This window comes from Acidovorax sp. GW835-FHT14G06, from assembly GCF_058793595.1.
The window spans coordinates 108,905-165,076 of record NZ_JBXAGA010000010.1; the positions used below are offsets into that span (position 1 = coordinate 108,905).

Annotated in this window: 51 protein-coding genes (2 of these 51 only partly in view); 27 read left to right on the top strand and 24 right to left on the bottom strand. The window is 66.4% G+C overall.

Annotated elements, in window-relative coordinates:
* The 3 genes from AC1Q64_RS18415 to coaD form a co-directional block, all read left to right on the top strand.
* Positions 1–943 carry the 3' portion of a M16 family metallopeptidase gene (locus tag AC1Q64_RS18415; protein ID WP_492252335.1) on the top strand. The gene continues 416 nt to the left of window position 1, outside the view, so only the last 943 of its 1,359 coding nucleotides appear in the window; the start codon falls outside the window, past its left edge; its stop codon occupies positions 941–943.
* Entirely contained in the window at positions 940–1,647 is a 708-nt protein-coding gene (rsmD, locus tag AC1Q64_RS18420) for a 16S rRNA (guanine(966)-N(2))-methyltransferase RsmD (protein WP_492252336.1), read from the top strand. The genes AC1Q64_RS18415 and rsmD overlap by 4 nt, the downstream gene beginning before the upstream one ends.
* Before the next feature lie 132 nt (positions 1,648–1,779).
* A complete protein-coding gene (gene coaD, locus AC1Q64_RS18425) occupies positions 1,780–2,286 on the top strand; it encodes a pantetheine-phosphate adenylyltransferase (RefSeq protein WP_291436820.1) in 507 nt (168 codons plus the stop codon).
* A 113-nt stretch (positions 2,287–2,399) separates the two neighbouring features.
* Here coaD and AC1Q64_RS18430 read toward each other — a convergent pair whose 3' ends face one another.
* Positions 2,400–3,347 carry a LysR family transcriptional regulator gene (locus AC1Q64_RS18430; RefSeq protein ID WP_492252337.1) on the bottom strand — a complete coding sequence of 316 codons (948 nt, stop codon included), beginning with the start codon at positions 3,345–3,347 and terminating at the stop codon, positions 2,400–2,402.
* A 127-nt stretch (positions 3,348–3,474) separates the two neighbouring features.
* On the opposite strand from AC1Q64_RS18430, the gene lysA reads away from it, so the two are divergent.
* Positions 3,475–4,719 carry a diaminopimelate decarboxylase gene (gene lysA, locus AC1Q64_RS18435; RefSeq protein ID WP_492252338.1) on the top strand — a complete coding sequence of 415 codons (1,245 nt, stop codon included), beginning with the start codon at positions 3,475–3,477 and terminating at the stop codon, positions 4,717–4,719.
* Between the two features lie 328 nt (positions 4,720–5,047).
* On the opposite strand, the gene AC1Q64_RS18440 is transcribed toward lysA, so the two are convergent.
* The 4 genes from AC1Q64_RS18440 to AC1Q64_RS18455 all read right to left on the bottom strand — a co-directional run bounded on the left by AC1Q64_RS18440 (position 5,048) and on the right by AC1Q64_RS18455 (position 7,426).
* Positions 5,048–6,064, bottom strand: a complete 1,017-nt coding sequence (locus AC1Q64_RS18440; protein ID WP_492252339.1) for an NAD(P)H-dependent glycerol-3-phosphate dehydrogenase — start codon at positions 6,062–6,064, stop codon at positions 5,048–5,050.
* A gap of 52 nt (positions 6,065–6,116) precedes the next feature.
* A complete protein-coding gene (gene secB / locus AC1Q64_RS18445; RefSeq protein WP_291436826.1) occupies positions 6,117–6,575 on the bottom strand; it encodes a protein-export chaperone SecB in 459 nt (152 codons plus the stop codon).
* Positions 6,576–6,683: 108 nt separating this feature from the next.
* Complete coding sequence (grxC, locus tag AC1Q64_RS18450) at positions 6,684–6,941, bottom strand: glutaredoxin 3 (protein ID WP_015015481.1); 258 nt, start codon at positions 6,939–6,941, stop codon at positions 6,684–6,686.
* Between the two features lie 77 nt (positions 6,942–7,018).
* Positions 7,019–7,426: a rhodanese-like domain-containing protein gene (locus AC1Q64_RS18455; RefSeq protein ID WP_291436830.1), complete on the bottom strand. Its 408-nt coding sequence runs from the start codon at positions 7,424–7,426 to the stop codon at positions 7,019–7,021.
* An 86-nt stretch (positions 7,427–7,512) separates the two neighbouring features.
* Between AC1Q64_RS18455 and gpmA the strand changes: the two genes are divergently transcribed.
* From gpmA to AC1Q64_RS18475, 4 genes are all read left to right on the top strand, one after another.
* A complete protein-coding gene (gene gpmA, locus AC1Q64_RS18460; RefSeq protein ID WP_291436832.1) occupies positions 7,513–8,256 on the top strand; it encodes a 2,3-diphosphoglycerate-dependent phosphoglycerate mutase in 744 nt (247 codons plus the stop codon).
* 122 nt (positions 8,257–8,378) lie between these two features.
* Positions 8,379–9,815: a S41 family peptidase gene (locus tag AC1Q64_RS18465; RefSeq protein WP_291436834.1), complete on the top strand. Its 1,437-nt coding sequence runs from the start codon at positions 8,379–8,381 to the stop codon at positions 9,813–9,815.
* A gap of 105 nt (positions 9,816–9,920) precedes the next feature.
* The gene (locus AC1Q64_RS18470; RefSeq protein ID WP_492252340.1) at positions 9,921–10,670 is read left to right on the top strand and encodes a HesA/MoeB/ThiF family protein; all 750 of its coding nucleotides are present in this window, start codon (positions 9,921–9,923) and stop codon (positions 10,668–10,670) included.
* Positions 10,671–10,782: 112 nt separating this feature from the next.
* Positions 10,783–11,220: a response regulator gene (locus tag AC1Q64_RS18475; RefSeq protein ID WP_291436838.1), complete on the top strand. Its 438-nt coding sequence runs from the start codon at positions 10,783–10,785 to the stop codon at positions 11,218–11,220.
* A 128-nt stretch (positions 11,221–11,348) separates the two neighbouring features.
* Here the strand turns inward: AC1Q64_RS18475 and AC1Q64_RS18480 are convergent, their stop codons facing one another.
* Positions 11,349–11,981 (bottom strand): response regulator, encoded by a 633-nt coding sequence (locus AC1Q64_RS18480; protein WP_056065924.1) that lies wholly within the window; start codon positions 11,979–11,981, stop codon positions 11,349–11,351.
* Between AC1Q64_RS18480 and AC1Q64_RS18485 the strand changes: the two genes are divergently transcribed.
* The 7 genes from AC1Q64_RS18485 (at position 11,965) to AC1Q64_RS18515 (ending at position 17,446) form a co-directional block, all read left to right on the top strand.
* The gene (locus tag AC1Q64_RS18485; protein WP_492252341.1) at positions 11,965–12,099 is read left to right on the top strand and encodes a hypothetical protein; all 135 of its coding nucleotides are present in this window, start codon (positions 11,965–11,967) and stop codon (positions 12,097–12,099) included. The two genes, AC1Q64_RS18480 and AC1Q64_RS18485, sit on opposite strands and share 17 nt — an antisense overlap.
* A 4-nt stretch (positions 12,100–12,103) precedes the next feature.
* Positions 12,104–13,510 carry a sensor histidine kinase gene (locus AC1Q64_RS18490; RefSeq protein WP_291436843.1) on the top strand — a complete coding sequence of 469 codons (1,407 nt, stop codon included), beginning with the start codon at positions 12,104–12,106 and terminating at the stop codon, positions 13,508–13,510.
* A 346-nt stretch (positions 13,511–13,856) separates the two neighbouring features.
* Positions 13,857–14,021: a DUF1328 domain-containing protein gene (locus tag AC1Q64_RS18495; protein ID WP_010463174.1), complete on the top strand. Its 165-nt coding sequence runs from the start codon at positions 13,857–13,859 to the stop codon at positions 14,019–14,021.
* 72 nt (positions 14,022–14,093) lie between these two features.
* On the top strand, positions 14,094–14,486 hold the full coding sequence (locus AC1Q64_RS18500) for a hypothetical protein (RefSeq protein ID WP_291436845.1): 393 nt from the start codon (positions 14,094–14,096) through the stop codon (positions 14,484–14,486).
* A 176-nt stretch (positions 14,487–14,662) separates the two neighbouring features.
* On the top strand, positions 14,663–14,980 hold the full coding sequence (locus AC1Q64_RS18505; protein WP_056066545.1) for a BON domain-containing protein: 318 nt from the start codon (positions 14,663–14,665) through the stop codon (positions 14,978–14,980).
* Positions 14,981–15,166: 186 nt separating this feature from the next.
* A complete protein-coding gene (locus AC1Q64_RS18510; RefSeq protein ID WP_492252342.1) occupies positions 15,167–16,342 on the top strand; it encodes a zinc-binding metallopeptidase family protein in 1,176 nt (391 codons plus the stop codon).
* A gap of 144 nt (positions 16,343–16,486) precedes the next feature.
* Complete coding sequence (locus AC1Q64_RS18515; protein WP_492252343.1) at positions 16,487–17,446, top strand: alpha-E domain-containing protein; 960 nt, start codon at positions 16,487–16,489, stop codon at positions 17,444–17,446.
* On the opposite strand, the gene AC1Q64_RS18520 is transcribed toward AC1Q64_RS18515, so the two are convergent.
* From AC1Q64_RS18520 to AC1Q64_RS18530, 3 genes are all read right to left on the bottom strand, one after another.
* Positions 17,412–18,392 (bottom strand): transglutaminase family protein, encoded by a 981-nt coding sequence (locus AC1Q64_RS18520; RefSeq protein ID WP_492252344.1) that lies wholly within the window; start codon positions 18,390–18,392, stop codon positions 17,412–17,414. The genes AC1Q64_RS18515 and AC1Q64_RS18520 overlap by 35 nt on opposite strands.
* A 168-nt stretch (positions 18,393–18,560) precedes the next feature.
* Positions 18,561–21,206, bottom strand: a complete 2,646-nt coding sequence (locus AC1Q64_RS18525) for a circularly permuted type 2 ATP-grasp protein (RefSeq protein ID WP_492252345.1) — start codon at positions 21,204–21,206, stop codon at positions 18,561–18,563.
* 161 nt (positions 21,207–21,367) lie between these two features.
* Entirely contained in the window at positions 21,368–24,865 is a 3,498-nt protein-coding gene (locus AC1Q64_RS18530; protein ID WP_492252346.1) for a transglutaminase family protein, read from the bottom strand.
* A 161-nt stretch (positions 24,866–25,026) separates the two neighbouring features.
* On the opposite strand from AC1Q64_RS18530, the gene AC1Q64_RS18535 reads away from it, so the two are divergent.
* Positions 25,027–25,749 carry an alpha/beta fold hydrolase gene (locus tag AC1Q64_RS18535; RefSeq protein WP_492252347.1) on the top strand — a complete coding sequence of 241 codons (723 nt, stop codon included), beginning with the start codon at positions 25,027–25,029 and terminating at the stop codon, positions 25,747–25,749.
* Between the two features lie 70 nt (positions 25,750–25,819).
* Here the strand turns inward: AC1Q64_RS18535 and panC are convergent, their stop codons facing one another.
* Complete coding sequence (panC, locus tag AC1Q64_RS18540) at positions 25,820–26,665, bottom strand: pantoate--beta-alanine ligase (protein ID WP_492252348.1); 846 nt, start codon at positions 26,663–26,665, stop codon at positions 25,820–25,822.
* A 36-nt stretch (positions 26,666–26,701) separates the two neighbouring features.
* Positions 26,702–27,583 carry a 3-methyl-2-oxobutanoate hydroxymethyltransferase gene (gene panB / locus AC1Q64_RS18545; RefSeq protein WP_492252349.1) on the bottom strand — a complete coding sequence of 294 codons (882 nt, stop codon included), beginning with the start codon at positions 27,581–27,583 and terminating at the stop codon, positions 26,702–26,704.
* A gap of 178 nt (positions 27,584–27,761) precedes the next feature.
* Between panB and nadC the strand changes: the two genes are divergently transcribed.
* The 3 genes from nadC to pabB all read left to right on the top strand — a co-directional run bounded on the left by nadC (position 27,762) and on the right by pabB (position 31,648).
* Positions 27,762–28,610 (top strand): carboxylating nicotinate-nucleotide diphosphorylase, encoded by an 849-nt coding sequence (nadC, locus tag AC1Q64_RS18550; protein WP_492252350.1) that lies wholly within the window; start codon positions 27,762–27,764, stop codon positions 28,608–28,610.
* Complete coding sequence (nadA, locus tag AC1Q64_RS18555; RefSeq protein ID WP_492252351.1) at positions 28,607–29,740, top strand: quinolinate synthase NadA; 1,134 nt, start codon at positions 28,607–28,609, stop codon at positions 29,738–29,740. The genes nadC and nadA overlap by 4 nt, the downstream gene beginning before the upstream one ends.
* Before the next feature lie 75 nt (positions 29,741–29,815).
* The gene (gene pabB / locus AC1Q64_RS18560) at positions 29,816–31,648 is read left to right on the top strand and encodes an aminodeoxychorismate synthase component I (protein WP_492252352.1); all 1,833 of its coding nucleotides are present in this window, start codon (positions 29,816–29,818) and stop codon (positions 31,646–31,648) included.
* Between the two features lie 53 nt (positions 31,649–31,701).
* Here pabB and AC1Q64_RS18565 read toward each other — a convergent pair whose 3' ends face one another.
* From AC1Q64_RS18565 to AC1Q64_RS18610, 10 genes are all read right to left on the bottom strand, one after another.
* A complete protein-coding gene (locus tag AC1Q64_RS18565) occupies positions 31,702–32,061 on the bottom strand; it encodes a 5-carboxymethyl-2-hydroxymuconate Delta-isomerase (protein ID WP_291438090.1) in 360 nt (119 codons plus the stop codon).
* 76 nt (positions 32,062–32,137) lie between these two features.
* Positions 32,138–33,358 carry an 8-amino-7-oxononanoate synthase gene (gene bioF, locus AC1Q64_RS18570; protein WP_492252353.1) on the bottom strand — a complete coding sequence of 407 codons (1,221 nt, stop codon included), beginning with the start codon at positions 33,356–33,358 and terminating at the stop codon, positions 32,138–32,140.
* Entirely contained in the window at positions 33,355–34,026 is a 672-nt protein-coding gene (bioD, locus tag AC1Q64_RS18575) for a dethiobiotin synthase (protein WP_291438088.1), read from the bottom strand. Before bioD ends, bioF begins: the two co-directional genes overlap by 4 nt.
* The gene (gene bioA, locus AC1Q64_RS18580; RefSeq protein ID WP_492252354.1) at positions 34,023–35,351 is read right to left on the bottom strand and encodes an adenosylmethionine--8-amino-7-oxononanoate transaminase; all 1,329 of its coding nucleotides are present in this window, start codon (positions 35,349–35,351) and stop codon (positions 34,023–34,025) included. The genes bioD and bioA overlap by 4 nt, the downstream gene beginning before the upstream one ends.
* A 2-nt stretch (positions 35,352–35,353) precedes the next feature.
* Entirely contained in the window at positions 35,354–35,734 is a 381-nt protein-coding gene (gene panD / locus AC1Q64_RS18585; protein ID WP_492252355.1) for an aspartate 1-decarboxylase, read from the bottom strand.
* Positions 35,735–35,797: 63 nt separating this feature from the next.
* On the bottom strand, positions 35,798–36,172 hold the full coding sequence (locus AC1Q64_RS18590) for a 6-pyruvoyl trahydropterin synthase family protein (protein WP_492252356.1): 375 nt from the start codon (positions 36,170–36,172) through the stop codon (positions 35,798–35,800).
* 25 nt (positions 36,173–36,197) lie between these two features.
* Positions 36,198–36,833: a 7-carboxy-7-deazaguanine synthase gene (gene queE, locus AC1Q64_RS18595; protein WP_492252357.1), complete on the bottom strand. Its 636-nt coding sequence runs from the start codon at positions 36,831–36,833 to the stop codon at positions 36,198–36,200.
* On the bottom strand, positions 36,830–38,419 hold the full coding sequence (gene nadB / locus AC1Q64_RS18600) for an L-aspartate oxidase (RefSeq protein ID WP_492252358.1): 1,590 nt from the start codon (positions 38,417–38,419) through the stop codon (positions 36,830–36,832). The genes queE and nadB overlap by 4 nt, the downstream gene beginning before the upstream one ends.
* A gap of 65 nt (positions 38,420–38,484) precedes the next feature.
* On the bottom strand, positions 38,485–39,348 hold the full coding sequence (locus tag AC1Q64_RS18605; protein ID WP_492252359.1) for a segregation and condensation protein A: 864 nt from the start codon (positions 39,346–39,348) through the stop codon (positions 38,485–38,487).
* Between the two features lie 64 nt (positions 39,349–39,412).
* Entirely contained in the window at positions 39,413–39,619 is a 207-nt protein-coding gene (locus AC1Q64_RS18610; protein WP_492252360.1) for a DUF3460 family protein, read from the bottom strand.
* Positions 39,620–39,695: 76 nt separating this feature from the next.
* On the opposite strand from AC1Q64_RS18610, the gene AC1Q64_RS18615 reads away from it, so the two are divergent.
* The 3 genes from AC1Q64_RS18615 to AC1Q64_RS18625 all read left to right on the top strand — a co-directional run bounded on the left by AC1Q64_RS18615 (position 39,696) and on the right by AC1Q64_RS18625 (position 43,558).
* Positions 39,696–40,208, top strand: a complete 513-nt coding sequence (locus tag AC1Q64_RS18615; RefSeq protein ID WP_492252361.1) for an outer membrane protein assembly factor BamE — start codon at positions 39,696–39,698, stop codon at positions 40,206–40,208.
* A gap of 129 nt (positions 40,209–40,337) precedes the next feature.
* Positions 40,338–40,979, top strand: a complete 642-nt coding sequence (locus AC1Q64_RS18620; protein WP_492252362.1) for a YitT family protein — start codon at positions 40,338–40,340, stop codon at positions 40,977–40,979.
* A 251-nt stretch (positions 40,980–41,230) separates the two neighbouring features.
* Positions 41,231–43,558 carry an FG-GAP repeat protein gene (locus AC1Q64_RS18625; RefSeq protein WP_492252363.1) on the top strand — a complete coding sequence of 776 codons (2,328 nt, stop codon included), beginning with the start codon at positions 41,231–41,233 and terminating at the stop codon, positions 43,556–43,558.
* A gap of 116 nt (positions 43,559–43,674) precedes the next feature.
* Here AC1Q64_RS18625 and metG read toward each other — a convergent pair whose 3' ends face one another.
* Positions 43,675–45,774, bottom strand: coding sequence for a methionine--tRNA ligase (gene metG / locus AC1Q64_RS18630; protein ID WP_492252364.1), 2,100 nt, complete (start codon positions 45,772–45,774; stop codon positions 43,675–43,677).
* A gap of 173 nt (positions 45,775–45,947) precedes the next feature.
* On the opposite strand from metG, the gene AC1Q64_RS18635 reads away from it, so the two are divergent.
* The gene (locus tag AC1Q64_RS18635; protein ID WP_492252365.1) at positions 45,948–47,063 is read left to right on the top strand and encodes an SMP-30/gluconolactonase/LRE family protein; all 1,116 of its coding nucleotides are present in this window, start codon (positions 45,948–45,950) and stop codon (positions 47,061–47,063) included.
* Positions 47,064–47,082: 19 nt separating this feature from the next.
* Here the strand turns inward: AC1Q64_RS18635 and AC1Q64_RS18640 are convergent, their stop codons facing one another.
* Both AC1Q64_RS18640 and AC1Q64_RS18645 read right to left on the bottom strand, forming a co-directional pair.
* On the bottom strand, positions 47,083–48,354 hold the full coding sequence (locus AC1Q64_RS18640) for a patatin-like phospholipase family protein (RefSeq protein ID WP_492252366.1): 1,272 nt from the start codon (positions 48,352–48,354) through the stop codon (positions 47,083–47,085).
* Positions 48,355–48,460: 106 nt separating this feature from the next.
* The gene (locus tag AC1Q64_RS18645; RefSeq protein WP_492252367.1) at positions 48,461–49,033 is read right to left on the bottom strand and encodes a restriction endonuclease; all 573 of its coding nucleotides are present in this window, start codon (positions 49,031–49,033) and stop codon (positions 48,461–48,463) included.
* 120 nt (positions 49,034–49,153) lie between these two features.
* Here AC1Q64_RS18645 and apbC point away from each other — a divergent pair, with 120 nt between their 5' ends.
* The 4 genes from apbC to fdhF form a co-directional block, all read left to right on the top strand.
* Positions 49,154–50,245 (top strand): iron-sulfur cluster carrier protein ApbC, encoded by a 1,092-nt coding sequence (apbC, locus tag AC1Q64_RS18650; protein WP_492252368.1) that lies wholly within the window; start codon positions 49,154–49,156, stop codon positions 50,243–50,245.
* A gap of 25 nt (positions 50,246–50,270) precedes the next feature.
* Complete coding sequence (locus AC1Q64_RS18655; protein ID WP_492252369.1) at positions 50,271–51,227, top strand: LysR substrate-binding domain-containing protein; 957 nt, start codon at positions 50,271–50,273, stop codon at positions 51,225–51,227.
* Positions 51,228–51,424: 197 nt separating this feature from the next.
* A complete protein-coding gene (locus AC1Q64_RS18660; RefSeq protein WP_492252370.1) occupies positions 51,425–53,323 on the top strand; it encodes an NADH-ubiquinone oxidoreductase-F iron-sulfur binding region domain-containing protein in 1,899 nt (632 codons plus the stop codon).
* On the top strand, positions 53,320–56,172 hold the 5' portion of the coding sequence (gene fdhF / locus AC1Q64_RS18665) for a formate dehydrogenase subunit alpha (RefSeq protein WP_492252371.1). 51 nt of this gene lie beyond the right edge of the window; 2,853 of the gene's 2,904 nt are visible here — the first part of the coding sequence; the start codon lies at positions 53,320–53,322; its stop codon lies off the right edge, out of view. Before AC1Q64_RS18660 ends, fdhF begins: the two co-directional genes overlap by 4 nt.

Genomic DNA, 56,172 nt, shown 5'->3' on the forward strand with positions numbered 1-56,172 from the left:
GCGGCTGGCGGCCCGCCAGATTGCCGAGCCCACGACGACCGAAGACGTCTGGCAACGCGACCGCGCCCGCTGGAGCGCCAGCCTGAAAGAGGCCAACACGCGCCCCGCCACCGTGGCCAACCATGCGTTTGCCGCTGCGGTGTATGGCAACCACCCCTATGGCGTGCGCACCACCGAAGAGACGCTGGCGCGCATCGGCGTGGCCGACATGCAGGACTTTCACGCGCAGTACGTGGCCGCCTGCCGCGCCAAGGTCAGCATCGTGGGCGCCGTATCGCGCGCCCAGGCGCAGACGCTGGTGGCCACGCTGCTGTCGCGCCTGCCTGCCAGCACAGGCTGCGCCCCGCTGCCGCCTGTGGGCGAAGTGGCGGCGCTGACGGCACTGGCCGAGAAGACCATTCCGTTTGCATCGGCCCAGGCCCATGTGCTGATTGGCCAGCCGGGATTCCAGCGCCGCGACCCGGACTTTCTGGCGCTGCTGGTGGGCAACCACATCCTGGGCGGTGGCGGATTTGTCTCGCGGCTGACCAACGAGGTGCGTGAAAAGCGCGGGCTTTCCTACAGCGTGTACAGCTACTTCGCCTCCGGCCTGCATGCGGGCGCGTTCACTGTGGGCCTGCAGACCCGACCCGACCAGGCGGCCCAGGCCGTCAAGGTGTCGCGCGACGTGATTGCCCGCTTTGTGGCCGAAGGCCCCACCGAGGCCGAGCTGCGCGCCGCCAAGGACAACCTCATCGGCGGCTTTGCGCTGCGCATCGACAGCAACAAGAAGCTGCTGGGCAATGTGGCCAACATCGCCTGGAACGACTTGCCGCTGGATTACCTGGACCAGTGGGCGAAGAAGGTGGAAGCCTTGACCGTGGCCGACGTGCGCACCGCCATGGCACAGAAGCTGCAGCCCGAGCGCATGGTCACCGTGGTGGTGGGAGGCAAACAGCCATGAGCCGATCTACCCTGCGCGGCAGCGCCATCACTGCCGAAATCCGCAAGGCTCAGGCCGCCGCAGCCGCAGTGCCGGTGGACCCCAAGGCCTCCAAGAAAAAAGCCAAGGACAAAGCTGCGGCGGCTGCCGCCCCCAAGGGCGCGGGCGAAATCCGCATCATCGGCGGGCTATGGAAGCGCACCCGCCTGCCCGTGGCCCAGCGCCCCGGCCTGCGCCCCACGCCCGACCGCGTGCGCGAAACCCTGTTCAACTGGCTGGGCCAGGACCTCTCTGGCTGGCGCTGCCTGGACGCGTTTGCAGGTACCGGTGCGCTGGGGCTCGAAGCCGCTTCGCGCGGCGCCGCGTCGGTGCAACTGGTGGAGAGTGACGCGGCGCTGGTGGCACAGCTGCAGGTGCTGCAGGCCAAGCTGCAGGCCAGCGCCGTGCGCGTGCAGCGCGGCGACGGCGTGGCCGCCCTCAAGCAGGCCGCGCCCGCCAGTGTGGACCTGGTGCTGCTGGACCCGCCGTTTGACAGCGACCTGTTTGCGCCCGCTCTCCAGGCCGCAGCCAAGGCCGTGGCCGCAGAGGGCTTCATCTACCTCGAAGCCCCCCGCGCCTGGACGGACGACGAACTGGCCCCCAGCGGCCTGGCCGTGTACCGGCACTTGAAGGCAGGCGCCGTGCATGCACATCTGCTGCGCCCTGTGGCCCTCACCACCGGCTGAGCGAACGCCGGTTCATGTTGCACTGCACTGCATAATGCGCGCACGCGGCCCGAAGGCCCTGTGGAACGGGTGGTTTGCCCGTTCCCAGGGCCCGGGCCAACGTCCATACAGCCAGACAGGAGACAACCAGCCATGGCCCAGAACGTGCTCGCCGTGTACCCCGGAACCTTTGACCCCATCACACTGGGTCATGAAGACGTGGTGCGCAGGGCCACCCAGTTGTTTGAACGTGTGATCGTGGCTGTGGCGGCGGGCCACCACAAGAAGACCCTGTTTTCGCTGGAAGAGCGGATCGAGATGGTGCGGGATGCCGTGAAGATGTATCCCCAGGTGCAGGTCGAGCCCTTCTCGGGCCTGCTGCGCGACTTTGTGGTGTCGCGCGGCGGCAAGGCCATGGTGCGCGGCCTGCGCGCCGTGACCGACTTTGACTACGAGTTCCAGCTGGCGGGCATGAACCGCAGCCTGATGCCGCAGGTGGAGACGGTGTTCCTCACGCCCAGCGACAAGTACCAGTTCATCAGCAGCACCTTTGTGCGCGAGATCGCCGTGCTGGGCGGCGAGGTGACCAAGTTCGTGTCGCCCTCGGTCGAGGAGCGGCTGGCGGTCAAGGTGCGCAGCCTGGCGGCGCCGGGCGGCTGAGGACTGTGGCCAGAATGCACAAGGAGCCACGGTGAAGGCTCTTTTGTGCAGATAGCGCTAGTGCAATCTGCCCATGCTGCTATCAAAATAATAGTTTCATGGTTCTTGCTGCCTCAGCCCCTGCCGGGCGGCAGCCGGGCTGCAATGGCCTGGGCCTGCGCGCGCAGGGCCTCCAGCATGGGCGCCACCTCGGGCAGGGGCGGGCGGTACAGCGGCAGCAGCGCCGTCACGCTGAACGGGATGGAAAACGCCAGGCGCCGCAGCACCAGCCGCTCGCTGGCTGCTGCCAGGGCGGTGACCGGGTTGACAATGGCAACGCCCAGGCCCTGCTCGACCATGGCGCACACCGCTGCGGCGCTGTGGGTTTCCACGCGCAGCGTGCGCTCCACGCCCCCCTCGGCAAACCGGGCGTCGATCAGGCGGCGGTAGGGGTCGTCGGCCGAGAGGCTTACAAAGAATTCGCCGGCAAAGTCGCCGAGTTGCAGCACCGGCTGGCGTGCCAAAGCGTGGTGGGTGGGCAGCACGGCCACCTCGTCCAGGGTCAGCAGCACCTCGGCGCGGGTGCCGGGCGGGGCGCTGGTCTGCTCGCACAGGCCCAGGTCAAACCGCTGGGCGCTCATCCATTCTTCGAGCAGGGGCGATTCCTGCGGTGTGACGGACAGGCGCGCCTCAGGCTGCGCCTGCATCAGCCGTGCCGCCGCACCCGGCAGCATTGCATGGGCCAGCGCGGGCAGGCACAGCACCGATAGCTGCACGGCCCCCGACCGGCCCAGGGCTACGGCCCGGTCCACCACACGCTCCAGCCCCTGCCAGGACCGTTGTACCTCGTCCCACAGCGCCAGCGCCCGTGCGTTGGGGCGCAGGCGGCCCTGCGCGCGCTCGAACAGCGCATAGCCCAGCAGCGACTCCAGCCGCGCCAGCTCGCGGCTCACGGTGGGTTGCGAGCTGTGCAGCAGGTCGGCCGCGCCGGTGGCGCTGCCGGCGGTCATCACGGCGCGGAAGACCTCGATGTGCCGGTGGGTGATCCGGTGGGCCAGGGGCGAGTCGGTCAGTCCAGTCATGGGTAGAGCATATCCATATTGAATGGATGGCGTAAATCAAAGCATTCGACCAAATACTTCGCGGCGGGCATGATGCGGGCCATCGTTCACGTTGTGCCGCACCTGTTGCTGGCTTTGGAGCCTTTGCATGTCCAACCCCTTTTCTCCCGCCCAGCTCTGGGCCCTGGCCGACCAGTTTGGCACCCCGCTATGGGTGTATGACGCGGCCACCATCCGCCAGCGCATTGCGCAGGTGTCCAATTTCGAGACCATCCGTTTTGCGCAGAAGGCCTGCTCCAACATCCACATCCTCAAGCTCATGCGCGAGCAGGGCGTGAAGGTGGATGCCGTCTCGCGTGGCGAGATCCTGCGTGCGCTGGCGGCGGGCTATGTGGCGGGTGGTGAGTCTTCCGAGATCGTCTTCACCGCCGACCTGTTCGACGCCGCCACGCTCGACTGCGTGGTGGAGCACGGCGTGCCGGTCAACGCGGGTTCCATCGACATGCTGCACCAGCTGGGCGCGCGTTCGCCCGGCCATGCGGTGTGGCTGCGCATCAACCCCGGCTTTGGCCACGGCCACAGCAACAAGACGAACACGGGTGGCGAGCACAGCAAACACGGCATCTGGCACACGGACCTGCCTGCGGCGCTGGCCGCGATCAAGCAGCATGGCTTGAAGCTGGTGGGCCTGCACATGCACATCGGCTCGGGCGTGGATTACAGCCACCTGCAGGAAGTGTGCGGTGCCATGGTCAACTTGGTGCGCACGGCGCATGCGGCCGGGCATGACCTGCATGCCATTTCGGCCGGTGGTGGCCTGTCCATCCCCTACCGCAGCGGCGACCCCGTGGTCGACACCCAGCACTACCACGGCCTGTGGGACACCGCGCGGCAGCAGGCCGAGGCCATCGTGGGCCACCAACTGGGCCTGGAAATCGAGCCCGGCCGCTTCCTGGTGGCCGAATCCGGCGTGCTGCTGGGCCAGGTGCGCGCCACCAAGAACGCGGGCAACAACCACTTTGTGCTGGTCGATACCGGCTTCAACGAACTCATGCGCCCGTCCATGTACGGCAGCTACCACGCCATGAGTGTGCTGCGCCGCGATGGGTCCACGGCGGCAGAGCAACCCACGGTGGTGGCGGGCCCGCTGTGCGAGTCGGGCGACGTGTTCACCCAGGGCGACGGTGGCGTGGTGCTGCCGCGCGACCTGCCTGCCGCGCAGGTGGGTGACCTGCTGGTGATCCACGACACGGGTGCGTATGGCGCCAGCATGTCCTCGAACTACAACACGCGGCCTTTGATTGCCGAGGTGCTGGTGGATGGTGGCCAGGCCCGCCTGATCCGCCGCCGCCAGACGGTGGACGAGTTGCTGGCGCTGGAGCTGGGCCTGTAAGCCCGGTTGGGGGCTGCGCACGTGGTGCGTGGCTGGCAGCCGGAGTCGACGGGGTAGGTGGAGGCCTACGGGCAGGCGCTGTTATGCCGGACAACGGCGCTGCGGGGTGAGAAATACAGTGAAAACACCTGACCTTCTCACCCTTTCAAGGAGATTCTCATGCCTCTCATTGCCTGGCTACTTGGCGTCCCACTGTCGGTTGTTTTGCTGCTGATGTTGTTCGGAGTGTTTTGAACACAGTCCGCTGACAGTACCGCACTGGCAGCGCCAATACAAAAGGCCGCTGCGGCATGCCGCAGGGGCCTTTTTTCTTTCGCGCTTCTTTGGTTCAGGTCAGCTCGGACGCAGGCCCGCGCCCCATGAGCGTGACCACCGCATCGGCCGGGGTGAGCTGGCCATCGAGCAGCGCAACCACCGCACGGGTGATGGGCATGTCCACCCCCAGCGCAGCCGCCCGCTGCGCCACGGTGCGGGCGCTGTAAACGCCCTCCGCCACGTGGCCCAGCGACTCGACGGCCTGCTGAAGGGTTTTGCCCTCGGCCAGCAGCATGCCCACGCGCCGGTTGCGCGACAGGTCGCCGGTGGCGGTCAGCACCAGGTCGCCCAGTCCCGACAGGCCCATGAAGGTGTCGGGCCGCGCGCCCAGCGCCAGGCCCAGCCGCGTCATCTCGGCCAGACCGCGTGTGATGAGTGCGGCGCGGGCGTTCAGCCCCAGCGCCAGCCCGTCGCACAGGCCGGTGGCAATGGCCAGCACGTTCTTCACCGCGCCGCCCACTTCCACGCCCACGATGTCTTCGTTGGCGTATACGCGCACGCTGGGGCTGTGGAAGGCGCTCACCAGTGCATCGCGCACCTGGGCATGGGCGCTGGCCGCCACCAGGGCGGTGGGCTGGCCGAGTGCCACCTCTTGCGCAAAGCTGGGGCCGCTGAATACGCCTGCTATCAAATCAGGAGCTACTTGTGCTTGTATTTCGTGCGCCAGCAATCCAAAAGATGATGAATCGACACCAAGAGGTGCCGCCTCGAACCCCTTGCACAGCCAGGCCACAGGTGCAGCGCAGCCATGCAAGGCCTGCAGCATGCCGCGCAAAGCCGCCATGGGCGTGGCCACGATGACGAGGTCGGCCCCGGTCCACAGCGCAGCAAAGTCGCCATGGGCCAGAGTGAGGGAGGGGGGGAGGGTGATGCCGGGCAGGTAACGCGCGTTCTGCCGCTGCGTCTGCATCTGGGCCGCCTGGGCGGCATCGCGCGCCCACAAGGTGACGGCATGGCCTGCGGGGTGCTGGGCGGCACTCATGGCCACCGCTGTCCCCCAGGCTCCAGCGCCCAATACTATGATTTTCATAGCTGTATGCGCTTATTCATCCAGCACTACAGGCAAAAATGCCTGTAAATGCTTATTGCGTGATGATGGGCGAGGCCTGGCCGGCAGCCTGGGCTTGCTGTTGCTCGTACATGGCTTGGAAGTTGATTTCGGCCAGGTGCACGGGCGGGAAGCCGGCGCGGTTGATGATGTCGGCCACGTTGCCACGCAGGTAGGGGTACACGATCTGCGGGCAGGCGATGCCCATGATGGGACCCATCTGGTCTTCAGGCACGTTGCGGATTTCGAAGATGCCGGCCTGCTTGGCTTCGACCAGGAACACGGTCTTGTCCTTGATCTTGGTCTGCACGGTGGCGGTCACAGCCACTTCAAAGATGCCTTCGGCCACGGGGGTGGCTTCCACGCCCAGCTGGATGTCCACGCTGGGTTGCTCTTGTTCGATCAGGATGGCGGGGGAGTTGGGTTGCTCCAGAGACATGTCCTTGAGGTAGACGCGCTGGATCTGGAACACGGGGTTTTCTTGGTCGGCCATGGTGAAGTCTCTTTGCTCTTACGAAATTGCTAGCAAAACAAAACCCGCCGGGGAGCAGCTCCCGCAGCGGGCACATGGGGCTGCATTATGCAGCGCCCAGACAGGGGGTCAGGCGCCGAGCAAGGGCATCAGCTCGCCACGGCTGTCCAGCGCCACCAGATCGTCGTGGCCACCGACATGGGTGTCGCCGATGTAGATCTGCGGCACCGTGCGGCGGCCGGTGATTTCCATCATGTGGCTGCGCGCGGCGGGGTCGGTGTCGATGCGGATCTCCTCGATCTGCTCCACGCCCTTGGACTTGAGGATCTGCTTGGCCCGGATGCAGTAGGGGCAGACGGCGGTGGTGTACATCTTCACGGGTTGCATGGCGGACCTTCCTCTTTCTTCCTGTGGGGCAAAAAACCAGTCAAGAGACTAGCGCTGACCGAATAACTGGGGGCGGGTCAGGCTTTTTCCACAGGCAGGCTGGCTTCGCGCCAGGCCTTGAGCCCACCGGCCAGTGCCTGGGCGTTTTCATAGCCCAGCTTCTTGGCGATACCGACAGCTCGGTTGGCGCGGGCGCCGCTGGCGCACACCAGCACCACGGGCAGGGCTTTGTTCTTGACCACGGTGGCCAAGCGCTCTTCGAGTTGGCCCAGCGGCACGTTCTTGGCGCCGTTCACGTGGCCTGCGGCAAATTCCTCGGTTTCGCAGACGTCGATGACCACCGCTTTTTCGCGGTTGATGAGCTGCACGGCGCGTGCTGGCGTCAGCGAGCCGCCACTGGCGTTCTTGAGGACCGGCCACAGCAACATGCTGCCCGAAGCCAGTGCAACGAGGAACAGATACCAGTTATCAATAATGAATTTCACGAAGCTTCCTTGGGTTGGCGAACAGCGTAATTCTAGAATGCTGGGTTTTGGCCCGCATTTTTTGACCTGCCTTTCCTGGGGAAACCATGTACAAGCTCGTTCTGATTCGCCACGGCGAATCCACCTGGAACCTTGAAAACCGCTTCACCGGCTGGACCGATGTGGACCTCACGCCGACCGGCGTCTCCCAGGCCATGTCGGCCGGCAAGCTGCTCAAGGCCGAGGGCTACGAGTTCGACCTGGCGTTCACCAGCGTGCTCAAGCGCGCCATCCACACCCTGTGGTACGCCCTCGACGAGATGGATTGCACCTGGCTGCCCGTGGTCAAGGACTGGCGCCTGAACGAGCGCCACTACGGCGCCCTGCAGGGCCTGAACAAGGCAGATATGGCCAAGCAGTACGGCGACGAGCAGGTGCTGGTGTGGCGCCGCAGCTATGACACGCCTCCGCCAGCACTGGAAGCCACCGACCCACGCAGCGAGCGCAGCGACCGCCGCTACACCGGTGTGGCGGCCGAGAACGTGCCCCTGACCGAGTGCCTGAAAGACACCGTGGCCCGCGTGTTGCCGTTCTGGAACGAGGCCATGGCGCCCGCCATCCGCTCGGGCAAACGGGTGGTGGTGGCTGCACATGGCAACTCCATCCGCGCGTTGGTGAAGTACCTGGACAACATCTCCGAGTCCGACATCGTGGGCCTGAACATTCCCAACGGGATTCCACTGGTATACGAGCTCGACGCCGACCTCAAGCCCATCCGTCACTACTATCTGGGCGATGCGGAAGCGGCGGCCAAGGCCGCAGCCGCCGTGGCATCGCAGGGCAAAGCGTAAATCGCAGGTAAAGAGCGGGGAAAACCCCGCTTATCCCCGCCAAAGTGAGCATCCATGCGGAACTGCGGCGGGTTTGGCCCTTCCAAGGTGTATATTGGTTTTGAAGCGGTAAAAGGTGTTGTATGGGCCACAAACTCAAGATTGCAGGATGGGTATCGGTAGGCGTGGTGGCGGGTGCGCTCACCACGGTGTCACTGCAAACGGTGGCGCGTGGCGCCATGACGCCGTTGCCGCTCGAAGAAATCCAGCAGTTGTCCGCCGTGTTCGGCTTGGTCAAGACCGATTACGTCGAGCCGGTGGATGACAAAAAGCTCATCACCGACGCCATCTCCGGCATGGTGTCCAGCCTGGATCCGCACTCCCAGTATTTCGACAAGAAGTCCTTCAAGGAATTCCGCGAGGGCACTTCGGGCCGTTTTGTGGGCGTGGGTATCGAGATCACACAGGAAGACGGTCTGATCAAGATCGTGTCGCCCATTGAGGGCTCGCCCGCCTTTCGTGCCGGCCTCAAGACCAATGACCTGATCACCAAGATCGACGAAACTGCCGTCAAGGGGCTGGCGCTCAACGACGCTGTCAAGCGCATGCGCGGCGAGCCCAGCACCAAGGTCACGCTCACCATCTTCCGCAAGGACGAGAACCGCACGTTCCCCGTCACCATCACGCGCGAAGAGATCAAGACCCAGTCCGTCAAGGGCAAGATGATCGAGCCTGGCTACGCCTGGATTCGCCTGTCGCAGTTCCAGGAACGCACGGTGGATGACTTCGTGCGCAAGGTGGAAGAGGTCTACAAGCAGGACCCTAACCTCAAGGGCCTGGTGCTGGACCTGCGCAACGACCCGGGTGGCCTGCTGGACGCAGCCGTGGCGATCTCTGCGGCCTTCCTGCCCGAGAACGTGACGGTGGTGACCACCAATGGGCAGTTGGCCGACAGCAAGGCTACCTATAAGGCTGCCCCTGACTATTACCAGCGCCGGGGTGGCGGTGACCCGCTCAAACGCCTGCCTGCGTCGCTCAAGTCGGTACCTCTGGTGGTGCTGGTCAACGAAGGCTCTGCCTCCGCCAGCGAAATCGTGGCCGGCGCGCTGCAAGACCACAAGCGTGCCACCATCATGGGCAGCCAGACCTTCGGCAAGGGATCGGTGCAGACCGTGCGCCCGCTGGGCCCTGACACGGGAATCAAGCTGACCACAGCCCGCTACTACACCCCCAGCGGCAAGTCGATCCAGGCCAAGGGCATCGTGCCCGACGTGATGATCGACGAGTCGGAAGAGGGCAACATCTTTGCCGCGTTGCGCATGCGCGAGGCCGACCTGGACAAGCACCTGAACAGCGGCCAGGGCGAAGAGAGGAAGGACGAAGCCCGCGAAAAGGCCCGCGAGGAAGCCCGCAAGCGAATGGAAGAAGAGGCCAAGAAGCCTGCGGCCGACCGCAAGGTGCCCGAGTTTGGCTCGGACAAGGACTTCCAGCTGGTGCAGGCCCTTAACCAGCTCAAGGGCCGTCCTGTGCTGGTCAGCAAGACGCTGACGGAGCGCAAGGAAGAAAAGAAAGAGAATTGAGCCTTTCGCGCTCCGACCCAGGGCTGGATTTCGCGAGGAATCCAGCCTTTTTCATGTTGGCCTGTTTCACCGTTGTTTTATTGGCCGTTGCGGGCCAGCCCTCCCATGACCGATGACCAGCTCCTGCGCTATTCCCGCCACATCTTGCTCGACGAGGTGGGCATTGAGGGGCAGGAGCGGGTGCTTGCGGCCCATGCACTCATCATCGGCGCGGGTGGGTTGGGGTCGCCTGCCGCGCTGTACCTGGCGTCTGCTGGTGTGGGCCACATCACGATCGTCGATGACGATGTGGTGGACCTGACCAACCTGCAGCGCCAGATTGCACACACCACCGCGCGTGTGGGCAGCCCCAAGGTCGAGTCGGCGGCGCAGGCCATGGCCGATATCAACCCCGAGGTACGGGTCACGGCACTGAAAACTCGGGTGGACGCAGCCGCTTTGGACAATCTGGTGCGCGATGCCACGGTGGTGCTCGACTGCAGCGACAACTATGCCACCCGCCAGGCGGTCAACGCTGCATGTGTGCGCCATACCAAGCCGTTGGTGGCGGGCGCGGTGATCCGGTTTGATGGCCAGATCACGGTGGTGGACCCGCACGATATGCAGTCGCCGTGCTATGCCTGCATCTTCCCGCCCGACGCGGAGTTTGAAGAAGTGCGCTGCTCCACGATGGGTGTGTTTGCGCCGCTGGTAGGCGTGGTGGGGGCGATGCAGGCGACCGAGGCGCTGAAGCTGATTGCGGGCGTAGGGCAGTCGCTGGCTGGGCGGCTGCTCATGCTGGACGGCCGAGCCATGGAGTGGAGCACCATGCGCGTTCAACGCCATGCCCACTGCCCAGTGTGTGTTGCGCGGTAGGATTTTTCCTACATGGCCAGCGTGTTGCGGCTGGCAGAATCCGGCGCATGGAAGCCTTAAATTCAAGGTTAGGACAGCGTGACCTGCACTGTCCGTACACATGGACCCGCCCGTGAAATTGCGCACCTACATTGTTGAAGACAACGCGACCATCCGCGAGAACCTGATCGGAACTCTGGAGGAGTTGGCGTCTGTGGAAGCGGTGGGTGTGGCAGAAACCGAAGACGAAGGCACTAACTGGCTGTCTGCACACCCCGAGGAATGGGACTTGGCCATCGTTGATCTGTTCTTGCGCCAGGGCAGCGGATTGGGTGTGCTGGCTGCCTGCCGCACGCGGCGGCCCGGCCAGAAAATGGTGGTGCTCAGCAATTACGCCACGCCGGATGTGCGCATGCGCTGTGCGCAGCTGGGTGTGGATGCGGTGTTTGACAAATCCAACGAGATCGACGCGTTGGTGGACTACTGTGTGCATCACAGCGGTCCGGCCCACGGGATGGATGCCGGCAATAACGGCGGTGCGTCTGCCGCCCCATCGGGCTTGCCCCAGTGACATCATCCGCCGCCGCGTGCGTAGGTGCATGCGGCAGTCGGAGGGGCGTATTTTTCCTGCCTTTTTTGAGCTCCGTAGCAAGGCATGCCCAGGCCCTGCAGCACCGGGTGCAGACAGGGGCCTGTATGTCAGTCGATCAAGCGATTCTTGAGCGCGTAGTAGGTGAGGTCACTGTTGGAAGACAGACTCATCTTTTCCATCAGGCGCGTGCGGTACGTACTCACCGTCTTCACACTCAGCGACAGCGATTTGGCAATATCGCCTGCCGTCTCTCCCTTCGCCAGCTTGAGGAACACTTGAAACTCGCGCTCCGACAGCTGCTCGTGCGGTGGCGCATCGTCCTTGCGGTTGAGTTGCTGCGCCAGCAGTTCGGCCACGGCAGGCGTGAGGTAGCGGCGGCCCAGCGCGATGGTGCGGATGGCCTCCACGATTTCCGACGGCTCACACTCCTTGTTCAGGTAGCCGCTCGCGCCCTGGCGGATCAGGTTGATCGCGTAGTGCTCCTCGGGGTACCCGCTCAGGATCAGAATGCCCATGTCCGGCGCTTTGGCGCGAAGCATGGCCAGTGCATCGAGCCCACTCTGGCCAGGCATCGACAGGTCCATGAGCAGCACGTCGATTTCCTTGTTACGGACCAGGTCAATGGCTTCGCGGCCATTGGCGGCCTCGCCTTCCACCCGCAGGTCCACGTGCTCCGACAGAAACTGCCGCAGCCCGGAACGAACAATCGCATGGTCATCCACAATGCCGATCTTGATCATTGATGCTTCTTTCGAGGCGGCAGCAGATGTGCTGCCGGTGTGTATTGAAGTCCAGGCGCTCGGCATGTCGTTACATGGCTGGCGCACCTGGCAGGTAACGGGCCATTATCCAGAATAAGCGTATGAATCTCCAAGAAAACACCCGGCGTTGGTTACCAAAAGTCCGCCAGATGGCCTTGAGCCTGCCCATGGCGCTGCTGGCGGCCATGGTGCTGGTGGGCATAAACGAAACAGGGCACATGCGTTCGCAGGACGCGGTGGAACAGCTGGCCCAAGGGCTGACCACGCGGGCCGATGTGAACAAGCTGCTGCAAAGCATGCTGGATGCCGAAACCGGCCAGCGGGGTTATTTGCTCACCGGTAACGAGACCTACCTGGAGCCTTATGACAAGGCCGTGGCGACCGTTCAGACCAACTTGGACCGCTTGCGTAAGCAATTCATGTCTTCGCCCGAGGACATGCAGGAGTTCGCGTTGCTGTCCCGGCAGATCTCGCGCAAGCTGGCCGAGATGGAGCTGAGCCTGCGTCTTCGCCGCCAGGGCAACGAAGACGCGTGGAAGTTCATCTTGAACACCGACGTGGGCAAGGAGCACATGGAGGCGATCCGGCAACATGCGCAAGAGCTGATCACCCGCAGCGACCAGCGTCTGCAGCAGGGGCGTGAGCAGATCGAGCAGTCGCTGATGCTGTCGCGCATTGGCATTGCCACGGTCACTGCCATCGGCCTGCTGGCGTTTTACATGTACCTGCGCCAGACACAGGCCGTGCAGGCCGTCAACCAGCGCGAGCAGGAAGTGCTGGAGCGCGAGCGCGACCGTCTGGAGGGCCTGGTGCGCGACCGTACGGCTACGCTGTCCGAATTGGCGAACCACCTGCAGCAGGTGCGCGAAGAAGAACGGGGCCATCTGGCGCGGGAACTGCACGATGAGCTGGGCGCACTGCTGACGGCCGCCAAGCTTGATGTGGCGCGCCTAAAGTCCAAGATTGATGCCACCGCGCCGGACATTGCCGAGCGTCTCAAGCATCTGACGGAGACGCTCAACAGCGGCATTGCCCTCAAGCGTCGCATCATCGAAGACCTGCGCCCATCGTCGCTGTCCAACCTGGGGCTCACGGCCGCGCTGGAAATATTGACGCGCGAATACGCCGAGCGTGCAGGCATCGAGGTCGAGACCAGCCTGGAGGCGGTGCAACTGCCCGATGCGGCCCAGCTCACGGTGTACCGCATGGTGCAGGAGGCGTTGACCAACATCGGCAAGTACGCCAAGGCCAGCAAGGTGCTGGTGTCGGTGCATGGCTACCCCACGCATGTGGCGGTGCAGGTGCGCGATGACGGCGTAGGGTTTGACCCCGCCACCGTGCGCCCCACATCGCACGGCCTGGCAGGCATGCGCCACCGCGTCGAAGCGGCGGGGGGACGCCTCACACTGACCTCGCGGCCGGGCAATGGCACCTTGTTGTCTGCCGTGTTGCCGCTGCCACGCACCTCGTCGGAGCCGCGCCGCAACGCCGCTGCACACGACGCCTGAGTTCCTGCGCAGGTGCTGAGGCGCTGGCCGCCTCATTCCCTATCTCCTCTCTATCTGTTGCATCGTCGGGCCTGCATGGGCGACCGGTGGAAGTGGCCCATGGCAAACGTCAGGTAGCCATGCATGGCGGTCTGACGCCCCTAGTGTTGCCATTGATTAAGCCCCGGCATCGTGCAACGCGGGCGAGTGCGTGCTGTCCTACACCGCACCCACTGCATCGCCGACACGCGTGCGCGCCGCACACCGGCAGCCGCCACGCAACGCGATGCTTACAGTCAATCCCAGGCGCTGAGGTTCTCGTGCCACCCAATCTGCCGGCAAGCCGGCCACCCATAAGGAGATGGAAATGTTGCACTACGCAGTTGTTTTTCTGGTGATCGCGCTGATTGCAGCCCTCTTCGGTTTTGGCGGTATTGCTGCCGGTGCCGTGGGCATTGCGAAGATCCTGTTCTTTGTGTTCGTGATCATGGCTGTAGTCACCTTTGTGCTGGGGCTCCTCAAAAAGGGGTGAGTCTGGCCGCAACGTCTGGACCACCGTCCCCCTCGCAAATCCCCTGTACCCCATACCCCAAGGAGTTTCCCCATGAGCTTTCAGACTGCTACCGACAAAGTAACCCACGGTGTTCGCAACCTGGCCGACGACGTGCTGCAAAGCGCGCAAGATGCGGTGCAGACTACGCGGGCCGCAGCCGACCAGTCGCTGGACAAGGCCGAAGAAAGCGTGCGCGCCCTGCGCCGCCAGGCCGACCCGGCAATTGACGACCTAGCCACCCGCGCACAGGACCTGGCAGCCCGCAGCATCGACTACTGCGCCGAGACCAGCGCACGCGCACGTCGCCAGATCCAGCAGGCAGCCGATGTCACTGGCAAGTATGTGGCCGAGCAACCCGGCAAGTCGCTGGTCATCGCTGCCGCATCGGGCGCGTTGCTGGCAACCGTAGCGATGTGGATGTCCCGCCGGCGCAATGCATACTGAGGGCTAGCGCACTGGTGTTTGCACGCTGGTGCATTGCCTGTAGCCCGCAGTGCATGGATGCCCGCCTGCGCTGCCCCTTTCCCACAGTCCGCCGGTCGCGGAGGGTGCAACAGACCGGAGGACTGAACATGTCCCAGCACCCGCGTTCCCAACCATTCTTGAACAAGGAAAACACCATGAAATACGCACGTGCCCTCGCTTTCGCCGCTGTCGCCGGCATCACCATCGTCACAGCCACCGGCTGCTCGGTGGCCCGCGAACAACAAACCGTTGGCTCCTATGTGGATGACGCCGGCATCACCACCGCCGTGAAGGCCAAGATGGCAGAAGACAAAAATGTGTCGGCCACCTCCATCAGCGTGGAGACGCTCAACGGCACGGTGCAGCTCTCGGGCTTTGCCAAGTCGCAGGCTGAAAAGAACCAGGCCGAAAACATTGCGCGCAACACCAAGCATGTGCGCGAAGTGCGCAACAGCATCGTTGTGCGTCCCTGACCAGTGGGGCTGACGCCCTGCACCAGGGGCCTCGCGCCCCTGGCGCAGCTGCTTTGACCCTGAAGCAGGCTCCGGGCATGTCCCGGGGCCTGCTTTTTTCATGGTCCCACCCTGGCGCTGTACCGGGGGTGGCCCATGCGTTGTTCATTCTCATTGCTCCAGTCCACGGGGTATAAGCTCCACACCATGCGGGTATTCAATTGCGACCATTGCGGTCATCTGGTGTTTTTCGATAGCGTGCAGTGCCTGCATTGCGGCAGTGCGCTGGCCTTCTTGCCCGATGTGCTGACCATGGCCGCCCTGGCCCCTGCGCCGCAGGACGGAGCCGACCTGTGGCGCCGCCAGGGCGGGCAGGGCAGCGCCCACTACAGCGGGCGCCTGTACCGCATGTGCCGCAACCACACAGACCACCAAGCCTGCAACTTTGCGATACCCGCCAACGATTTCTCGGAGCTGTGCGTATCGTGCCGCCAGACCCGGGTGATGCCCGACCTGTCCGAGCCGGCCAACATGGGGCGCTGGATGCAGATCGAAGCGGCCAAGCGGCGGCTGTTCTACAGCCTGGCTCGTCTGGGCCTGGAGCCTGCGCCCGGGCGTACCGGTCCGGTGTTCGAGTTTCTGGCCGAGGTGCCGGGTGGCCCGCCGGTGCTGACGGGCCACCACAGTGGCACCATCACGCTCAACGTGGCCGAGGCGGACGACGATGAACGCGCGCGCCGCCGCATCGCGCTGGGTGAGCCCTACCGCACCCTGATAGGCCACCTGCGCCATGAGTCCGGTCACTTCTATTGGGACCAGCTGGTGCGCGACGGCGGGCGGCTGGACGACTTTCGACAGATGTTTGGTGACGAGCGCCAGGACTATGCAGCGGCGCTGGAGGCGCATTACGCCAAGGGCAGCGAGGGCAGTGACTGGGCCGACCACCATGTGAGTGCCTATGCCGCCGCCCACCCCTGGGAAGACTGGGCTGAAACCTGGGCCCATTACCTGCACATGATCGACCTGCTGGAAACCTCGGCCAGCTATGCCACCGAGGTCACCATTCCTGGCATCTACGGTGCGCAGCGCAGCACCGCCATCGACCCCTTTAGCAGTCCGGCGCCCGACTTTCAGTCCATGGTGCAACACCTGGTGCCGCTGACGCTGCTGCTCAACAGCCTTACGCGCAGCCTGGGGCAGCCAGATGCCTATCCGTTTGCGTTGGCGGGCGAGGTGCTGGCCAAGCTTCGGTTTGTGCATGACGTGGTGCGCGAAGCCGCCCGGCGACCCGCGCCAGTCGCCGCTCCGGCTCCGCAGCACGCACTGGCTCCCAAACAAAATTTCAAAAAAGATAGCAAAATAACCAGCAAGGACGTGCGCTAGCGCCACTTTTGCCTAAGGTTTTGTCTGCATCAAAGAGCGACTAGGGTGGCGGCCTGGAACTTGCTACGTGTCTGCCATGGGCCTGTTGAAACCCCGTGAGCAGCCAGTACCGAGCCACACACGACGCCAAGGGAGGGCGCGACCATGCTGAGCCGCACCGCTGACCATCTTTTCTGGATGGCACGCTACACCGAACGCGCCGAAAACACGGCGCGCATGCTGGATGTGAATTACCAGAGCGCGCTGCTGCCCCAATCGACCGAGGCCGCTACCCTGGGCTGGCAGGGCTTGCTGTCCATCAGCGAACTGCTGCCTGCCTACATCGCTCAGCATGGCGAGGTGACGCCCGCCAAGGTGCTCGACTTCATGGTCAAGGACCCGTCCAACCCGTCGTCCATCGTGGCCTGCCTGCAGGCTGCGCGCGAGAACGCGCGGGCCGTGCGCGGTGCGCTCAACACCGAGGCCTGGGAGATCCAGAACCAGACCTGGCTCGAAGTGAACCGCCTGATCGCCAGCAGTGCACTGGAGCAAGACCCGGCGCGTTTCTTCGAATGGGTGAAGTTCCGCTCGCACCTCTCGCGGGGTGTGACGGTGGGCACCATGCTGCAGGACGAGGCGCTGCACTTCATGCGCCTGGGCACCTTTCTGGAGCGGGCCGACAACACGGCGCGGCTGCTGGACGTGAAGTTCCACGCGGTGCAGAGCGACTTCATGGGCGCGGCCACGGCGCAGGACCAAGACCACGATTTCTACCACTGGAGCGCCATCTTGCTCAGCGTGTCGGGCTTTGAGACCTACCGCAAGGTGTACCGCGACGTGATCACGCCCGAACGTGTGGCCGAGCTGCTGATCCTGCGGGCCGACATGCCGCGCTCACTGCACGCTTGCATGAAAGAGGTGCTGGGCAACCTCGACATGCTGGGCAGCGGCCAGTCGGCCGAGACCCAGCGGCACGCGGGGCGGCTGCTGGCGCACCTCAAGTTCGCACGCATCGATGAAATCCTGACCCATGGACTGCATGCCTACCTCACCCAGTTCCTGGAGCGGGTGAACGACTTGGGCGCGCGGATCAGCCGGGATTTTCTGGTGCCTGCGGCGGTGTGAGGAGCGTATCTGGCGCGTCTGGCGCAGCGGCCATAGCGGCCGTAGCGGCGGGCACCGGCTCCACCGTCACGCCCACCTGCAGCACATGGTGGTCGCCGCCGTGGATCACGCCGCGCAGCGGCGACACATCCGAAAAATCGCGGCCGATGGCCAGGGTCACATAGTCCTCGCCCGCCGCGCGGTCGTTGGTGGGGTCCAGGTCAAACCAGGTGTTGTCGTCTGATGCGCCATCACTTTCGTCGGCTGCCGGTGACCACACCGACACCCAGGCGTGCGATGCATCGGCCCCCACCAGCCGGGGTTGCCCGGGCGGAGGCTCGGTCAGCAGGTAGCCGCTCACATACCGCGCCGCCAAGCCCAGGCTGCGCAGGCAGCCGATCATCACGTGGGCAAAGTCCTGGCACACGCCCCGGCGCAGCCGCAGCGATTCGAGCGCGGGCGTGCCCGCGTCGGTGGCGTTGGATGTGTAGGCAAAGTCGGCATGGATGCGCGACATCAGGTGGCGGGCGGCCTGCATCAGCGGGCGGCCGGGTGCAAAGCTCTCGGCGGCATAGGCCACAAAGTCGGCATGCCGGGGAATGTAGGGCGAGGCAAAGCTGAACTCGGTGGCCGCGTGGTAGGGCTGGCCGCGCCGATAACCCAGTCGCTCGCGCACGGCCTCCCAGGGCTCGCTAGGCGGTGCGGCGGGCACGGGCAGGGTCTCCAGCAGGCTTTCGGCGCGCACCCGCAGTTGCTCGTGGGTGAACGGCAGGCTGAAGAACGAGCGGGTGTTGCCAAACACGTCATGCACCATGTTGCACTGTGTTGGGGCGGGATTCACCTGCAGGCTGTGGGTCAGCACGCGCTGCACCACACCGGTGCGCGGACGCAGATGGGCCATGTGCTGGGCGTTTTGCACCGCCGGGCTGTAGTGGTACACCGTTTCGTGGATGACGCGCAGCTTCATAAAAATCCAGGCTTTGAAATCGGACGCAAGCTGCGAAACCGGCGCGCCCGAGGCGAGGGCGGCCGAGCAAGGGCCGCCCCGCAGCAAAGGCTGCGTCCCCCTGCCCGCATCGCGTTGCGATGCGAGAGCGGGGGGAAGGCGCGCAGCGCCTCAGGGGGGTGTCCCATATCAAGCTCCTACGCTGTGCCGCAACGCATCGATGGAGTGGGTGAAGTAGCGCGTGGCCAGCACATCCGACAAGCCCATCACGCCCCGCACACACCGGCCCAGATAATCCTCCAGCGCGGCATGGCGCCCCTCGGCGTCCTGTGCGCACAGGGCCACCAGCGACAGGTCGGACGCCTCCGGGATGCCCGTGGCGGCAGATTCGCCGGGCGTGCCCGCGGCCGCTTCGATCTTGGCAATGCGCCCGCGCAGCGTCTGTGCCACCCAGGCAAGCGAGCGGGGGTTGTCGCGGTCGATCACTAGCAGGTCCAGCAGGGCGGGCATGTCGCGCCGCTGCTGGTACTGCGCGTGGAAGGTGATGGTGCTGTCAAACAGCGCCACCATGGCCTCAAAGCCGCCCTCATCGTGCACGGCGCCGGTCTGCAGGCCGCTTTCCAGCGCCGAGGCCAGAAAGCCCAGGCGCTCCAGGTGGCGCCCGATGGACAGCAGGCGCCAGCCGTCGTCGCGGGTCATGCGGTCGGTCTGCTGGCCCGTCATGGCGGCGGTGTGGCCGCTCAGCCCTTCCAGCTGGCGCAGCGCGTCCAGCGGCGAATAGTCACCGTCGTCTTCGGCCCCTGTGCGGGGCGCAAAAAACTCCGCCTCTGCGCGCACGATGAGGTTCCAGTGTTCCTGCGACAAACGGTCGCGCACGGCCGAGGCCGCACCCAGGATGCCGCGCAGGTTGTAGCCCACGCTGGTCACCTGCGCGGGCTGCGTCAGCCCGGCGATCAGCGAGCGCTCGAACACGCGCCGTGCCTGCCCGGCCGCAGGCACGGTCGGCAGCACCAGCCCCTGGCTCACGCCCATGGCGCTCAGCCAGGTCAGCAGCGGCTGCGAGGTCTGGTCCTCGCCGTTCAGGCATTGCAGCGTGATGCGCGCCAGGCGCGTGACGTTCTCGGTGCGTTCGGTGTAGCGGCCCAGCCAGAACAGGTTTTCGGCCGCGCGGCTGGTCACCTGGCGGCTGCGGTGCACCACGGCGGGCGCGGCCTGGTTGTGGGCCAGCAGCGTGGTGGTGTCCACGGGGCCATCGGTCTGCACCCATACATCGGCGCTGCTGCCGCCGCGCTGCATCGATGTAATGCCGCTGTCGCCCTGGGCCAGGCGGGCCAGCCCGCCCGGCAGCACGCGCCACGAGCCGGGGCCGTCGCACACCGCAAATACGCGCAGCATCACCGAGCGGGGGGCGATGGGGCCACCGTCCTGGCCCGCACCCTCAGCGGCGTCACTGCGCCAGGTGGGCATTTGCGACAGCGGCAGGTGGGCCTGCACGGTGTATTCGTCGCCCTGGGCCTCGATGCGTGCGGACCACTGCGCCAGGTCTTGCGCCGACAGCGCACCGCCCAGCACGGGCACGCGCTGCGCCATGGGCCAGGTGGGGCGGATCACGCTGTGCGCGAGCTGCGGCAGCACCGCCTGCATGGCCGAGCGCTCGCCACACCACCAGGTGGGCAGCGACGGCAGGGCCAGCTCTTCGCCCAGCAGGTGGCGCGACAGCGCGGGCATGAAGCCCAGCAGCGCCGACGATTCGAGGAACGCCGAGCCCGGCGCATTGGCCACCAGCACGTTGCCCGCGCGGATGGCCTGCAGCAGGCCAGGCACGCCCAGGCGCGAGTCGCTGCGCAGCTCCAGTGGGTCCAGAAACTCGTCGTCCAGGCGCTTCAAGATGCCGTGCACCGGCTGCAGGCCGTGCAGCGTCTTGAGGTACAGGCGCGCGTCGCGCACCGTGAGGTCGTTGCCCTCCACCAGCGTCAGACCCAGGTAGCGCGCCAGGTACGCGTGCTCAAAGTAGGTCTCGTTGTACGGGCCGGGCGTGAGCAGCACGATGCGCGCATCCGCCCCCGCCGGGCTCATCTGCCGCAGCCCGTCGAGCAGTGCGCGGTAGGTGGCGGCCAGGCGCTGCACATGCATCTGGCTGAACGCCTCGGGGAACAGGCGCGAGATGAGCAGCCGGTTCTCCAGCAAATACCCCAGGCCTGAGGGCGCCTGCGTGCGCTGCGTCACCACCCACCAGTCGCCCTGCGCATCGCGCGCCATGTCGAACGCCGCGATGTGCAAATGGGTGCCGCCCACGGGCTGCACGCCATGCATGGCGCGCAGGTAGCCCGGGTGGCCCTGCACCAGCGCGCTGGGCAGCAGGCCTTTGCGCAGCAGCTCCTGCGGGCCATACACGTCGGCCATCACGCGGTTGAGCAGGCGCGCGCGCTGCAGCACGCCGCGCTCGATGTGTGCCCAGTCGCCCTGCGAAAGGATCAGCGGGAACAGGTCCACCGACCAGGGCCGCTGCGGGCCGTCGGCGTCGGCGTACACGTTGTAGGTGATGCCGTTGTCGCGCACCTGGCGCTGCAGGCTCTGCATGCGCCGGTCCAGGTCCTGGAAGCCCTCGGGGCCCAATTGATCAAAGAATTGGGCCCAGGCGCTAGTGATATCTGGCTTATTTGCTATTGATTTGGGAGTGACCGATGCAGTGGCAGCGCCGGGGGCGTCCGCCACGCTGGCACCCCGCAACTCGTCAAAATGCCCGGCCGCCGCAGCGGGCGCCAGTGCAGCCGCCAACTGGGCTGCGCTGTCAGAAGGGTCGGGGGTGGGGAGGCTGTCGTTGAGGTGGTTCACTGCGCTCGATTTTCGGGCATTTGGTCGACAACACTCTGCGGGTAACCCACAGCCTTCAAAACCCGCGCGATCCCTACCAGGGACGCCAAGCAAGGGCCGCCCCGCAGCAAGGGCGTCGTCCCCCTGGGGGGAAGGCGCCGCAGGCGACTCAGGGGGCTTCTCTACCTCCGCATCTTGCGCCGCAGATCCAGCGTGAACGGAAACTCCCGGCTGCCCGGCAGTTCAATGGTCGCAGGCGGCACCGCCAGCCTGCCTGGCGTGTGGCCCATGCGCGAGAACCGCGCCAGGCGGCGGCTTTCGGCCTCATAGGCGTTGACCGGGAAGGTGTCGTAGTTGCGTCCGCCCGGGTGTGCCACGTGGTACTGGCAGCCGCCGAGCGAGCGGTTCATCCAGGTGTCCACGATGTCGAACGTGAGCGGTGCGTGGGCGCCAATGGTGGGGTGCAGGGCCGAGGGCGGGTTCCAGGCCTTGTAGCGCACACCCGCCACAAACTCGCCGGTCGTGCCCGTGCCTTGCAGGGGCAGCGGCTGGCCGTTGACGGTGACCACATGGCGGCTTTCGTTCATGCCCGTCACGCGCACCTCGATGCGCTCCAGCGACGAGTCCACATAGCGCACGGTGCCTCCGGCTGAGCCTTCCTCGCCCATCACATGCCAGGGCTCCAGCGCGTTGCGCAGGGTCAGCTCCACACCCATCGATTGGACGGTGCCGACCATGGGGAAGCGGAACTCGAACTGCGGCGCAAACCAGGCCGCGTCAAACGCGTAGCCTGCGGCGTTCATCTCGGCCACGACGTCGTGCATGTCCTGCTGGATGAACGTGGGCAGCATCCAGCGGTCGTGCAGCTCGGTGCCCCAGCGGGCGGCGGGCGCGCGGTAGGGCGTCTTCCAGAAGCGGGCGATCAGGGCGCGCAGCAGCAGCTGCTGCACCACGCTCATGTGGGCGTGGGGCGGCATCTCGAACGCGCGCAGCTCCAGCAGGCCCAGGCGGCCGGTGCTGCTGTCGGGCGAGAACATCTTGTCGATGCTGAATTCGCTGCGGTGCGTGTTTCCGGTCACATCCACCAGGATGTTGCGCAGCGTGCGGTCCACCAGCCAGGGCGGCATGCCCTGGCCGTAGACCGCACGGTTGGTTTCGATCTCGCGCAGCGCGATCTCCAGTTCGTACAACTGGTCGTTGCGCGCCTCGTCCACGCGCGGCGACTGGCTGGTGGGGCCGATGAACAGGCCGCTGAACAGATAGCTCAGACTCGGGTGGTTGTGCCAGTACAGCAACAGGCTGGCCAGCAGCTCGGGCTTGCGCAAGAAGGGCGAGTCGGCCGGTGTGGCGCCGCCCATCACAAAGTGGTTGCCGCCGCCGGTGCCAGTGTGGCGGCCATCGGTCATGAACTTCTCGGCCGACAGGCGCGTCTCCCACGCCGCGTTGTACAGAAACTCGGTGTGCTGCACCAGCTCCTTCCAGTGGCTGGCGGGGTGGATGTTCACCTCGATCACACCCGGGTCGGGCGTAACCGCCAGCACCTTCAGGCGTGCGTCGCGCGGGGGCGGGTAGCCTTCCAGCACGATCTTCATGCCCAGCTCTTCGGCCGTGGCCTCGATGGCGGCCAGCAGGTCCAGGTAATCCTCCAGGCGCGCCAGCGGCGGCATGAAGACATAGAGCACTCCGTACTTTTCACCCACCTTCTCGGCCTTGGGGCCGCTGGCGCGGCGTGGGTCGCGCACCTCCACGCACAGCGCTGTGCGCGACAGGCCTGCGGCCGACTGGAACTTGCCCGGTGGCTGCATGCCCGCATGCGGGTCGGGCTGCCCGGCCTGGCGCGCGTGGTCGCCGCCAGCCGTACCTTGCGCCATGCGGCGTGCCTCGCCCGGTGCGGTGGCGCCCGCCAGGTAGGGCAGGTCGCGGTCGCCGGTGACCGGGCCGGATGGCACGGAATACCGCGCCCGCAGCGTGGTGGCAGCGGCCAGCGGGCTTTGGGGCGCGGTCGGGTCTTGCGGGATCAGGTGCTCGGTGTCCGACGCCTTCACCCAGGGCAAGGCGTCCAGCGGCAGGCGGTAGCCCATGGGCGAATCGCCGGGGATGAGCAGCATGCGGTCGTCGCGGAAGAACCACGGCCCGGTGCTCCACACGCTGCCCGCCAGCGTGCCTGCGCCTTCGCCTGCCTGCAGCGGCAGCACATAGCCCACCACGCTGTCGAGCTTTTGCTCGAAAACGCGGCGCAGGCGTGCGCGCTCCAGCTCATCGTCCAGACGCGCGTCAAACGGGTCCACGTTGACCGGCAGGCGCCGCTCGCGCCACAGGTAGTAGAAGGTGTCTTCATAACCGGGCTGGATGTAGCGGTCCGTCACGCCCAGCTTGCGCGTGAGGTGGCGCACAAAACGTTCGGCGTCGGCGCTGGTGTAGTGGGATGGGTCACGCTCGTCGGCAAACAGCGCGGGGTTCTGCCACGCGGGCTGGCCGTCGGCGCGCCAGCAGATGGACAGGGCCCAGCGCGGCAGCTGCTCGCCCGGGTACCACTTGCCCTGGCCAAAGTGCAGGAAGCCGCCCTGGCCATATTCGGCGCGCAGCTTGTGCGTGAGTTCGGTGGCAAAGCCGCGTTTGGTGGGGCCCAGGGCATCGGTGTTCCACTCCGGCGCGTCGCGGTCGCCCACGGCCACAAAGGTGGGCTCGCCGCCCATGGTCAGGCGCACATCGCCCGCCACCAGGTCGGCGTCCACCCGCTCGCCCAGCGCCAGCACGGCCTGCCACTGGTCTTCGGTGTAGGGCTTGGTCACGCGGGGCGATTCAAAGATGCGCATCACGCGCATCTCATGGCTGAACTCCACCTCGGCCTTGTCCACGCCGCCTTCAATCGGCGCGGCGCCCGAGGGTTGGGGTGTGCAGGCCAGCGGGATATGGCCCTCGCCCGCCATCAGGCCGCTGGTGGCATCGAGGCCGATCCAGCCCGCGCCGGGCAGGTAGACCTCGCACCAGGCGTGCAGGTCGGTGAAGTCGTGGTCGGTGCCGCTGGGGCCATCGAGCGCCTTCACGTCGGGTGTGAGCTGGATCAGGTAGCCCGACACAAACCGCGCCGCCAGCCCCAGGTGGCGCAGCAGCTGCACCAGCAGCCAGCCCGAGTCGCGGCACGAGCCGCTGGCTTTTTGCAGCGTCTCCTCGGGCGTCTGCACGCCGGGTTCCATGCGGATCAGGTAGCGGATGTCTTGCGAGACCTGCTGGTTGAGCTTGACCAGGAAATCGATGGTGCGCTGCTTGCTGCGGTCCACCTTGTCCAGATAGGCCTGCACCAGCGGTGTCATCGGGTCGGTGGCCAGGTACGGTGCCAGCTCCTGCTGCACATCGCTGCTGTAGTTGAACGGGATGTTCTCGGCCTCGGGCTCCAGGAAGAAGTCGAAGGGGTTGTACACCGCCATCTCCACCACCAGGTCCACCGTGACCTTGAACTCGCGCGTCTTCTCGGGGAAGACCAGCCGCGCCTGGTAGTTGGCAAACGGGTCCTGCTGCCAGTTGATGAAGTGCTGCGCAGGCTCGACCTTGAGCGAATACGAAATGACGTTACTGCGGCAGTGGGGCGCGGGCCGCAATCGTATGGTCTGCGGCCCGAGGCCTACCAGCCGGTCGTATTGGTAATGCGTGACGTGGTGGAGCGCGGCGTGGATGGGCATATGCAGGCCATGCTAGCAAGTCCCGAGCCATCGCGGGCAACTATTCCGGGGGCGGTGACAAGCGGTCATCGGCTGTTCACAATGTGCGGTCCGTACCCCGCTGCTGGGGTTGTCTCTCTTTGGCTTATCGCGCACCAACTTGGTGATGCCCTGATTCACCCATGTCCCATTCCCCCCAACTACTGCTCCTGCCGGGCCTGGCCGCCGATGAACGCATGTGGCGCGGCGTGCTGCCGCTGCTGCCCGCCGCGCTGCGCCCCGAGGTCGCCACCGCCCACCAGGATGTGAACCTGCACAGCATCGAAGACTTTGCCGCACGCCTGCTGGCACAGCACGCGGGGCCGCTGGTGCTGGCGGGTGCGTCGATGGGCGGGATGATCGCCATGGAGGCCGCGCGCCAGGCGCCGCAGCGTGTGGCAGGGCTGGCGCTGCTGGGCACCACCGCGCGGCCCGAGACGCCCGACATGCGCGCCCTGCGTGAAGGCGCCATCGAGCTGTTTGAACAGGGCCGCATGCGCGAGGTCATCGAGCCCAACGTGGCCCTGGCCTTCCACCCCGTGAACGCCGCCAAGGCGGACCTGGTGCAGGCCTACCTGGACTTTGTACTGGACGCGGGCCCCGACCACCTGGTGCGCCAGAACCGCGCCGTGATCCATCGGCCCGATGCGCGGGTGCATCTGCCGCAGGTGGCCTGCCCCGTGCTGGTGGTGTGTGGTGCGGCCGACCAGCTCACGCCGCCCGAATGTTCTGCAGAGATCGTGGCGCTGGTGCCAGGCGCCGAACACCACCTGCTGCCCGACAGCGGCCACATGCTGACCATGGAGCAGCCCGAGGTGGTGACCCGCTTGCTGGTGCAGTGGCTGGCCCGCAACGGATGGATTTGAATAAATTGAAGAGTTTTTGGCCGGAAGCGTTAGTGGAATATGCCTGAGTAGCTATGAAAATAGTAGCTAATCAGAACTCCAGGTTGTCAATCAGCCGCGTGCTGCCCAGCCGTGCAGCACCCAGCGCCACTAGCGTGCCTGCGGCATCTTCGGCCGTGGCGGGCAACAGGTCGGCCCGGCGGCGCACCGTGAGGTAGTCGGGCGCCCAGCCCCGCGCGCGCAGAGCGTCCAAGGCCAGTGTCTCCAGAAGGCTGCGGTCGCTGGGGGCGGTGCCCGGCCACTGCCGCGCCAGCCGCTGCAAGGCCTGTGACAGGGCCACGGCCTCCTGCCGTTCTTCCAGGCCCAGGTAGCCGTTGCGCGAGCTCAGCGCCAGCCCATCGGCCGCGCGGCAGGTCTCGCCCGCCACGATGTCGATGGGCAGCGCAAACTGCCGCACCATGTGGCGGATCACCATGAGCTGCTGGTAGTCCTTCTTGCCAAACACCGCTGTGCCGCCGGTCTGGCCCAGCACGCAGGCAAACAGTTTCATCACCACCGTGCTCACGCCCACAAAAAAGCCGGGGCGAAAGTGTCCTTCCAGCATGTCGGCCAGCACCGGGTCGGGGTGCACCTTGAAGGTCTGGGGTTCGGGGTACAGGTCCGTCTCGCGCGGTGCAAACAGTACATCACAACCGGCGGCCTGCAACTGGGCGCGGTCGGCCTCCCAGGTGCGCGGGTAGCTGTCAAAGTCCTCGTGCGGCAAAAACTGCAGGCGGTTCACAAAGATGCTGGCCACGGTCACATCGCCCAGGGGCTTGGCCTGGCGCACCAGGGCAATGTGCCCCTCATGCAGGTTGCCCATGGTGGGCACAAACGCAGGGCGGCGGTAGGGGGCCAGGGCTTGGCGCAGGTCGGCAACGGAGCGGGCAATCAGCATGGGGTCGGAGGGGTCAGAAGGAGAGAGGAAAAAGGCTCACCAGGCGTGCACAGCGTTGTCCGGGAAACGCCCTTGCTTCACGGCCTGCACATACGCCTCCATGGCGCCGCGCACGCTGCCTGCGTCCTGCATGAAGTTGTGCACGAACTTCGGCATCTTCCCCAGGTTCATGCCCAGCATGTCGTGCAACACCAGCACCTGGCCGGCTGTGCCGTTGCCCGCGCCGATGCCGATGGTGTGGCAGTGCGGCAGCTCAGCCGTCAGGTCGGCGGCCAGCACGGCGGGCACCATCTCTAGCACCAGCATGGCGGCACCTGCGTCCTGCAGTTCGTGCGCCTCCTTGCGCAGGGTGCGGGCCGCGTCGTCGGTTTTGCCTTGCACGCGGTAGCCACCCAGCGCGTGCACCGTCTGCGGCGTCAGGCCCAGGTGGGCGCACACGGGCACGCCGCGCTGCACCAGGAATTCGACCGTGGCCGCCGTCCAGCCGCCACCTTCGAGCTTGACCATGTGCGCACCCGCCTGCATCAGCACGCAGGCGCTGCGCAGTGCTTGTTCGCGGCTTTCGGCGTAGGTGCCATAGGGCAGGTCGGCCACCAGCCAGGCGGTGCCCTGCACGCGGTGCAGGCCGCGCGCCACGCTGGCTGTGTGGTAGGCCATGGTGTCCAGCGTCACACCCACCGTGCTGGGCAGGCCCTGGCACACCATGCCCAGCGAATCGCCCACCAGAATGCATTCCACCCCCGCCGCATCAGCCACGGCCGCAAAGGTGGCGTCGTAGGCGGTGAGCATGGTGATCTTCTCGCCCGCTGCGCGCATCTGTGCCAGGCGCGGCAGGCTCACGGGGCGGCGCTGGGGCAGGGGCGATGCAGGCGGCAGCGTGCCGTAGGGCGTGGCAGAAACAGGGCTGGTGGCGGTCATGTAGCGCGGTGGAGCCAAAAAATTGCCGCGAGTCTATGCGACCAATACTGGGTGTACTTATTGGTTTCCTGCACGGGCCCCAGGGGCCTGCGCTGGCACAGTGGCCTTTGCGTTCCCGGTATGCTCGCGGCCCATGACAGCTGCGACATATTCCGCACATTCCCCCGCAAAGACCCCCATGAGCGATACCGAAGTGAAGGCCCTGGCCCAGGCCGATGTGGCGCGCGCCCTGGCCGAAGACGTGGGCACCGGCGACCTCACCGCCGGCCTGATCGACCCCGCCCGCCGCGCCCGCGCGCGCATCCTGGCGCGCGAAGCCGCCGTGATCTGCGGCGCCCCCTGGGCCGAGGCCGCGCTGCGCGCCCTCGACCCCACGGTGCAGATCACCTGGCATGTGGCCGAAGGCCAGCGCTGCGCCCCCGACCAGGTGGTGCTGGAGATTGAAGGCAATGCCCGCGCGCTGCTCAGCGCCGAGCGCACGGCGCTCAACTTCCTGCAACTGCTGTCGGCCGTGGCCACCAAAACCCGTACCTATGTGGATGTGGTGGCTGGCACCCGCGCCCACATTGTGGACACGCGCAAGACCATTCCCGGCCTGCGCCTGGCGCAGAAATACGCCGTGCGCGTGGGCGGCGGCACCAACCACCGCATTGGCCTGCACGATGCGGTGCTGATCAAAGAGAACCACATTGCCGCCGCAGGTGGCGTGACCGCCGTGCTGCGCGCGGCCGACAAGGTGGCGTCACAGGCAAAGTTCATCGAGATCGAAGTGGAAACCCTGGAGCAGCTGGCCGAGGCGCTGGATGCGGGCGCCAAGATGGTGCTGCTGGACAACATGCCCTTGGCCCAGCTGCGCGATGCCGTGCGCATCAACGCGGGCCGTGCGATTCTGGAAATCTCGGGCGGTGTCACGCTCGACGGCCTGCGCGAATTGGCCGAGACGGGGGTGGACCGCATCTCCATCGGCACGCTGACCAAGGACGTGAAGGCCACCGATTTCTCCATGCGACTGCAGGAACTGTCATGACCACCACCGCCGTGTTGAACCGCATCGATGTGGAGTACGAGCAGCCGCTGGATGCCCAGGAAGGCGCCGTCTGCTCCACCAAACACGCCTGGGCCCGCGTGCCGCCCGAGCCTTCGCAGGCAGAGCGTGCCGCGCTCAAGGACAAGATCCGCCGCCTGCTGAAAGAAAAGAATGCGGTCATGGTGTCGCACTACTACGTGCACCCGGACCTGCAGGACCTGGCCGAGGAAACCGGTGGTCTGGTGAGCGACTCGCTGGAGATGGCCCGCTTTGGCCGCGACCACGCGGCGCAGACCCTGGTGGTGAGCGGCGTGCGGTTCATGGGCGAAACGGCCAAGATCCTGAGCCCGGAAAAGACCGTGCTCATGCCCGACCTGGACGCCACCTGCTCGCTGGACCTGGGCTGCCCCATCGACGAATTCAGCGCGTTCTGCGACCAGCACCCCGACCGCACCGTGGTCGTCTATGCCAACACCAGCGCGGCCGTGAAGGCGCGCGCGGACTGGCTCGTCACATCGAGCTGTGCGCTCGACATTGTGAGCGCCCTCAAGGCCGCAGGCCAGAAGATCCTGTGGGCGCCCGACCGCCACCTGGGCGCTTACATCCAGCGTGAGACGGGCGCTGACATGGTGTTCTGGAACGGTGCCTGCATCGTGCACGACGAGTTCAAGGCGCTAGAGTTGGAGCTGCTCAAGCAGCAGCGCCCGCATGCCAAGGTGCTGGTCCACCCCGAGAGTCCCGCCGACGTGGTGGCCCTGGCCGACGCCGTGGGCTCCACCAGCGCCATCCTCAAGGCTGCGCGCGAGATGGACGCCAGCGAGTTCATCGTGGCCACCGACAACGGCATGATGCACAAGCTGCGCACTCTCAACCCCGGCAAGACCTTTTACGAAGCCCCCACGGCGGGCAACAGCGCCACCTGCAAGAGCTGCGCGCACTGTCCCTGGATGGCGATGAACGGCCTGGCCGATGTGGCCCGCGTGCTGGAGACCGGTGCGAACGCTGTGCACGTGGACCCTGCACTGATCCCGCGTGCGCGCCAGCCGATTGACCGCATGCTGGCCTTCACGGCGGCGCTCAAGAACGGTCAGCCCACCGGCGCACTGTTGCCCCACCTGGGCGCTGCCTGAGTGCGCACGACGTGTTGATGTTTGCTCATTTTTTGATAGCTACATGCGCATGATCCACTAGCGCCTCCGCCTGCTTTGACTTCTAGTTGCTACATTGACTTCACCCAGCCGCTGAGCGCAGGCGCCGCGCGCCTGCGCCACCGTTTCGAGGCCCCGCGCGAGGTGCTGGTGGCCCAGGCACTGCACGAGGTGCGCGGTGTGCTCGACGCCGTGTTTGCCGCCGCACAGCAAGGCCGTTGGTGCGTGGGCCATGTGCGCTACGAGGCCGCCCCGGCCTTCGATGCCGCATTGCAGACCCATGCGGCCGACGGCCCGCTGGCCTGGTTTGCCGTGTATGACGCGCCCCAGCCCGGGACCGACGACGCGGCGGATGCTGCGGCAGCGGCAACCCCTGCGCAGGTGGTGTGGGACAACAGCCCCGAGCGCGAGGAGTTTGACGCCGCGCTGGCGCAGATCCAGCAGGCCATTGCGGCGGGCGAGCTGTACCAGGTCAACTACACCGCGCCCTTTCGTGGCACGCTGCAGGGGTCGCCGCAGGCCTTGTTTGCCGCGCTGTTGCGCGCGCAGCCCGGGGGCTATGCCGCCTACTTGCAGGCGGGTGACGAGCAGGTGCTGTCGGTGTCGCCCGAGCTGTTTTTTGACTGGCAGGACGCGCCGGAAGGCGGCACCCTGCTGGCCCGCCCGATGAAGGGTACGGCCCCGCGTGGCGCCACCCCCGAGCAGGACGCGCAGCAGGCCGAGCACCTGCGCACGGCGCCCAAGGAGCGTGCCGAGAACGTGATGATCGTGGACCTGCTGCGCAACGACATGTCGCGCATTGCGCTGCCGCACAGCGTGCAGGTGCCTGCGCTGTTTGCCACGCAGGCCTTGCCCACGGTGTGGCAGATGACCTCGGACGTGACGGCGCGCACGCGGCCCGGCACCACGCTGACGGATGTGTTTGCGGCGCTGTTCCCCTGCGGCTCTGTCACGGGGGCGCCCAAGGTGCGCGCCATGCAGATGATCCGCGCGCTGGAGCCTGCGCCGCGCGGCGTGTATTGCGGCGCGGTGGGTGTGGTGCGGCCTGGCGGGGCGGCGGGGCCGGACGGCTTGCATCCGGTGGCGGCCACGTTCAATGTGCCCATCCGCACCGTGGTGCTGCGTGGCCTGAGTACGGGTGCGGGTGCGGAAACCTCCCCCGGCGTCGCCAAAGCCACCTGCGGCATTGGCAGCGGCATCACCTCCGGTGCCGAGGCAGGCGCCGAGTGGGCCGAGTGGCACCACAAGCGCGCCTTTGTCGAGCGGGCCAGCGCTCCGTTCGAGGTGCTCGAAACCCTGGGCCTGCACGACGGCAAATTCATGCACGCCGACCAGCATGTGCGCCGCATGGGCGAGGCGGCCGCACATTTCGGCTTTGTGTTCAACGCCCATGCGGTGCGCCAGGAGCTGCAGATTGCCGCCCTGCAACACCGCGACGGCGACTGGCGGGTGCGCCTGCTGCTGGCGGCGGATGGCAGCGCCCGCGCCGAGGCCTTTGCGCTGCAGACCACTGCGGTGCCCGTGCGCCTGCAACTGGCGCCGCGCCCCTTTGCGGCCGCCCACAGCGAGTTTGTGCGCTACAAGACCACCCGCCGCGCGCACTACGCGGCGTTTGCCCCCACCACCTCCGGTGTGTTTGACACGGTGCTGTGGAACGAGGCAGGCGAGATCACCGAGGGCACCTTCGGCAACATCGCCGCGCTCATCGATGGGCGCTGGGTGACGCCGCCCTTGTCCTGCGGCCTGCTGCCCGGCGTGGGCCGCGCAGTGGCGCTGCAGGATGGCCACGTGGTAGAGGTCGTCCTGCGCGTGGCCGACATACCCCGCGTGCAAGGCTGGGCGTTCATCAACAGCCTGCGCGGCTGGCTGGCGGCTACGCTGGACGCGTGACTGGGTGCCAGCGCCCCGTATGTTGCGAGGCGGGCGCCGGGTTCATGGCCGGTTCACAGCCGCTCTTTGGCGTACGAGCCACGGTCCATGTCCACGATCTCCACGCTCAGCTGCACCATCACGCCCTGGGGCTTGGGGGTGCGCTCGCGCAGCACAGCGGCAATGCGGTCGGACAGCTCCTTCTTGGCCTCGGGCGTGCGGCCGGACAGCAGGCGCAGTTGGGCATGCACAAAGGCGCGGTTGGCGGGTGCGATGCCGATCTCGAAGCTGTCGGCCACGATGAAGCGGGTTTTCAGATCCGCCTCGTCCTGCACCTGGGGGTGGGAGCACAGGGTGGCGTTCAGGGCCGTCAGCGTTTCGGCCTCGGGGTAGTGGGGCAGGTTGGCGGAGTATTCGATGGTCAGGTGGGGCATGGAATTGTCTCGCTGGAAGGATGGGGGAGGGCCCGCGTTGGCAGGTTGCCTGGGCCTTGCATGGTACTGCGGCGTGTCAACGGCTTACCAACGGCTTTGCCAGCGCATGCAGCGCGGCCAGCAGTTGCGCCACATTCCTTGTGGTGTGCGCGGCCGACAGCGCAATGCGCAGCCGCGCCGTGCCCGCAGGCACGGTGGGCGGGCGGATGGCGGGCACCCACAGGCCTTGGGCGCGCAGGCCGTCCATCACGTGCAGTGCGGCTTCGTTGCTGCCGATCACCAGGGCCTGCACAGGCGTGTGCGACGGCAACAGGTGCCAGCCTAGGGCCTTGGGTAGGTCGGCCAGCCCGGTACGCAATTGAGTGATGAGGGCCGCGAGGTGCGCGCGCCGGTCATCGGCGGCCGCCATGATCTGCAGGCTTTGCCGCAACGCGCTGGCCAGCAGCGGCGGGGCCGCAGTGGCAAAGATGTAGGTGCGTGTTTTTTGCAGCAGCCATTCGATGAGGGCTGCATCGCCTGCCACAAAGGCGCCCGCCACACCCGCAGCCTTGCCCAGCGTGGCCATGTAAAGCACGCGGCGTGAAGCCGTGGCTCCCGTCAGCCCCGCCTGCGCCAGGCTGCCGCGCCCTTGGGGGCCCAGCACGCCAAAGCCGTGAGCGTCGTCCAGCAGCAACAGGGCGTCGTAGCGCTCGCACAGCGCCAGCAGCGCCGGAATATCGATGAGGTCGCCATCCATGCTGAACACCGCATCGCTGATGACCAGCTTGCGCCGTGCGGGGCTGGCGGCGAGCTGCGCTTCCAGCGCGGCCAGGTCGGCGTGGGGATAGCGGTGGATGGTGGCGCGCGACAGGCGGGCGCCGTCGATCAGGCAGGCATGGTTGAGCGCGTCGGAGAACAGCGCATCGCCGTCGCCCACCAGCGCGGGGATGATGCCGGAGTTGGTGGCGTAGCCGGCATAAAAGTACAACGCGCGGGGCAGTTGCACGTAGGCCGCCAGCTCGTGCTCCAGTGCGTCGTTGGCGGCGCTGTGGCCGCTGACCAGCGGCGAGCCGCCAGAGCCCACGCCATAGTGGCGTGTGGCCTCACGCGCGGCCTCGGCCAGCGCTGGGTGGCTGGCCAGGCCCAGGTAGTCGTTGCTGCAAAAGGCCAGCATGGGCTGGCCGTCCACCAGCAGACGTGCACCGCCGGCGGGTTGCACCACGCGGCGGCGGCGCAGCAGGTGGGCGCGTTCAATGTCGGCCAGGCGTACAGGGATCTCATCGAGCCACGACGTCTGCAGTGCCGTGGCGCCAGTCATCGCCAATCCTTCGGAAGATCAAACACCAGGCTGCCGGGTTCAGGCAGCTCCTGGTGCGGCACATCGGCCAGCAGTGGCGCACCCAGCCGCGCGCGCAGGTAGGCGATGTTGTCCTCCACGGCCTCCATGTCAGGGTCTACCCGGTTGGCCACCCAGCCGGCCAGCGTGAGGCCGCGCGTGCGGATGGCCTCGGCGGTCAGCAACGCATGGTTCAGGCAGCCCAGCCGCAGCCCCACCACCAGCACCACGGGCAAGGCCAGGGTCTGAGCGAGGTCAGCGCCTGTCTGGGTGTCGGTCAGTGGCACATGAAAGCCGCCGGCGCCTTCCACCACCACGGCGTCGGCCTGGGCGGCCAGCGCGTGGTAGCTGCGCACGATGGCGTTGAGGTCGATCTGCACCCCGGCCCTCGCAGCGGCGATATGGGGCGAGAGCGGGTCGAGCAGCAGCACGGGGTTGTCCAGCTCGGGGGCCACCGCCAGCGTGGAGGCGGAGCGCAGCGCGATCGCGTCCTCGCTGGCCCAGTCGTCCCCCCAAGGCACCACGCCGGCCGCCACGGGCTTCATACCCACCACGCGGGGGTGGTGGGCTGCCAATGCACGCAGCAGACCGGCGGACACCAGCGTTTTGCCGACGCCCGTGTCGGTTCCGGTCACAAAACATCCAATCATGATTTCTCCTCGTACAGCGTGGCGTTCAGCGCGTCGAGCGCGCCGCTGGCCAGGCACTGCACGGCCTCGTCGTCGAGCGCATACGGCGGCATGGCGTACAGCGTTTTCCCGATGGGCCGCAGCACCAGAGAGCGCGCCATGGCGTGCTGGTGGTAGCGGCGTGCGAAGTCGGGCAGGGTAGTGTCTACGTCCCAGGCCCAGATCATTCCCAGGCGCCTTGCGTGGCGCACGCGCGGGTGGTGGGCAAGTGGCGCACAGGCCGCGTCGATGCGCTGTGCCAGCGCTGCGTTCGCGTTCAGGGCATCCAGCTGCTCAAACAGATCCAGTGTGGCCAATGCCGCGCGGCAGGCCAGCGGGTTGCCGGTGTACGAGTGCGAATGCAAAAAGCCCCGCGCCACGTCGTCGTCGTAGAACGCGGCGTACACCGCGTCGGTGGTCAGCACGGCCGACAGCGGCAGTGTGCCGCCCGTGAGGCCTTTGGAAAGACAGATGAAATCAGGCTGGATGCCTGCCTGCTGGTGCGCGAACATGGTGCCCGTGCGGCCGAAACCTACGGCAATTTCATCGACCACCAGGTGCACCTCGTAGCGATTGCACAGCGCGCGTGCCAGACGCAGGTATTCCGGGTCGTGCATGGCCATGCCCGCAGCGCATTGAACCAGGGGCTCGGCGATGAGTGCGGCGGTGGTGGTGTGGTGCTCCTGCAGCCAGCTTTCCAGTGCTGCAGCGGCACGGCGCGCCACGTCTTCGGCCGTCTCGCCCGGCTGGGCACCGCGTGCATCGGGGCTGGGCACGGTATCGGCCAGGCGCACCAGCGGGGCATAAGCCTCGCGGAAGATGGCGATGTCGGTCACCGCCAGTGCGCCCACGGTTTCGCCGTGGTAGCCACCAGCCAGACCCACAAAGCGGCTCTTGGCGGGGCGACCGGTGTTGCGCCAGTAGTGCGCGCTCATCTTGAGCGCAATCTCTGTGGCGGCTGCGCCGTCGCTGCCATAGAAAGCATGGCCCAGGCCGGTGAGCGCGGCAAGGCGTTCCGACAGTTCCACCACGGGCGCGTGGGTAAAGCCCGCCAGCATCACGTGGTCCAGTTGGCCCAGCTGGTCCACCAGCGCGGCCTGGATGTGTGGGTGGCTGTGGCCGAACAGATTGACCCACCAGGAGCTGATGCCGTCGAGGTAGCGCTTGCCTTCGGTGTCGTACAGCCACGGGCCATGCGCGCGCGCAATGGCCACGGGCGGTTGGGCCTCGTGCCGCTTCATTTGCGTGCAAGGGTGCCAGACGGCAGCCAGGCTGCGGGCCACCAGAGCGTCATGGGTCGATGCCATTGTTACAGGGCCTGTGTGGGCACTGCGTGGCGCAGTTCCGTCTGGCGGTTGTGGTCGTCCACAAACACCAGCTGCGGCTGGTGCGTGCCCACCTGGTCTTCGTGCACCTGGACGAAGGCCGCAATGATGATGAGGTCGCCCACTGCAGCGTGGCGTGCGGCCGAGCCGTTGACGGAGATCATGCCGCTGCCGCGCTGGCCCTTGATGGCATAGGTGACAAAGCGCTCGCCGTTGTTGATGTTCCAGATGTGGATCTGCTCGTTCTCGGCGATGTCGGCCGCTTCGAGCAGGTCCTCGTCGATGGCGCACGAGCCTTCGTAGTGAAGCTCGCACTGGGTCACGGCCACGCGGTGGATCTTGGATTTGAGCAGGGTGCGGAACATCGGGCTTCCTCGGGTGAAGTCTGTGAACTTTGGGGGGCCTGCCGCTGGCAGGGCCATGGCCGGTCAGGGCTGTGGAAAGTCCAGCGCGCAGCTGTCGCCCAGTGCTTCGCGCCACACGCGCACGCGGGTCACGCTGGCGCGCAGGTCAGCGGGCAGCGCTTGGGCGATGAACAGGCACAGGTTCTCCAGCGTGGGGGTGCCCAGGCCGGGCACTTCGTCCAGCATGTGGTGGTCCAGCTGCCCGCGCACCACCTCCAGGCCCCGGCGCAGCAGGCCCAGGTCCAGCACCATGCCGGTGGCCGGGTCGCGTGGGCCGGTCAGGAAAACTTCGGCGTGGTAGGTGTGGCCGTGCACACGGCGGCTGCCTTCGGCTTCGATCTCGCGGCGCAAGGTGTGGGCGGCGTCGAAGAAGAAGCGCTGGGAGATGGTGAACAACATACGGAAACTAGAAGATAAAACCGCGTCACCTTATGCCGGTGAGCTTGTGGGTTTGCAGGCTTAATCGCCATGCGGGGTGGGCCAGGCAGGCGTCAATGCAGGCGGCAGTGTTCTGGCGCTGCAGAAGTCCGTCCATGGGCTGAAGAAAGCGGTGGGTGAACTGGGTGTCCTGCTCCAGCGCCTGCAGGTCAAAGCCGGGCTGGGGCCAGACCAGTTTCAGTTCCTGCCCGCTGCGCTGCACCCACGGTGCACCCGCCTTGGGGCTGATGCATAGCCAGTCGATGCCTTCGGGCGCGGCGACGGTGCCGTTGCTTTCGACGGCGATGCGGAATTGCTGCGCGTGCAGCGCCTCTATCAGCGCCGCATCGACCTGCAGAAGGGGCTCGCCGCCCGTCAGCACTACCAGGCGGTGGCCCGCGCCCGCAGGCCATTGGGCGGCGATCAACTCCGCCAGCGCCGTGGCTGTTTCAAACTTGCCGCCCAGCGTGCCGTCGGTGCCGACAAAGTCGGTGTCGCAGAACTGGCAGATGGCTTGCGCACGGTCCTGCTCGCGGCCCGTCCAGAGGTTGCAGCCTGCAAAGCGGCAGAACACGGCCGGTGTGCCGGCTTGGCCGCCTTCGCCTTGCAGGGTATAGAAAATTTCTTTGACGCTGTAGGTCATCGGGGCACCGGGGGGACGAGGATGGTGGGGGCGGCGGGGGCTGCGACCTCGGGGTAGTCGCGGCTGAAATGCAGGCCCCGGCTTTCGCGGCGCAGCTGGGCGCTTTTCACGATCAGGTCGGCCACCTGCACCAGGTTGCGCAGCTCCAGCAGGTCGCGCGTGATGTGGAAGTGGGCGTAGAACTCGTGGATCTCGCCCTGCAGCATCGCGATGCGGTGGGCAGCACGTTCCAGGCGCTTGTTGGTGCGCACGATGCCCACGTAGTCCCACATGAAGCGGCGCAACTCGTCCCAGTTGTGCGAAATGACCACGGACTCGTCGGCATCCGTAACGCGGCTGTCGTCCCATGCGGGCACGGTGGGCAGTTCTGTGGTCGGGGCCGCTGCGATAGTCTGCGCAGCCGCGCGCGCAAACACCATGCATTCGAGCAGCGAGTTGCTGGCCAGCCGGTTGGCGCCGTGCAGGCCGGTGCATGCCACTTCGCCCACGGCAAACAGGCCGGGCAGGTCGGTGCGGCCCGCCAGGTCGGTCAGCACGCCGCCACAGGTGAAGTGGGCGGTGGGCACTACGGGGATCGGCTCCTTCGTGATGTCGATGCCCAGCGATGCGCAGTGGGCCAGGATGTTGGGGAAGTGCTCCTGCAAAAACGCGGGGCTCTGGTGCGAGATGTCCAGGTGCACGCAGTCCAGCCCGTGCTTTTTCATCTCGAAGTCGATGGCGCGGGCCACCACATCGCGCGGGGCCAGTTCGGCACGTGGGTCATGGTCGAGCATGAAGCGCGTGCCGCCTGCCGATGGGGGCAGCAGCAGCTTGCCGCCTTCGCCGCGCACCGCTTCGCTGATGAGGAAGGACTTTTCGTGTGGGTGGTACAGGCCCGTGGGGTGGAACTGGATGAACTCCATGTTCGCCACGCGGCACCCCGCGCGCCACGCGGCGGCAATGCCGTCGCCCGTGGCGGTGTCGGGGTTGGTGGTGTACAGGTACACCTTGCCTGCGCCGCCCGTGGCCAGGATGGTTTGCGGGGCGCGGAAGGTGACGACCTCGTCGGTGTCGCTGTCCAGCGCATACAGGCCCAGGCAGCGGTTACCCGGCAGGCCCAGCTTGCGCGTGGTGATCAGGTCCACCAGCGTGTGCTGCTCGAACAGCGTGATGCCGGGCGTGGCGCGCACCACGTCGATCAGTGTGCGCTGCACGGCCGCGCCGGTGGCGTCCGTTACGTGGGCAATGCGGCGCGCGCTGTGGCCGCCTTCGCGCGTGAGGTGCAGCTGGTCGCCTTCGAGCGTGAAGGGCACGCCCAGCTGGCGCAGCCAGGCGATCGATGCGGGCGCGTTCTCCACCACAAAGCGGGTGGTGGCCAGGTCGCACAGGCCTGCGCCGGCCACCAGCGTGTCTTCGATGTGCGCGGCAAAGCTGTCGTCGTCGGCCAGCACGGCGGCAATGCCGCCCTGGGCCCAGCCGCTTGATCCATCTTGCAGCGTGCGCTTGGTGATGACGGCCACGCGGTGCGTGGGTGCCAGGTGCAGGGCCGCCGAGAGGCCGGCGAGGCCGCTGCCTACGATGAGGACGTCAAAGTCGTGGGATGCCATGGCTTGCGTGTGAAGGGGGTAATGCCACGGCCACCGGCCAGGGCGGTGAACAGTGGAAGGCGGCCCTAGGCCGGCGTGTAAGCGAGGCGCACGTAGATGGGCGCAAACGCTTCGGCCTGCGTGATCTCGATCAGCGTCTCTTTGGCCAGCTCCAGCAGCGCAATGAAGGTCACCACCAGCACGGTGCTGCCTTTTTCGGGCTCGAAGAGTTCTTCAAACTCCACAAAACGCCGGCCCTGCAGGGTCTTGAGCACCATGCTCATGTATTCGCGCACGCTCAGTTCCTCGCGCGTGATCCGGTGGTGCTGCACGAGCTTGGCGCGCTTCAGGATGTCGCGCCAGGCGTCCTGCAGCTCCACCACATGCACGTCGGGGAAACGCGGCTGCAGGCTTTGCTCGATGTAGACCTGGGCTTTCAGGAAGTCGCGGCCGTACTGCGGCATCTGCCCCAGGCGGGCGGCTGCCATCTTCATCTGCTCGTATTCGAGCAGGCGGCGCACCAGTTCGGCGCGTGGGTCTTCGGGTTCTTCGCCTTCTGCCTGCTTCTTGGGCGGCAGCAGCATGCGCGACTTGATCTCGATCAGCATGGCGGCCATCAGCAAATACTCGGCCGCCAGTTCCAGGTTACGGCTGCGGATCTCGTCCACATACGCCAGGTACTGCTTGGTCACCCCCACCATGGGGATGTCGAGGATGTTGAAGTTCTGCTTGCGGATCAGGTACAGCAGCAAATCCAGCGGGCCTTCGAAGGCTTCGAGGAAGACTTCGAGCGCATCGGGCGGGATGTACAGGTCCTGCGGCAGCGCAAACAGCGGCTCACCGTACAGGCGCGCCAGGGCCACCTGGTCCACCACCACGGGCATGCCCGCCGCGTCCAGCGAGGGCGCGCCGGGCGAATCTGCCGCTTCGGCTGCGTTCGCGGTGGTCATGATTTGCTATTGAATCAGGAGCTGCCAGCGCAATAGATACATGCGCTTGCGCCTCAAAAGATGCTCAATCGGCGTTGGTCTGGTACACGTAGGGCCTCTGGGGCACCTGGGCGTCGCGGTACTCGCCCCAGATCTTGCGGTCCACCTGCTTGTCCCACAGCAGGGCACGGCCAGCTTGTTGCTGCTGGTCCAGTTCGGGACGGCTCGCCTTGAGCTGGTTGATGAACTGGGTAGCATCGGATTGGTAGTCGGGGCGGCGGAAAATAGACATGGACTGTGAACTCTTTCTTGGAACGCGTCAGGCACAGTGATGCACCGAAGGTCCAAGATTTTACCGGGACGAATTTATGCGCTTGATATATCGCTCCGCTGCCCTGGCGGCCGCCACCCTTTCCCTGCTGGTGCTTGCCGCCTGCGACCCGCAACGCATCAGCGAGCTCAAGGAGGGCGTTTCGACCGAAGCCGACGTGCGCGACCGCTTCGGCGCTCCTGAGAACGTGTGGGACGAACCCGGTGGCGCGCGCACTTTCGAGTACAACCGCCAGCCCGCAGGCCAAGTCAACTACATGATCACCATCGGCCCCGACGGCCGCATGACTGCGCTGCGCCAGGTGCTCACGCCCGAAACCTTTGCGCGCGTATCACCCGGCATGCGCATGGACGAGGTGCGCCGCCTGCTCGGCAAGCCCGCCAAGGTCACGCCCTACGAGCTGAAAAAGGAGACCTGGGCCGACTGGCGCTACCTGGGGGCACCCAACCAGTCCAAGGTCTTCACGGTGGTCTATGGGCCCGACCAGTTCGTGCTGCGCACGCAAACGGGTGCGGACACGGACGCGCCCGAGTTCAAGGGCGGCAAGTAGCGGCGCCTGGCCCACTGGCGCGTTGCTTGCTTCCCACCTTTCAAATAGAACGCTGAATGCGCGCCGGGCTGCCCCAGGCACCCGGCTCTCCACCGGCGGAAAGCCTCCGCGCACCATCACTCAATGCCCATGCCCGATACCCAGCCCACCGCCCACGACGCGGCCCCGCCGCTGTCCGCCCTGCGCCATGGCGCCTTTGAAGACGCCCAGGCCCTGTTTGCGGGCACCCTGTTTGTGGCCATGGCGCTCATGCTGTTCAACCAGGCGGGGCTGCTGGTGGGGGGTACGGCGGGCGCGGCGTTTTTGCTGCACTACGTCACCGGCATCTCGTTCGGCAAGCTGTTCTTTGTGGTCAACCTGCCGTTCTACTGGTTCGCCTGGACGCGCATGGGGCGCGAGTTCACCATCAAGACCTTTGTGTGCGTGGGCCTGCTGTCGCTGCTGACCGAGCTGTTCCCGCACGTGATGCATGTGGACTATCTCAACCCGCTGTTCGCCTCGCTGCTGGGCGGGCTGCTGCTGGGCACGGGCTGTCTGTTCCTGGCGCGCCACCGCTCCAGCCTGGGCGGTGCCACCGTGGTGTCGCTGTACCTGCAAGGCCGCTACGGCATGCGTGCGGGCAAGGTGCAGATGATGATCGATGGCACCGTCGTGCTGCTCGCACTGTGGGTGGTGCCGGTAGACCGTGTGGCGTATTCGGTGCTGGCGGTGCTGGTGATGAGCGGGTTCTTGTGGATCAGCCACCGGCCAGGGCGCTACGTGGGCCATTGAGCGAGACAGCCGCCAGCGCGGTTGCTGACAGTCTCGTCGGTTGAGCGCGACCCTGGGGTTCTGAGCCCCGCCAAACGCTACGGGGCCATTCCATTCTCTGCGTCAACCCTGCTTCAGTGGGGTGCGCTTGCGCGTCCTCCCGCCATAGAGTTTCAGGCACCCCGCCTGCACCCGCACGAGGGAGCCGGACCTATTCGTGCCTCCCGAGGGGTTGAAGTGTCCATGCAGTTCACAGACCCGGAGAACCCTTGATGTATCGAAATTTTTCCGCCATGGCCGAGGCCCTGCGTGCGAGGCTTGCCGGTGCGGCATGGGCGTCGCCTGTGGTCATGGCAGGCGCCCTGGCAGCTTGCGGCGGCGGTGGTGGGGACTCTGCCGAGCCACCGCCTCCCCCACCACCGCCCTCCGTGGTGCAGCATCCGGTGGGGGGCATGGTGACGGGGCTGACGGGCACCCTGGTACTTGCCAACGGAACGGGTGCGGAAGTGAGCATCACGGCCAGCGGCAGTTACGTCACCAATGTTGCGCAGGGGCAGGCTTACAACATTGTGGTGCGCACCCAGCCGGTGGGGCAGACCTGCGTGGTGGAAAACGGCTCGGGCGTGGTGACGGGCCCTGTCTCCAACATCCGGGTGACCTGTACCACCAACACCTATGCCGTGGGTGGGACCGTCACGGGCCTGGCGGGGGGGCTGAGGCTGCGGCTGAACGGCGCTGCAGATTTGCTGTTGACTGAGAACGGCGCTTTCCGGTTTGCCTCGCCGGTTTCTCATGGCAGCGCCTATGTGGTCACGGTGTATGCGCAGCCTGTGGATCAGGCCTGTACGGTCGAAGCTGGCACCGGAGTCGCCGTGGCGCCGGTCACCCAGGTGAGGGTACTTTGCAGCACGATCTATACGCCGCCTCCACCACCGCCCCCACCGCCCCCGGCGCCGAGTGGCCTGGGCATTGGCTACGGAGCGAAGGCGCTGATCTTTTCGTGGACTTCGGCGCCGGGTGCCACCAGCTACACGGTGTACGAGGACCCCGATGGCGCAGGCCTGCTGACACCCGTGCAGATCGGGTCCACCGCCACCACAGGGCTGACCTATGCCGTACCAGTGCTGCTGCACCTGCGGCTGAATGCCACCTACACCGTGCAGGCCTGCAATGCGGGTGGTTGCAGCGCCCCGTCGACTTCTGCAGCGGCCGACATGGTGCGTGCCATTGGGTACTTCAAAGCGTCGGCGACCACCGCCGAAGGCCGATTTGGCAACCGCGTGGCCTTGTCCAGCAACGGCTTCACCCTGGCCGTGGGGGCCTATGGAGAGGGTGGCAACACCGGAGCGGTGTACGTCTTCACGAAGAGCGGCGCCACGTGGTCGCAGCAGGCGCGCATTGCCGCCCCCAACGGTGAGCCCAACGATTATTTCGGCAATGCCGTGGCGCTGTCTGCCGACGGCAACACGCTGGCCATTGGCGCAGACGGCGAGAGCGGCGACCAGAAGGGCACGTTTGCGACGATGCCCGCCACCAACAACCTGGCCAGCAACTCCGGCGCCGTCTATGTGTATTCCCGCACGGGCGCCGTCTGGTCGCAGCAGGCATTCATCAAGGCGAACAACGCGGATGCCGACGATCTTTTCGGTTCGTTCGTAGCCCTCTCGAACGACGGCAACACCCTGGCGGTGGGGGCCTATGACGAGGATGGTGACCTGACCGGAACACACGGCAGTGCAGCCTATGCTGCGTCCGGGGCTGCCTACGTCTTTGCCCGCACGGGCACCAGCTGGGCACAGCAAAGTTACCTCAAGGCATCCAACGCAGGAGCGGGAGATTTCTTCGGCATCTACCTCAGCCTGTCTGGCGCGGGCGACATCCTGGCGGTGGGTGCGTTCTTTGAGCGCAGCGCCCTGGCGAGTGATCCTGCGGACGACACCTTGACCAATGCCGGTGCGGCTTACGTGTTCCAGCGCAATGCGGGGGCATGGTCGCAGCAGGCCTATCTGAAGGCCCCCAGTCCCCAAGCGCAGGACCGCTTCGGTGTGTCGGTCATCCTGTCAGGCGACGGCAACACGCTGGCGGTTGGCATGGATGGAGACAGCAGCAACTACACAGGCAGCTTCGTCGTGCCTCCACCCAGCAACACCCTGGCACTCAACTCTGGCGCGGTGTTTGTGTTTATTCGCGCAGGTGGCGTCTGGCAGTCACAGGCGTACTTGAAAGCCTCCAACACCCGCACCCCCCACCGGTTTGGCAACAACTTGGCCATGTCCAGCGACGGCAACACGCTGGTGGTGCCGTCGTACCGCGACGACAGCAATGCGCGCGGATTCAATGGCGACCAGGCCAACACCGCCGCTGCGGATGCGGGCGCAGTGCTGGTGTTCCGCCGCAGCGCAGGCACCTGGGCGCAACAGACCTACCTGAAGGCACCCAATACGGGCGCTGGGGACCGGTTTGGTGGACGTGTGGCGATATCGGGTGACGGCACTACGCTGGCCGTGGGTGCATCCACCGAAGACAGTGGATCGACTGGCGTTGGAGGCAATCAGTCGGACGAAAGCAGCACCAACGCGGGCGCGGTGTACCTGTACTGAAAACTGGATGAAGGGCGGCAGTCAACATGCCGCCCCATCCTCTATCAGCGAATGGCGAGGGGCTCAGCACCCCTCGGCATCCTTGACGGTTGCTTTGTCTATGAGCGTTGCACGCCTTACCGCACCCGCATGCCTGGCGTGGCGCCCGGCCAGGGGTTGAGCACGTAGATGCCGGGGTTGGCCTTTTCGTCACCATGGCTGGCGGCCAGCACCATGCCTTCGCTCACGCCAAACTTCATCTTGCGCGGGGCGAGGTTGGCCACCATCACGGTGTGCTTGCCCACCAGGTCTTCGGGCTTGTAAGCGCTGGCAATGCCACTGAACACGTTGCGCGTGCGGCCTTCGCCCACGTCTAGCGTCAGGCGCAGCAGCTTGGTCGATCCCTCCACCGGCTCACAGTTCACGATCAGCGCAATGCGCAGGTCGATCTTGGTGAAGTCGTCGATGGTGATGGTGGGGGCGAGTTCTTCGCCACCAGGATGGGAGTTGGCTGCTACGGTTTCAGTAGCTGCTGGCGCTTGTTCTACTTGCGCTGGGGCCTCAAACAGTGCTTCAAGCTGTTCTGGGGTCACGCGCTGCATCAGGTGCTGGTAGGGCTGGATGGCTTGCACGTCCCCCGCCACGTTCCACTGCTGCATGTTCACGCCCACAAAGCCTTGCACCGCCTGGGCCAGGCCCGGCAGCACGGGGGCCAGGTAGCGGGTGAGTGTGGCGAAGGCGTTGACGAGCACCGAGCACACCTGGTGCAGGGCCTCGTTGTTGGCAGCGTCCTTGGCCAGATCCCAGGGCTTGTTCTGGTCCACATAGGCGTTGACCTTGTCGGCCAGCAGCATGATCTCGCGCGTGGCCTTGCCGTATTCCCGCGTTTCGTACATCTGCGCGATGGCGTCGCCCGCGCCGCGCACCTCGGCCAGCAGGGCCGCGCCCGCGGTGCCAAATTGGTCGGTCAGCTTGCCATCAAAGCGCTTGGTCAAGAAGCCCGCCGCGCGGCTGGCAATGTTCACGTACTTGCCGATCAAATCGCTGTTCACGCGCAGCATGAAGTCTTCGGCATTGAAGTCGATGTCCTCATTGCGCGCCGACAGCTTGGCCGCTAGGTAGTAGCGCAGCCACTCGGCGTTCATGTTCAGGCTCAGGTACTTGAGCGGGTCCAGGCCCGTGCCCCGGCTCTTGCTCATCTTCTCGCCGTTGTTCACGGTCAAGAAGCCGTGCACAAACACGTTGTTGGGCGTCTTGCGGCCGCTGAAGTGCAGCATGGCGGGCCAGAACAGCGTGTGGAAGGTGACGATGTCCTTGCCGATGAAGTGGTACTGCTCCATCGCCGGGTCGGCCATGTAGGCGTCGTAGCTTTCGCCACGCTTTTCCAGCAGGTTCTTCAGCGACGCGAGGTAGCCCACGGGGGCATCGAGCCACACGTAGAAGTATTTGCCGGGCGCGTCCGGGATCTCGATGCCGAAGTAGGGTGCGTCGCGGCTGATGTCCCAGTCGCCCAGGCCTTCGCTGGTGGTGCCGTCGGGGTTGGTGCGGACGGTGAACCACTCCTTGATCTTGTTGGCCACCTCGGGCTGCAGCTTGCCGTCCTGCGTCCAGTTTTCCAGAAACTCCACGCAGCGTGGGTCCGACAGCTTGAAGAAGAAGTGCTCCGAATTCTTCAGCTCGGGCTTGGCGCCCGACAGGGCCGAGAAGGGGTTGATCAGGTCGGTGGGGGCGTACACCGTGCCGCACACTTCGCAGTTGTCGCCATACTGGTCCTTGGCGTGGCACTTGGGGCATTCGCCCTTGATGTACCGGTCGGGCAGGAACATGTTCTTCTCGGGGTCGAAGAACTGCTCGATGGTGCGTACTTCGATCAGGCTGCCGTCGGCACGGTCGCGCAGGTCGCGGTAGATCTGGCGGGCCAGCTCGTGGTTTTCGGGCGCATCGGTGCTGTGCCAGTTGTCAAAGCTGATGTGAAAGCCATCGAGGTACTGCTTGCGGCCGGCCGCGATGTCGGCCACGAACTGCTGGGGCGTTTTGCCCGCTTTTTCGGCCGCAATCATGATGGGCGCGCCGTGGGTGTCGTCCGCACCCACAAAGTTGACCGCGTTGCCCTGCATCCTTTGGTACCGCACCCAGATGTCGGCCTGGATGTATTCCATGATGTGGCCGATGTGAAAGTTGCCGTTGGCGTACGGCAGGGCGGTGGTAACGAAGAGTTTGCGGGCGGAGGTCGTCATGAAAAGCGGCTTTCTCAGGCGGAACCCGCGATTTTAGGCGGTCGTCAGTATCCCTGGCCATTGCGGGCGTTGCGGTGGCCTCCCCAGGTCGCGCAGGTGCCAATCAGGGCTGCGTGCAGGCCGCCTATGGCGCCACAATGCCCCGCATTCCAACAATCAACAGGAGACAACACATGGCCGGAACATGGGCAAAACGGGTAGGGTGGGGCGTGGGTGGCGCGATATTGGTGGTGGCTGCCTATCTGGCGGCGTGGCCTGTGCCCATTCAGCCGGTGGCCTGGAGTGCGCCCGCCGCGCCCGGCTATCAGGGCGTGCATGCACCCAACCAGCGCCTGGCCCAGTTGAACATGATCGACCTGAAGGGTGAGGTGGGCCCGGAACACATCGCCTTTGGCAAGGACGGCAAGCTCTACACCACAGTGCTCAGTGGCAACATCCTGCGCATGAACGCCGATGGCTCGGGCCAGGAGGTGTTTGCCAATACCGGCGGGCGGGTGCTGGGGTTTGACTTTGATGCGGCGGGCCACCTGATTGCGGCCGATGCGGTCAAGGGGCTGCTGTCCATCGCGCCCGATGGCAAGGTCACCGTGCTGGCCGACAAGGTGGGCAACGACCCGATCCGCTATGCCGATGCCGTGGTGGTGGCCCAGAACGGCAAGATGTACCTGAGCGACGCCTCCACCCGTTTTGCCCCCAAGGACTGGGGCGGCACGTTTGAAGCGAGCGTGCTCGACATCCTGGAGCAGGCCAGCACGGGCCGGGTGATCGAATACGACCCCGCCAACCGCAGTACGCGCGTGGTGGCACGCGGCATCAGCTTTGCCAACGGCGTCTCGCTGAGCCAGGACGAAAAGCACCTGTTCGTCAACGAAACCGGCAAATACCGGGTGTGGAAGATTGCAGTGGATGCGAAAGACCTCGACATCGCCCTGCCCAGCCCCCAGGCCCGCATACTGCTCGACAACCTGCCCGGCTACCCCGACAACCTGATGCGCGGGCAGGGCGGCAAGGTGTGGCTGGGCTTTGCCAAGCCGCGTGGGGCGGCCATCGACAACATGGCGGGCAAGCCCTGGCTGCGCAGCCTGACCCTGCGCCTGCCGCGTGCGCTCTGGCCCATCCCCCAGCCCTACGGCCATGTGATTGCGTTCACCGACGATGGCAAGGTGGTGGCCGACCTGCAGGACCCGAGCGGCGCCTACCCCGAGACCACCGCGATCACGGAGACGGCGGACCGGTTGTATGTGCAGAGCCTGCACGCGCACGGCCTGGGGTGGCTGCCCAAGCCGTAGGGTTCAGGCCTGGGGCGTCTCAGGCGGTTTCCCCATGGTGCCGGGTCTTCACCTCGGCGCCTGTATCTGTCCACCCAAAGAACCTGCACACCTCGGCCCGCATGGCCAGGGTGTCGGCCCGGCCCAGGGCCATCAGCTCCTGCGTGTAGCCGGACTCGAACAGCAGGTAGCTGGCCAGCGCCGCGCCGCGCACATCGGCCATGTTGGAGGTCACGCCCAGGGCGCCCAGCATGGTGCGCACCGGGCCGGGCAGGTCGCCCACATGGCGCGCGGCCACGGCGTCCAGGCGCTGCGATGGCGCAATCACCAGCAGCTCGATGGGGCGCAGCGCGCTGTGCAGGCGCTTTTCTTCGGGGATGAGCGACAGGGTCTGGTTGATGCGCTGCACGCGCTCCACATCCACCGCCAGCGCATCCAGAAAGATGTTGGACAGTGCATGCCCCGCAATCTGCGCGAGGGTGGGGTAGTTGGGCGTGGGGTTGGCGGCGGCATCACCCTGGGGCTCGTGCATGCGGCCCGCACCGATCACCAGAATGCGCTCCGCCCCCAGGTGGATGGCGGGGGCGATGGGCGCCGACTGGCGCATGGAGCCGTCGCCAAAGTATTCGATGTGGTCGTCCACCTCGATGCCCTTGGCCGGAAAGATGAACGGAATGGCCGACGACGCCAGCAGATGCTCGTGTGTGATGCGGTCGCTGGCAGCCTTGCGCTGCGAGCGCACCCAGGGTTTGACGGGCGTGGCCGCTTCAAAAAAGGTGACGTGCTCGCCCGAGCTGTAGCTGGATGCCGTGACGGCCAGCGCGGTGAGGTGGCCCTTGCGGATCAGCCGGGGCAGGCGCACCAGCGGCACCATCTTGACCAGCAGCTTCTCGAGCGGGGAGTTGTCCAGCAACGAGCGCGGCCGCATGCGCCGCCAGCGTGCCAGCGCCCAGCCCAGCGACACCAGTGTGAGCCAGCGCGCACCGCTGCGCATCACGCTCAGAGAGTCGGCGCCATACACCTGGCTGGCATGGAACTGCCGCCATACGCGTGCGATGCGGCGCACTGCACGGTCAAAGTGGTCGGCCCCGCAGGCCAGCGCCGCCGCGTTGATGGCCCCCGCCGAGGTGCCGGTGATGATGGGAAAGGGGTTGGGGCCTCCGCCTTCGCCGCAGGCCTGGCGCAGGTCGGCAATGGCTTCGAGCACGCCCACCTGGTAGGCAGCGCGGGCGCCGCCGCCGGTCAGCAGCAGGCCCGTGGCGGGTGTGGAAGGCCCGGTACCAGGGGCTGCGGTGGGGGTTGTGGGGGGCATGGACGGGGTGGGCGGTGTAAGGCTCCCAGTGTGGAGGGGCGCCCCGGCGCGGTTCATGTGGGAAAACCCGCATGTGCGGCCCGCCCCACACGCGGTGTTGTGGCCCTCAGCGCTGCTTGAGCAGCAGCTGCGCTACGGCATCACCCTGCAGCACCACGATGCCGTGCTCGCGGGCAAACGCCTGGGCGTTCTCGCTGACCTGACCCAGGGCGGCCACATAAACGCCCGCCGACGCATCGGCAGCGGTCATGGCCGTGTGCAGCTCCCGCAGCGGCTCCACGCCATGGGTGGCAGCCTTCCAGCGTTTGGCGCTGACCAGCGTGGTCTTGCCGCCCTGGCTCAGGCGCATGTCAGCCCCGTTGGCGTTGTTGCCTGTCAGGCGCTCCACGCTGTAGCCCGCGCGCTCCCAGGCGGTGGCCAGGGTGTCGGCAAAACTGCGCCACGGCATGCTGCCCACGGCTTCCAGCATCTCGACCACCTTGGCGGGGTTGGGCGCGCGCAGCTGCTTCCAGGCCGCCATGCAACCCACCACAAAGATGGGAAAACCCGCCAGCGCACCCACCACAAAGTATTCCTTGGGCAACAGCGCTCCGGCCGCCAGCGTGATGAGGCCCACCACCACAAAGCTGATCCACCACGGCGAGCGCAGCAGGACGGCAAACAGGGAGTTTTCGGACATCTTGAATTTCACGGGAGGCCTTTTTGGAGAGAGCTACGATGCAATGCGGTGCGCATTGTCCTTCAGCGGCAGGGGGCGGGAGCTTGGGAATAGACTACTGGCCCCACAGGAGTTATTTGAATGGCAGTCACCGAACAGGGCCTTTTGGCCGCACTTTCCAGCGTGCTGGACCCCCATACGGGCAAGGATTTTGTCAGCAGCCGCGCCCTGCGCAACCTGCAGATCACCGGTGGCGACGTGGCGTTTGACGTGGAACTGGGCTACCCCGCCAAGAGCCTGGTGCCCGAGCTGCGCCGCAGCCTGGTGGCCGCCGCCAAGGGCGTGGCGGGCGTGGACAACGTGTCGGTCAACATCACCACCAAGGTGCTGGCCCATGCCGTGCAGCGCGGCGTGCAGCTGTTGCCCCAGGTCAAGAACATCATTGCCGTAGCCTCGGGCAAGGGCGGTGTGGGCAAGAGCACCACGGCCGCCAACCTGGCCCTGGCGCTGGCGGCAGAGGGCGCCAGTGTGGGCGTGCTCGACGCCGACATCTACGGCCCCAGCCAGCCCATGATGCTGGGCATTAATCGCCGCCCTGAGAGCGACGACGGCAAGACCATGGAGCCGCTGGAGAACTACGGCGTGCAGGTCATGTCCATCGGCTTCCTGGTGGACCAGGACGAAGCCATGATCTGGCGCGGCCCCATGGCCACCCAGGCGCTGGAGCAGCTCTTGCGCCAGACCAACTGGAAAGACCTCGACTACCTCATCATCGACATGCCGCCCGGCACCGGCGACATCCAGCTCACGCTGAGCCAGCGCGTGCCCATGACCGGCGCCGTGATTGTGACCACCCCGCAGGACATCGCGCTGCTGGACGCCAAGAAGGGCATCAAGATGTTCGAGAAGGTGGGTGTGCCCATCCTGGGCATTGTGGAGAACATGGCCGCGCATGTGTGCAGCAACTGCGGCCACGTGGAGCACATCTTTGGTGCCGATGGCGGCAAGAAGATGGCCGCCGAATACCACATGGACTACCTGGGCGCTCTGCCGCTGGACATGAGCATCCGGCTGCAGGCCGACAGCGGCAAGCCCACCGTGGTGGCCGACCCCGACGGGGACGTGGCCAAGATCTACAAGAAGGTGGCACGCGACGTGGCGGTGAAGATCGCCCAGCAGGCCAAGGACTTCTCCAGCAAGTTCCCCACCATCTCGATCAGCAAGAACACCTGATCTTCCCGATCCGCCGCACCGCGCCATGAACCTGCTCGCGTCCCTGCGCTACCTGGTGGCGCTGCACGAGCACCGGCACTTTGGCCGGGCGGCGCAGGCCTGCCACATCACGCAGCCGGCGCTCTCCAACGCGTTGCGCGCGCTGGAAAAAGAGTTTGGCGTGGTGGTGGTGCGCCGGGGCCGCAGTTTTGAGGGCTTTACGCCCGAGGGCGAGCGCGTGCTCGCCACGGCCCAGCGCATGCTGCACGAGCACCAGGTGCTGCAGCAGGACCTGAGCAGTGACGCCGCCCACCCGCGCGGCACGCTGCGCCTGGGCGCGGTGCCCACCGCCATGCCCATCCTGGCGCGGTTTGCGGCGCAGCTGCAGGCACGGCACCCTGGCATCGTGCCGGTGGCGCTGTCGATGAGCTCGCAGGCGCTGGAGGCGGGGCTGGAATCCATTGCACTGGACCTGGCGCTGGGCTACACCGAGCGCATGCCTGCACGCGGCGGCCTGCTGCGGGCCTGGCCGCAGTATGTGGAGCACTATTTTTTGCTGCGCCGGGCGCCGAGCCAGCGCAAGGGGCCGGCGCGCGGGCTGCAGATAGGCCCTCCCATGGCCTGGGCCGATGCGGCGGCCTTGCCGCTGTGCCTGCTCACCCCCGAGATGCACAACCGCAGCCTGGTGGACGGTGCGTTTCGCAGCGCGGGTGCTACGGTGCGGCCCGCCATGGAAACGGATTCGGTATTGACCCTGGCGTTGAGCGTGGTGGCAGGCCAGGTGTGCAGCATCCTGCCCGGGGCGCTGGTCGATGCCGTGCGCGGCCATGACGGGTTGGAGGCGCTGCCGCTGACGGGCCCGGTGCTCACCACGGCGATTGGATTCATGTCGCACCGGCAGGTGCAGCCAACGCGTGCACTCGATGCTGCGCTGGCGCTGGCGCAAGACTCCGATTGGCTGCAGCATGCCGCTGCGCACAGCGGGTTGTTGGCAGTCCACTGACCCAGGCTCGACCCACCGCCGGGGCGGCCATAGGCGATTCGCAGGGCATCTCAAACCCGGCTGTTTCATTTGTTTTTGTGATCGACCCATGTGCATCGGCAATTTGACGCTGCATGCGCCCCTGGCCGACACTGCGGCGTCGCGCCCGGCCTATGCAGGCGCCTTCATACAAAACAACGCCCCCACGCCCCCGCTCCATGCACCTTGCCCCCGAAGCCCCTACCGTCGCCGCCGTGTCCGTCAACGACATGCGCGAACGCATTCGCCGCAAAAGCCGCCTCAAGGGCCGCCAGCCTGAAGACGCAGCGATGGCCGACGTGGCGCAGCTGCTGGGGCCGCGCCCGGTAACGGGCTTCCGTCGCGACCTGCTCATTGAATATTTGCACCGCCTGAACGACCACTTTGGCGTGTTGCACGACCGGCACCTCGTGGGGCTGGCCAAGCAGATGAATCTGCCCATGGCCGAGGTGTACGAGGTGGCCAGCTTTTATCACCACTTCGACATCGTGCGCGGCGAAGATGCGCAGGCCCCGCGCCTGTTGGTGCGGGTGTGCGACAGCCTGAGCTGCAGCCTCGCCGGCGCCGGCGAACTGCTGGCCGCGCTGCCCGAGCGCCTGCGCGCGGCAGTGCAGGGCGATGTGCAGGTGGTGGCCGTGCCCTGTTTGGGCCGCTGCGAGCAGGCTCCTGTAGCGGTGGTGCACCAGTGCCCGGTGCCTCACGCCACGGTCGATGGAGTGTTGGAAGCCGTCCATTTGAAGCCGGATCGTGCGGTAGCGCTACATCCATATGCACAATCTGCTATCAATTTTGATGTGGCAGCATTGGCCGGGCGCAGCGTGCCTGCGCAGCCCGATGCGATCAACCCCGCCCACACCGACCTGGCTACCTACCGCGCGCATGGTGGTTACCAGACGGCCGCTGCGCTGGTCAATGGCGAGATGGATGCCGAGGCCGTGCTGGCAGCCATGGAGGACTCGGGCCTGCGCGGATTGGGTGGCGCAGGCTTTCCGGCAGGGCGCAAGTGGCGCATCGTGCGCGACCAGCCCGCGCCACGCCTGATGGCCGTCAATATCGATGAAGGCGAGCCCGGCACCTTCAAGGACCGCACCTACCTCGAACGCGACCCGCACCGCTTTCTGGAAGGCGTGCTCATCGCTGCCCAGGTGGTGGGCACCGAGGCCATCTATATCTACCTGCGCGACGAATACCACGGCTGCCGCGCGCTGCTGCAGCGGGCGTTGGACGACCTGCGCGCCGAGCCCCCGTGCCCGCTGCCGCACATCGAACTGCGGCGCGGCGCGGGCGCTTACATCTGCGGCGAAGAGTCGGCCATGATCGAGAGCATCGAAGGCAAGCGTGGCGAACCCCGCATGCGCCCCCCCTACATCGCGCAGGTGGGGCTGTTTGGCCGGCCCACGCTGGAGCACAACTTCGAGACGCTGTACTGGGTGCGCGACATCGTCGAGCGCGGCCCCGAGTGGTTTGCCAGCTTTGGCCGCCACGGGCGCAAGGGGCTGCGCAGTTTCAGCGTGAGCGGCCGGGTGAAGCACCCTGGCGTCAAGCTCGCTCCGGCGGGCATCACGGTGCAGGAACTCATCGACGAATACTGCGGCGGCATGCTGGATGGCCACCAGCTTTATGCCTACCTGCCCGGCGGCGCCTCGGGCGGCATCTTGCCCGCGAGTCTGAGCCACATCCCGCTGGACTTCGACACGCTGCAGCCCTACGGCTGCTTCATTGGCTCCGCCGCCGTCATCGTGCTCAGCCAGTACGACCGGGCGCGCGATGCAGCGCTGAACGTGATGCGGTTTTTTGAACACGAAAGCTGCGGCCAGTGCACACCCTGCCGTGTGGGCACGGCCAAGGCCGCCGCGCTGATGGAAGCGCCGCAGTGGGATGCCGACCTGCTGGACGATCTGGCACAGGTGATGGCCGATGCGTCCATCTGCGGCCTGGGCCAGGCGGCGCCCAACCCCATCCGCTGCATCCACAAATACTTCCCGCACGAGGTGGGCGAGGGGCCCTGGCCAGGCGACCTGCCCAAGCCGCGCAACAGCCCGCTCACCGAGCAATTGCCCGGAGGGTTGCAGCCATGAGCGCCGTGTTGACATCTACTGCGGTGCAGTCCGGCGTGGCCTTCGAGCTGGACGGCCAGCCCGTCACTGCCCACGCTGGCGAAACTATTCTGAAAGCCGCGCAGCGCCACGGCGTGAACATCCCGCATCTTTGCTACACCGACGGCCTGCGGTCCGACGGCAACTGCCGCGCCTGCGTGGTCGAGATCGCAGGCGAGCGCACGCTGGCGCCCAGCTGCTGCCGCGCTCCGACCGAAGGCATGAAGGTGCAGGCAGCCAGCCCGCGTGCCCGCAAGAGTCAGCAGATGGTGGTGGAGATGTTGCTGTCGGACATGCCGGACGTGGGCTACCAATGGAATGATGGGGCTGCAGATACTCCTGAATTGATAGCTGGTAGCACATATACATCTAGCGCTATAGGTGAATTGGGTTCAAAAACTGCCCCAACGGTAGGCCAGCACGGCGAACTGAGCACCTGGGCCAGCCGCCTGGGCGTCACCGTGCGCCCAGCGCTCCAAGCCCTTCGCCGCGAGCAACCCGCGCCCGATCTGAGCCATCCGGCCATGGCGGTGAATCTGGATGCCTGCATCCAGTGCAACCGCTGCGTGCGCGCCTGCCGCGAGGAACAGGTCAACGACGTGATCGGCTACGCGCTGCGCGGGGCAGACAGCAAGATCGTCTTCGACCTGGACGACCCCATGGCCGAGAGCACCTGCGTGGCCTGCGGCGAATGTGTGCAGGCCTGCCCTACGGGCGCGCTCAGCCCCAAGACGCACATCGGCTCCCAAAAGGTGGACCGCAAGGTCGACTCGGTCTGCCCGTTCTGTGGCGTGGGCTGCCTCATCACCTACAACGTGCGCGATGAAAAAATCATCAGCGTCGAAGGGCGCGACGGCCCGGCCAACCACGGCCGCCTGTGCGTGAAGGGGCGCTTTGGCTTCGACTACGCCCACCACCCTGACCGCCTCACGGTGCCGCTGATCCGCAAGAGCGGCGTGCCCAAGGAGGTGCGGCCCTACGGCGCCGACTGGCGCGATACCTTCCGCGAAGCGACCTGGGACGAGGCGCTGGGCCTGGCCGCCGGCACGCTCAGGTCGCTGCGCGACACGCACGGCCCCAAGGCGCTGGCGGGCTTCGGCTCGGCCAAGGGCAGCAACGAAGAGGCCTACCTGTTCCAGAAGCTGGTGCGCACCGGCTTTGGCAGCAACAACGTGGACCACTGCACCCGGCTGTGCCACGCCTCCAGCGTGGCCGCGCTGCTCGAAGGCGTGGGCTCCGGCGCGGTGAGCAACCCCGTGAACGACGTGGAGCATGCCGAGCTGATCTTCGTGATCGGCTCCAACCCCACGGCCAATCACCCCGTGGCCGCCACCTGGATGAAAAACGCCGCACAGCGTGGCGCAAAGATCGTGCTGGCCGACCCGCGCGTGACCGACATTGGCCGCCATGCGTGGCGCACCCTGCAGTTCAAGGCCGACACCGACGTGGCCATGCTCAATGCGCTGATCCACACGGTGATTGATGAAGGGCTGGTGGATGAGGCCTTCATCCAGGATCGCGCCAACAACTTCGAGGCACTCAAGGCCAACGTGATGGGCTGCAGCCCCGAGGCCATGGCACCCGTGTGCGGCGTCCCGGCCGAGACGCTGCGCGAGGTAGCGCGGGCGTTTGCCATGGCCAAGTCCTCTATGATCCTCTGGGGCATGGGCGTGAGCCAGCACATCCACGGCACCGACAACGCGCGCTGCCTGATCGCGCTGTGCGCCGTCACCGGCCAGATCGGCAAGCCGGGCTCGGGCCTGCACCCGCTGCGCGGCCAGAACAACGTGCAGGGCGCGAGCGACGCGGGCCTGATCCCGATGATGTTCCCCAACTACCAGCGCGTGGACAACGCCGGCGCACATGCGTGGTTCGAAGACTTCTGGGGCACCAAGCTGGACGAGGCACCGGGCTACACCGTGGTCGAGATCATGCACAAGGCCCTGGCGCCCGACAGCGACCCGCACAAGGTGCGCGGCATGTACATCATGGGCGAGAACCCCGCCATGAGCGACCCCGACCTGAACCACGCGCGCCACGCGCTGGCCAGCCTGCAGCACCTGGTGGTGCAGGACATCTTTTTGACCGAAACCGCGTGGCTGGCCGACGTGGTGCTGCCCGCCAGCGCCTGGCCCGAGAAGACCGGCACGGCCAGCAACACCGACCGCATGGTGCAGATGGGCCGCCGCGCGCTGAACCCGCCGGGCGATGCTCGGCCCGACCTGTGGATCATTCAGCAGATGGCCCAGCGGATGGGCCTTCGCTGGAACTACGAAGGCGAAGAGTCGGGCGTGGCTGCCGTGTACGACGAAATGCGCCAGGCCATGCACGCCAGCATCCAAGGCATCACCTGGGACCGCCTGGAGCGCAACTCCAGCGTGACCTACCCGTGTATGACCGAAGACGACCCGGGCCAGCCCATCGTCTTCACCGAAAAATTCCCCACGCCCACGGGTCGCCTGCAGCTGGTGCCCGCCAGCGTGATCCCGGCGGCGGAAAAACCCGATGCCGACTACCCCCTGGTGCTCATCACGGGCCGCCAGCTGGAGCACTGGCACACCGGCAGCATGACGCGGCGCAGCACGGTGCTCGACGCCATCGAGCCCATGGCCACCGCGTCGCTGCATGGCGATGAACTGGACCGGCTGGGCGTGCAGCCCGGTGCGCTGGTGGGCATTCGCTCACGGCGCGGCATGGTGCAGGTGCGCGTGCGGCGCGACGATGGCACGCCGCGTGGCACTGTGTTCATGCCGTTTGCGTATGTGGAGGCGGCGGCCAATCTGCTCACCAACGCGGCGCTCGATCCGTTCGGCAAGATCCCGGAGTTCAAG

Excerpts from the sequence above, each read along its gene's own strand:
- AC1Q64_RS18605 (WP_492252359.1), bottom strand. The coding sequence starts at position 39,348 with ATGACCACCGCGAACGCAGCCGAAGCGGCAGATTCGCCCGGCGCGCCC.
- AC1Q64_RS18620 (WP_492252362.1), top strand. The coding sequence starts at position 40,338 with ATGCCCGATACCCAGCCCACCGCCCACGACGCGGCCCCGCCGCTGTCC.
- AC1Q64_RS18465 (WP_291436834.1), top strand. The coding sequence starts at position 8,379 with ATGGGCCACAAACTCAAGATTGCAGGATGGGTATCGGTAGGCGTGGTG.
- coaD (WP_291436820.1), top strand. The coding sequence starts at position 1,780 with ATGGCCCAGAACGTGCTCGCCGTGTACCCCGGAACCTTTGACCCCATC.
- AC1Q64_RS18470 (WP_492252340.1), top strand. The coding sequence starts at position 9,921 with ATGACCGATGACCAGCTCCTGCGCTATTCCCGCCACATCTTGCTCGAC.
- AC1Q64_RS18520 (WP_492252344.1), bottom strand. The coding sequence starts at position 18,392 with ATGAAGCTGCGCGTCATCCACGAAACGGTGTACCACTACAGCCCGGCG.
- AC1Q64_RS18495 (WP_010463174.1), top strand. The coding sequence starts at position 13,857 with ATGTTGCACTACGCAGTTGTTTTTCTGGTGATCGCGCTGATTGCAGCC.
- AC1Q64_RS18645 (WP_492252367.1), bottom strand. The coding sequence starts at position 49,033 with ATGTCCGAAAACTCCCTGTTTGCCGTCCTGCTGCGCTCGCCGTGGTGG.
- AC1Q64_RS18635 (WP_492252365.1), top strand. The coding sequence starts at position 45,948 with ATGGCCGGAACATGGGCAAAACGGGTAGGGTGGGGCGTGGGTGGCGCG.
- bioF (WP_492252353.1), bottom strand. The coding sequence starts at position 33,358 with ATGACTGGCGCCACGGCACTGCAGACGTCGTGGCTCGATGAGATCCCT.
- AC1Q64_RS18440 (WP_492252339.1), bottom strand. The coding sequence starts at position 6,064 with ATGAAAATCATAGTATTGGGCGCTGGAGCCTGGGGGACAGCGGTGGCC.
- nadA (WP_492252351.1), top strand. The coding sequence starts at position 28,607 with ATGACCACCACCGCCGTGTTGAACCGCATCGATGTGGAGTACGAGCAG.
- AC1Q64_RS18625 (WP_492252363.1), top strand. The coding sequence starts at position 41,231 with ATGTATCGAAATTTTTCCGCCATGGCCGAGGCCCTGCGTGCGAGGCTT.
- AC1Q64_RS18660 (WP_492252370.1), top strand. The coding sequence starts at position 51,425 with ATGCACCTTGCCCCCGAAGCCCCTACCGTCGCCGCCGTGTCCGTCAAC.
- AC1Q64_RS18485 (WP_492252341.1), top strand. The coding sequence starts at position 11,965 with ATGCCGATCTTGATCATTGATGCTTCTTTCGAGGCGGCAGCAGATGTG.
- bioD (WP_291438088.1), bottom strand. The coding sequence starts at position 34,026 with ATGATTGGATGTTTTGTGACCGGAACCGACACGGGCGTCGGCAAAACG.
- AC1Q64_RS18590 (WP_492252356.1), bottom strand. The coding sequence starts at position 36,172 with ATGTTGTTCACCATCTCCCAGCGCTTCTTCTTCGACGCCGCCCACACC.
- lysA (WP_492252338.1), top strand. The coding sequence starts at position 3,475 with ATGTCCAACCCCTTTTCTCCCGCCCAGCTCTGGGCCCTGGCCGACCAG.
- panB (WP_492252349.1), bottom strand. The coding sequence starts at position 27,583 with ATGACCGCCACCAGCCCTGTTTCTGCCACGCCCTACGGCACGCTGCCG.
- AC1Q64_RS18505 (WP_056066545.1), top strand. The coding sequence starts at position 14,663 with ATGAAATACGCACGTGCCCTCGCTTTCGCCGCTGTCGCCGGCATCACC.
- AC1Q64_RS18430 (WP_492252337.1), bottom strand. The coding sequence starts at position 3,347 with ATGACTGGACTGACCGACTCGCCCCTGGCCCACCGGATCACCCACCGG.
- AC1Q64_RS18480 (WP_056065924.1), bottom strand. The coding sequence starts at position 11,981 with ATGATCAAGATCGGCATTGTGGATGACCATGCGATTGTTCGTTCCGGG.
- AC1Q64_RS18530 (WP_492252346.1), bottom strand. The coding sequence starts at position 24,865 with ATGCCCATCCACGCCGCGCTCCACCACGTCACGCATTACCAATACGAC.
- queE (WP_492252357.1), bottom strand. The coding sequence starts at position 36,833 with ATGACCTACAGCGTCAAAGAAATTTTCTATACCCTGCAAGGCGAAGGC.
- gpmA (WP_291436832.1), top strand. The coding sequence starts at position 7,513 with ATGTACAAGCTCGTTCTGATTCGCCACGGCGAATCCACCTGGAACCTT.
- nadB (WP_492252358.1), bottom strand. The coding sequence starts at position 38,419 with ATGGCATCCCACGACTTTGACGTCCTCATCGTAGGCAGCGGCCTCGCC.
- AC1Q64_RS18535 (WP_492252347.1), top strand. The coding sequence starts at position 25,027 with ATGTCCCATTCCCCCCAACTACTGCTCCTGCCGGGCCTGGCCGCCGAT.
- AC1Q64_RS18615 (WP_492252361.1), top strand. The coding sequence starts at position 39,696 with ATGCGCTTGATATATCGCTCCGCTGCCCTGGCGGCCGCCACCCTTTCC.
- AC1Q64_RS18500 (WP_291436845.1), top strand. The coding sequence starts at position 14,094 with ATGAGCTTTCAGACTGCTACCGACAAAGTAACCCACGGTGTTCGCAAC.
- apbC (WP_492252368.1), top strand. The coding sequence starts at position 49,154 with ATGGCAGTCACCGAACAGGGCCTTTTGGCCGCACTTTCCAGCGTGCTG.
- AC1Q64_RS18490 (WP_291436843.1), top strand. The coding sequence starts at position 12,104 with ATGAATCTCCAAGAAAACACCCGGCGTTGGTTACCAAAAGTCCGCCAG.
- metG (WP_492252364.1), bottom strand. The coding sequence starts at position 45,774 with ATGACGACCTCCGCCCGCAAACTCTTCGTTACCACCGCCCTGCCGTAC.
- AC1Q64_RS18565 (WP_291438090.1), bottom strand. The coding sequence starts at position 32,061 with ATGCCCCACCTGACCATCGAATACTCCGCCAACCTGCCCCACTACCCC.
- nadC (WP_492252350.1), top strand. The coding sequence starts at position 27,762 with ATGAGCGATACCGAAGTGAAGGCCCTGGCCCAGGCCGATGTGGCGCGC.
- AC1Q64_RS18640 (WP_492252366.1), bottom strand. The coding sequence starts at position 48,354 with ATGCCCCCCACAACCCCCACCGCAGCCCCTGGTACCGGGCCTTCCACA.
- AC1Q64_RS18610 (WP_492252360.1), bottom strand. The coding sequence starts at position 39,619 with ATGTCTATTTTCCGCCGCCCCGACTACCAATCCGATGCTACCCAGTTC.
- AC1Q64_RS18515 (WP_492252343.1), top strand. The coding sequence starts at position 16,487 with ATGCTGAGCCGCACCGCTGACCATCTTTTCTGGATGGCACGCTACACC.
- panC (WP_492252348.1), bottom strand. The coding sequence starts at position 26,665 with ATGCTGATTGCCCGCTCCGTTGCCGACCTGCGCCAAGCCCTGGCCCCC.
- grxC (WP_015015481.1), bottom strand. The coding sequence starts at position 6,941 with ATGCAACCCGTGAAGATGTACACCACCGCCGTCTGCCCCTACTGCATC.
- rsmD (WP_492252336.1), top strand. The coding sequence starts at position 940 with ATGAGCCGATCTACCCTGCGCGGCAGCGCCATCACTGCCGAAATCCGC.
- AC1Q64_RS18655 (WP_492252369.1), top strand. The coding sequence starts at position 50,271 with ATGAACCTGCTCGCGTCCCTGCGCTACCTGGTGGCGCTGCACGAGCAC.
- bioA (WP_492252354.1), bottom strand. The coding sequence starts at position 35,351 with ATGGCATCGACCCATGACGCTCTGGTGGCCCGCAGCCTGGCTGCCGTC.
- AC1Q64_RS18510 (WP_492252342.1), top strand. The coding sequence starts at position 15,167 with ATGCGGGTATTCAATTGCGACCATTGCGGTCATCTGGTGTTTTTCGAT.
- secB (WP_291436826.1), bottom strand. The coding sequence starts at position 6,575 with ATGGCCGACCAAGAAAACCCCGTGTTCCAGATCCAGCGCGTCTACCTC.
- panD (WP_492252355.1), bottom strand. The coding sequence starts at position 35,734 with ATGTTCCGCACCCTGCTCAAATCCAAGATCCACCGCGTGGCCGTGACC.